Annotated in this window: 53 protein-coding genes (1 of these 53 running past the window's edge); 25 read left to right on the plus strand and 28 right to left on the minus strand. The window is 34.8% G+C overall.

Annotation, left to right across the window (positions count from 1 at the left end; translation table 11 throughout):
• Window positions 1-160: 160 nt before the first annotated feature.
• The 8 genes from dnaA to scpA all read left to right on the plus strand — a co-directional run bounded on the left by dnaA (window position 161) and on the right by scpA (window position 8782).
• Window positions 161-1588 (plus strand): chromosomal replication initiator protein DnaA, encoded by a 1428-nt coding sequence (gene dnaA, locus ACRASX_RS00005; RefSeq protein WP_066307226.1) that lies wholly within the window; start codon window positions 161-163, stop codon window positions 1586-1588.
• Window positions 1589-1595: 7 nt separating this feature from the next.
• Complete coding sequence (locus tag ACRASX_RS00010) at window positions 1596-2063, plus strand: low molecular weight protein-tyrosine-phosphatase (protein WP_432221990.1); 468 nt, start codon at window positions 1596-1598, stop codon at window positions 2061-2063.
• A gap of 133 nt (window positions 2064-2196) precedes the next feature.
• Window positions 2197-2922: an SAM-dependent methyltransferase gene (locus ACRASX_RS00015; RefSeq protein ID WP_432221991.1), complete on the plus strand. Its 726-nt coding sequence runs from the start codon at window positions 2197-2199 to the stop codon at window positions 2920-2922.
• 186 nt (window positions 2923-3108) lie between these two features.
• Window positions 3109-3990, plus strand: coding sequence for an SDR family oxidoreductase (locus ACRASX_RS00020; protein ID WP_066307232.1), 882 nt, complete (start codon window positions 3109-3111; stop codon window positions 3988-3990).
• 183 nt (window positions 3991-4173) lie between these two features.
• On the plus strand, window positions 4174-4782 hold the full coding sequence (udk, locus tag ACRASX_RS00025; protein ID WP_066307233.1) for a uridine kinase: 609 nt from the start codon (window positions 4174-4176) through the stop codon (window positions 4780-4782).
• A 118-nt stretch (window positions 4783-4900) separates the two neighbouring features.
• Window positions 4901-5227: an FtsB family cell division protein gene (locus ACRASX_RS00030; RefSeq protein WP_066307234.1), complete on the plus strand. Its 327-nt coding sequence runs from the start codon at window positions 4901-4903 to the stop codon at window positions 5225-5227.
• 18 nt (window positions 5228-5245) lie between these two features.
• On the plus strand, window positions 5246-6613 hold the full coding sequence (locus ACRASX_RS00035) for a methylmalonyl-CoA mutase subunit beta (protein WP_432221992.1): 1368 nt from the start codon (window positions 5246-5248) through the stop codon (window positions 6611-6613).
• A 39-nt stretch (window positions 6614-6652) separates the two neighbouring features.
• The gene (gene scpA, locus ACRASX_RS00040) at window positions 6653-8782 is read left to right on the plus strand and encodes a methylmalonyl-CoA mutase (RefSeq protein WP_432221993.1); all 2130 of its coding nucleotides are present in this window, start codon (window positions 6653-6655) and stop codon (window positions 8780-8782) included.
• Between the two features lie 140 nt (window positions 8783-8922).
• Here the strand turns inward: scpA and ACRASX_RS00045 are convergent, their stop codons facing one another.
• The 5 genes from ACRASX_RS00045 to dapF all read right to left on the minus strand — a co-directional run bounded on the left by ACRASX_RS00045 (window position 8923) and on the right by dapF (window position 12988).
• A complete protein-coding gene (locus tag ACRASX_RS00045; RefSeq protein WP_066307342.1) occupies window positions 8923-9564 on the minus strand; it encodes a peptidoglycan-binding protein LysM in 642 nt (213 codons plus the stop codon).
• A 96-nt stretch (window positions 9565-9660) separates the two neighbouring features.
• The gene (locus ACRASX_RS00050) at window positions 9661-10575 is read right to left on the minus strand and encodes a DUF2279 domain-containing protein (RefSeq protein WP_066307240.1); all 915 of its coding nucleotides are present in this window, start codon (window positions 10573-10575) and stop codon (window positions 9661-9663) included.
• Window positions 10576-10577: 2 nt separating this feature from the next.
• Window positions 10578-11618 carry an endolytic transglycosylase MltG gene (gene mltG, locus ACRASX_RS00055; RefSeq protein WP_432221994.1) on the minus strand — a complete coding sequence of 347 codons (1041 nt, stop codon included), beginning with the start codon at window positions 11616-11618 and terminating at the stop codon, window positions 10578-10580.
• A gap of 12 nt (window positions 11619-11630) precedes the next feature.
• A complete protein-coding gene (locus ACRASX_RS00060; RefSeq protein WP_432221995.1) occupies window positions 11631-12161 on the minus strand; it encodes a GNAT family N-acetyltransferase in 531 nt (176 codons plus the stop codon).
• A gap of 44 nt (window positions 12162-12205) precedes the next feature.
• On the minus strand, window positions 12206-12988 hold the full coding sequence (gene dapF / locus ACRASX_RS00065) for a diaminopimelate epimerase (protein ID WP_432221996.1): 783 nt from the start codon (window positions 12986-12988) through the stop codon (window positions 12206-12208).
• 137 nt (window positions 12989-13125) lie between these two features.
• On the opposite strand from dapF, the gene ACRASX_RS00070 reads away from it, so the two are divergent.
• Both ACRASX_RS00070 and ACRASX_RS00075 read left to right on the plus strand, forming a co-directional pair.
• Window positions 13126-14526, plus strand: a complete 1401-nt coding sequence (locus ACRASX_RS00070; RefSeq protein WP_432221997.1) for a Do family serine endopeptidase — start codon at window positions 13126-13128, stop codon at window positions 14524-14526.
• 161 nt (window positions 14527-14687) lie between these two features.
• The gene (locus ACRASX_RS00075; protein ID WP_432221998.1) at window positions 14688-16136 is read left to right on the plus strand and encodes a glyceraldehyde-3-phosphate dehydrogenase; all 1449 of its coding nucleotides are present in this window, start codon (window positions 14688-14690) and stop codon (window positions 16134-16136) included.
• A 175-nt stretch (window positions 16137-16311) separates the two neighbouring features.
• On the opposite strand, the gene ACRASX_RS00080 is transcribed toward ACRASX_RS00075, so the two are convergent.
• The 7 genes from ACRASX_RS00080 to ACRASX_RS00110 form a co-directional block, all read right to left on the minus strand.
• Entirely contained in the window at window positions 16312-16680 is a 369-nt protein-coding gene (locus ACRASX_RS00080; RefSeq protein ID WP_066307252.1) for an STAS/SEC14 domain-containing protein, read from the minus strand.
• 360 nt (window positions 16681-17040) lie between these two features.
• Window positions 17041-18792, minus strand: a complete 1752-nt coding sequence (locus tag ACRASX_RS00085) for an aromatic amino acid hydroxylase (RefSeq protein ID WP_432221999.1) — start codon at window positions 18790-18792, stop codon at window positions 17041-17043.
• Window positions 18793-18903: 111 nt separating this feature from the next.
• Window positions 18904-19287: a group III truncated hemoglobin gene (locus ACRASX_RS00090; RefSeq protein ID WP_432223101.1), complete on the minus strand. Its 384-nt coding sequence runs from the start codon at window positions 19285-19287 to the stop codon at window positions 18904-18906.
• A 15-nt stretch (window positions 19288-19302) separates the two neighbouring features.
• Entirely contained in the window at window positions 19303-20547 is a 1245-nt protein-coding gene (gene ilvA, locus ACRASX_RS00095) for a threonine ammonia-lyase IlvA (RefSeq protein WP_432222000.1), read from the minus strand.
• 199 nt (window positions 20548-20746) lie between these two features.
• On the minus strand, window positions 20747-21295 hold the full coding sequence (locus ACRASX_RS00100) for a DUF4136 domain-containing protein (RefSeq protein WP_432222001.1): 549 nt from the start codon (window positions 21293-21295) through the stop codon (window positions 20747-20749).
• 30 nt (window positions 21296-21325) lie between these two features.
• A complete protein-coding gene (locus tag ACRASX_RS00105) occupies window positions 21326-23302 on the minus strand; it encodes a urocanate hydratase (RefSeq protein ID WP_432222002.1) in 1977 nt (658 codons plus the stop codon).
• 91 nt (window positions 23303-23393) lie between these two features.
• Complete coding sequence (locus ACRASX_RS00110; RefSeq protein WP_432222003.1) at window positions 23394-23576, minus strand: DUF5522 domain-containing protein; 183 nt, start codon at window positions 23574-23576, stop codon at window positions 23394-23396.
• 104 nt (window positions 23577-23680) lie between these two features.
• Here ACRASX_RS00110 and ACRASX_RS00115 point away from each other — a divergent pair, with 104 nt between their 5' ends.
• The 5 genes from ACRASX_RS00115 (at window position 23681) to ACRASX_RS00135 (ending at window position 29759) form a co-directional block, all read left to right on the plus strand.
• On the plus strand, window positions 23681-24016 hold the full coding sequence (locus tag ACRASX_RS00115) for a hypothetical protein (RefSeq protein WP_066307268.1): 336 nt from the start codon (window positions 23681-23683) through the stop codon (window positions 24014-24016).
• A 3-nt stretch (window positions 24017-24019) separates the two neighbouring features.
• Window positions 24020-24916 (plus strand): 1-aminocyclopropane-1-carboxylate deaminase/D-cysteine desulfhydrase, encoded by an 897-nt coding sequence (locus ACRASX_RS00120; RefSeq protein WP_432222004.1) that lies wholly within the window; start codon window positions 24020-24022, stop codon window positions 24914-24916.
• Window positions 24909-25802, plus strand: coding sequence for a glucosaminidase domain-containing protein (locus ACRASX_RS00125; protein WP_432222005.1), 894 nt, complete (start codon window positions 24909-24911; stop codon window positions 25800-25802). Before ACRASX_RS00120 ends, ACRASX_RS00125 begins: the two co-directional genes overlap by 8 nt.
• A 51-nt stretch (window positions 25803-25853) precedes the next feature.
• Window positions 25854-27140: a glutamate-1-semialdehyde 2,1-aminomutase gene (gene hemL, locus ACRASX_RS00130; protein ID WP_432222006.1), complete on the plus strand. Its 1287-nt coding sequence runs from the start codon at window positions 25854-25856 to the stop codon at window positions 27138-27140.
• A gap of 147 nt (window positions 27141-27287) precedes the next feature.
• On the plus strand, window positions 27288-29759 hold the full coding sequence (locus ACRASX_RS00135) for a zinc-dependent metalloprotease (protein WP_432222007.1): 2472 nt from the start codon (window positions 27288-27290) through the stop codon (window positions 29757-29759).
• Window positions 29760-29836: 77 nt separating this feature from the next.
• Here ACRASX_RS00135 and ACRASX_RS00140 read toward each other — a convergent pair whose 3' ends face one another.
• Complete coding sequence (locus tag ACRASX_RS00140) at window positions 29837-30295, minus strand: Lrp/AsnC family transcriptional regulator (RefSeq protein WP_066307274.1); 459 nt, start codon at window positions 30293-30295, stop codon at window positions 29837-29839.
• Window positions 30296-30506: 211 nt separating this feature from the next.
• On the opposite strand from ACRASX_RS00140, the gene ald reads away from it, so the two are divergent.
• A complete protein-coding gene (ald, locus tag ACRASX_RS00145) occupies window positions 30507-31628 on the plus strand; it encodes an alanine dehydrogenase (protein WP_066307276.1) in 1122 nt (373 codons plus the stop codon).
• A 178-nt stretch (window positions 31629-31806) separates the two neighbouring features.
• Here ald and ACRASX_RS00150 read toward each other — a convergent pair whose 3' ends face one another.
• The 3 genes from ACRASX_RS00150 to ACRASX_RS00160 all read right to left on the minus strand — a co-directional run bounded on the left by ACRASX_RS00150 (window position 31807) and on the right by ACRASX_RS00160 (window position 35156).
• Window positions 31807-32760 (minus strand): CorA family divalent cation transporter, encoded by a 954-nt coding sequence (locus tag ACRASX_RS00150; protein ID WP_066307277.1) that lies wholly within the window; start codon window positions 32758-32760, stop codon window positions 31807-31809.
• Between the two features lie 62 nt (window positions 32761-32822).
• Entirely contained in the window at window positions 32823-33269 is a 447-nt protein-coding gene (locus ACRASX_RS00155; protein WP_432222008.1) for a YhcH/YjgK/YiaL family protein, read from the minus strand.
• 108 nt (window positions 33270-33377) lie between these two features.
• Window positions 33378-35156: an ABC transporter ATP-binding protein gene (locus ACRASX_RS00160; RefSeq protein ID WP_432222009.1), complete on the minus strand. Its 1779-nt coding sequence runs from the start codon at window positions 35154-35156 to the stop codon at window positions 33378-33380.
• An 86-nt stretch (window positions 35157-35242) separates the two neighbouring features.
• On the opposite strand from ACRASX_RS00160, the gene ACRASX_RS00165 reads away from it, so the two are divergent.
• The 4 genes from ACRASX_RS00165 (at window position 35243) to ACRASX_RS00180 (ending at window position 40411) form a co-directional block, all read left to right on the plus strand.
• The gene (locus ACRASX_RS00165; RefSeq protein ID WP_432222010.1) at window positions 35243-35821 is read left to right on the plus strand and encodes a non-canonical purine NTP diphosphatase; all 579 of its coding nucleotides are present in this window, start codon (window positions 35243-35245) and stop codon (window positions 35819-35821) included.
• A gap of 194 nt (window positions 35822-36015) precedes the next feature.
• Window positions 36016-37947 (plus strand): DEAD/DEAH box helicase, encoded by a 1932-nt coding sequence (locus ACRASX_RS00170; protein WP_066307282.1) that lies wholly within the window; start codon window positions 36016-36018, stop codon window positions 37945-37947.
• Window positions 37948-38141: 194 nt separating this feature from the next.
• Entirely contained in the window at window positions 38142-38909 is a 768-nt protein-coding gene (locus tag ACRASX_RS00175) for a carboxypeptidase-like regulatory domain-containing protein (RefSeq protein ID WP_432222011.1), read from the plus strand.
• A gap of 152 nt (window positions 38910-39061) precedes the next feature.
• The gene (locus ACRASX_RS00180) at window positions 39062-40411 is read left to right on the plus strand and encodes a TIGR00341 family protein (protein WP_432222012.1); all 1350 of its coding nucleotides are present in this window, start codon (window positions 39062-39064) and stop codon (window positions 40409-40411) included.
• A gap of 52 nt (window positions 40412-40463) precedes the next feature.
• Here ACRASX_RS00180 and ACRASX_RS00185 read toward each other — a convergent pair whose 3' ends face one another.
• The gene (locus ACRASX_RS00185) at window positions 40464-41924 is read right to left on the minus strand and encodes an aminoacyl-histidine dipeptidase (RefSeq protein ID WP_432222013.1); all 1461 of its coding nucleotides are present in this window, start codon (window positions 41922-41924) and stop codon (window positions 40464-40466) included.
• Window positions 41925-42163: 239 nt separating this feature from the next.
• Here ACRASX_RS00185 and ACRASX_RS00190 point away from each other — a divergent pair, with 239 nt between their 5' ends.
• From ACRASX_RS00190 to ACRASX_RS00200, 3 genes are all read left to right on the plus strand, one after another.
• Entirely contained in the window at window positions 42164-43096 is a 933-nt protein-coding gene (locus tag ACRASX_RS00190) for a DUF3810 domain-containing protein (protein ID WP_432222014.1), read from the plus strand.
• Window positions 43097-43276: 180 nt separating this feature from the next.
• Window positions 43277-43771 carry an RNA polymerase sigma factor gene (locus ACRASX_RS00195; protein WP_432222015.1) on the plus strand — a complete coding sequence of 165 codons (495 nt, stop codon included), beginning with the start codon at window positions 43277-43279 and terminating at the stop codon, window positions 43769-43771.
• A 5-nt stretch (window positions 43772-43776) separates the two neighbouring features.
• Window positions 43777-44409: a hypothetical protein gene (locus tag ACRASX_RS00200; protein ID WP_432222016.1), complete on the plus strand. Its 633-nt coding sequence runs from the start codon at window positions 43777-43779 to the stop codon at window positions 44407-44409.
• Between the two features lie 36 nt (window positions 44410-44445).
• On the opposite strand, the gene ACRASX_RS00205 is transcribed toward ACRASX_RS00200, so the two are convergent.
• Both ACRASX_RS00205 and ACRASX_RS00210 read right to left on the minus strand, forming a co-directional pair.
• Window positions 44446-45255 carry a lysophospholipid acyltransferase family protein gene (locus ACRASX_RS00205; protein WP_066307294.1) on the minus strand — a complete coding sequence of 270 codons (810 nt, stop codon included), beginning with the start codon at window positions 45253-45255 and terminating at the stop codon, window positions 44446-44448.
• 138 nt (window positions 45256-45393) lie between these two features.
• The gene (locus ACRASX_RS00210; protein ID WP_066307295.1) at window positions 45394-46032 is read right to left on the minus strand and encodes an NUDIX hydrolase; all 639 of its coding nucleotides are present in this window, start codon (window positions 46030-46032) and stop codon (window positions 45394-45396) included.
• Between the two features lie 93 nt (window positions 46033-46125).
• Here ACRASX_RS00210 and ACRASX_RS00215 point away from each other — a divergent pair, with 93 nt between their 5' ends.
• Window positions 46126-46560: a DUF4268 domain-containing protein gene (locus ACRASX_RS00215; protein WP_066307296.1), complete on the plus strand. Its 435-nt coding sequence runs from the start codon at window positions 46126-46128 to the stop codon at window positions 46558-46560.
• 63 nt (window positions 46561-46623) lie between these two features.
• Here the strand turns inward: ACRASX_RS00215 and ACRASX_RS00220 are convergent, their stop codons facing one another.
• The 5 genes from ACRASX_RS00220 to ACRASX_RS00240 form a co-directional block, all read right to left on the minus strand.
• Window positions 46624-47034 (minus strand): hypothetical protein, encoded by a 411-nt coding sequence (locus ACRASX_RS00220; protein ID WP_432222017.1) that lies wholly within the window; start codon window positions 47032-47034, stop codon window positions 46624-46626.
• A 4-nt stretch (window positions 47035-47038) separates the two neighbouring features.
• Window positions 47039-47983 (minus strand): NAD(P)H-dependent flavin oxidoreductase, encoded by a 945-nt coding sequence (locus tag ACRASX_RS00225; RefSeq protein WP_066307300.1) that lies wholly within the window; start codon window positions 47981-47983, stop codon window positions 47039-47041.
• A 13-nt stretch (window positions 47984-47996) separates the two neighbouring features.
• On the minus strand, window positions 47997-49610 hold the full coding sequence (locus ACRASX_RS00230) for a S8 family serine peptidase (RefSeq protein WP_432222018.1): 1614 nt from the start codon (window positions 49608-49610) through the stop codon (window positions 47997-47999).
• An 82-nt stretch (window positions 49611-49692) separates the two neighbouring features.
• Window positions 49693-50880 carry a tRNA 2-thiouridine(34) synthase MnmA gene (gene mnmA / locus ACRASX_RS00235; protein ID WP_432222019.1) on the minus strand — a complete coding sequence of 396 codons (1188 nt, stop codon included), beginning with the start codon at window positions 50878-50880 and terminating at the stop codon, window positions 49693-49695.
• A 68-nt stretch (window positions 50881-50948) separates the two neighbouring features.
• Window positions 50949-51680, minus strand: a complete 732-nt coding sequence (locus ACRASX_RS00240) for a toxin-antitoxin system YwqK family antitoxin (protein ID WP_432222020.1) — start codon at window positions 51678-51680, stop codon at window positions 50949-50951.
• A gap of 312 nt (window positions 51681-51992) precedes the next feature.
• On the opposite strand from ACRASX_RS00240, the gene ACRASX_RS00245 reads away from it, so the two are divergent.
• Window positions 51993-52973, plus strand: a complete 981-nt coding sequence (locus tag ACRASX_RS00245; protein WP_432222021.1) for a fasciclin domain-containing protein — start codon at window positions 51993-51995, stop codon at window positions 52971-52973.
• A 125-nt stretch (window positions 52974-53098) separates the two neighbouring features.
• Here the strand turns inward: ACRASX_RS00245 and yidC are convergent, their stop codons facing one another.
• The 4 genes from yidC to nagB all read right to left on the minus strand — a co-directional run.
• Window positions 53099-55000: a membrane protein insertase YidC gene (yidC, locus tag ACRASX_RS00250; protein WP_432222022.1), complete on the minus strand. Its 1902-nt coding sequence runs from the start codon at window positions 54998-55000 to the stop codon at window positions 53099-53101.
• Between the two features lie 58 nt (window positions 55001-55058).
• Complete coding sequence (locus ACRASX_RS00255; protein ID WP_432222023.1) at window positions 55059-56672, minus strand: CTP synthase; 1614 nt, start codon at window positions 56670-56672, stop codon at window positions 55059-55061.
• A gap of 206 nt (window positions 56673-56878) precedes the next feature.
• The gene (locus ACRASX_RS00260; RefSeq protein WP_066307310.1) at window positions 56879-57112 is read right to left on the minus strand and encodes a DUF3820 family protein; all 234 of its coding nucleotides are present in this window, start codon (window positions 57110-57112) and stop codon (window positions 56879-56881) included.
• Window positions 57113-57216: 104 nt separating this feature from the next.
• On the minus strand, window positions 57217-57671 hold the final stretch of the coding sequence (gene nagB / locus ACRASX_RS00265) for a glucosamine-6-phosphate deaminase (protein WP_066307311.1). 1474 nt of this gene lie beyond the right edge of the window; only the last 455 of its 1929 coding nucleotides appear in the window; its start codon lies off the right edge, out of view; its stop codon occupies window positions 57217-57219.

Genomic DNA, 57671 nt, shown 5'->3' on the forward strand with positions numbered 1-57671 from the left:
CACAGGATTAAGTCCTTACAACAATATTTCGTAAAAATCCAACCCTAAATATTTTTTTTTAACGATTTTTGTTCACATATTTGTTCTTCTGAATAACAACAAAAATTCAGTCTCTTTTAGCAAGAGAACTATTATAAAAACATAAATTTATTTGAATCTTATGAACAAAACTGCTCAATCGGTGTGGGAAAATTGTTTGTCTTTCATAAAAGACAACATTCAAGATCAGGCATACAAAACTTGGTTTGAACCAATCAAATCAGTTGAACTAACCGACAACGCATTATACATTCAAGTTCCAAGTAAATTTTTCTACGAATGGCTAGAAGAGCATTATGTTAAATTATTAAAAGTTGCCCTTACTAAAGAACTTGGGAAAAATGCAAAGTTACTCTATAAAATTAAAATGGAGAACACTTATGGCAATAAACAACCTTTTACGGAGCAATTGCCAAGTTCAAATAGAGCTCCAGTAAGACCGCAAGAAGTAGATGCACCTTTTAAAAATTTAAACCCAGAATTAAAGAATCCTTTTGTAATACCTGGAATTCGCAATTTAAAAATCGAATCGCAATTAAATTCTAATTATAGTTTTGATAATTTCTTAGAAGGAGACTCGAACCGTTTGGCACGTTCTGCTGGTATGGCAGTTGCGAACAAACCTGGAGGAACTTCATTTAATCCGCTATTAATTTTTGGTGGAGTTGGATTAGGAAAAACGCATTTAGCGCATGCTATTGGTGTTGAAGTAAAAGAGAAGTTTCCAGAAAAGACGGTTTTATACATTTCTGCAGAAATTTTTACTCAACAATATATTGATTCGGTAAAGAAAAACAATCGAAATGATTTTATTCACTTTTATCAATTAATCGATGTTTTAATCATTGATGATGTACAGTTTTTATCTGGAAAATCAGGAACACAAGATGTTTTCTTTCATATATTTAATTACTTACACCAAAACGGAAAACAAGTAATTTTAACATCAGACAAAGCGCCTGTTGACATGCAAGATATCGAACAACGTTTGTTATCTCGTTTCAAATGGGGATTGTCTGCTGAATTGCATCAACCGGATTACGAAACTCGTATCTCTATTTTAAAAAATATTTTATATCGTGATGGTGTTGAAATACCAGATGATATTATTGAATATGTGGCGCGCAATATTAAGAGCAATGTTCGTGAACTTGAAGGAGCAATTATTTCTTTGATCGCACAATCTTCTTTCAATAAAAAAGAAGTTACTATTGACCTCGCTAAAAGTGTCGTTGAAAAATTTGTAAAAAATGTTAAACGAGAAATTTCGATCGATTATATTCAAAAAATAGTGTCCGATTATTTCCAGTTAGATATTGAAACTTTGCAATCAAAAACGAGAAAGAGGCACGTGGTACAAGCGAGGCAGCTGGCTATGTTTTTTGCGAAAAAATTCACTAAAGCTTCGTTGGCAAATATTGGTTCTCAAATTGGAGATCGCGATCATGCTACTGTACTACACGCTTGTAAAACAGTAGACAACTTAGTTTCTACAGACAAACAATTCAAAAAATTTGTCGAAGACATTAATAAAAAACTAACGCTATAAACGCAGCATGTCCGTAAAAATTTTAATGGTTTGTTTAGGAAATATTTGCCGATCACCATTGGCAGAAGGGATTCTAGCAGCCAAACTACCCAAGGAAAAATTTACAGTAGATTCAGCAGGAACAGGTGATTGGCACGTTGGTCACGGGCCTGACAAACGTTCTATTGCAATTGCTAAAAAAAATGGTCTAAATATTTCCAATCAAAAAGGAAGACAGTTTACGGCTATCGATTTTGACACTTTCGATTATATTTATGTAATGGACAGTTCCAATTACGACAATGTCATTGCCTTGGCTTCTAATGAAAATCAAAAAAGCAAAGTACAATTAATTTTAGACGAAATTTTTCCTGGAGAAAACGTTGATGTACCCGATCCTTTTTACGGGTTAGCAAATGGTTTCGAAACCGTATACGAAATGCTTGACGACGCTACAGCAAACATTGCCGCAAAACTTATCGAAAAATACAAATAACTAAGTATAAAAAGTATTTATTTAGTACCGTCGTTTTTTGAAACGAATTAAAAAATACCACTTCGCCTTCTTATCTTATGGTTTGCTTTAGGTAGACAATAACAAGCAAGAGGCGCACTAATAAAATTTCAATATGATTCAATCAACTCCACTTTTAGGCAAATTATATTTAATTCCAACTACTATGGGCGACTGTGACCCTATGGATGTTTTGCCACAAACTATAAAGAGAGCCATTGATTGTATTGATTATTATGTTGTAGAAAACGACAAAACAGGACGTCGTTCTATTAAAGCGGTTAGTCCCGAAAAAAAACAGTCGGAGCTCAAACTTTTTGTATTGAACAAACACACCGAAGTTCACGAACATTTAGAATTTATAAAGCCCTTGCTTGAAGGCCAAAACATGGGATTATTAAGCGAAGCTGGATGTCCTGGTGTAGCAGATCCTGGAGCTGTAATCGTAAAATTAGCGCACGAAAAAGGCATCCAAGTGATTCCTTTGGTTGGTCCTTCGTCTATCTTATTAGCCATGATGGCGTCTGGAATGAACGGACAAAGTTTTACATTTAACGGGTATTTACCAATCGATAAAGACGACAAGAAAACGGCTTTAAAGAACTTAGAAAAATTGTCACACGACAAAAATCAGTCACAGCTTTTTATTGAAACACCTTATCGCAACAATAAAATGTTAGAAGACATTTTGCAAGCAATCCAACCTTCCACTCATTTGTGCATTGCAACCGACATTACTTTGCCGTCTGAATTCATCAAAACCTTGCGTGCTTCAGAATGGAAAAAACTAAAAGTCGACTTACACAACCGCCCAACCATTTTTATTATCCATAAAATGTAACTTCATCCTATATCTCCAATATTAAAATACATCCTTTCAAAATTTAAACATCACCTTGCCCTTCTTTGTGATCCATTTCATTTGTGGTAAAACTCTGATTGGAGACTCAATTTGTTAAAAATTAACACAATTTATTATGCATGCATAATAAAATATGTGTATTTTTACTCTTTTAAAACGAATCATATGAGTTATACCGATAAAATGTTAAGAGACGACGCCTTAAAAGGAAAAGTAATTGTAGTTACTGGTGGCGGAAGTGGACTTGGAAAAGCAATGACCAAATATTTCATGGAATTAGGCGCGAAAGTGGCTATAACTTCTAGAGATTTAGACAAATTAAAAAATACAGCTTCAGAACTAGAAACAGCAACAGGTGGAACTTGTTTACCTGTACAATGCGATGTTCGTCATTATGAAGAAGTTGAAAATATGTTACAAGCAGTTTTAAAAGAATTTGGTCAAGTTGACGTTCTTTTAAATAACGCGGCAGGAAATTTTATTTCGCCAACCGAAAGACTTTCAGCTAATGCATTTGATACTGTAATTGATATCGTTTTAAAAGGATCCAAAAACTGTACGTTGGCTTTTGGTAAGCACTGGATTGACAGCAAACAAAAAACATCTACCATTTTAAATATCGTAACGACTTACGCTTGGACAGGTTCTGCTTACGTAGTACCAAGTGCTACTGCAAAAGCGGGAGTTTTAGCCATGACCAGAAGTTTGGCTGTAGAATGGGCGAAATATGGTATTCGCAGTAATGCGATTGCTCCAGGTCCGTTTCCTACTAAAGGCGCATGGGATCGATTGTTACCAGGTGATTTAGCCGAAAAATTTGACATGGCTAAAAAAGTACCATTAAAACGTGTGGGTGATCACCAAGAGTTAGCCAATTTGGCTGCTTATTTGGTTTCTGATTTCTCTGCATACATAAACGGTGATGTAATTACTATTGATGGTGGAGAGTGGTTAAAAGGTGCTGGACAATTCAACTTATTAGAGGCCATTCCAGAAGAATTATGGGATCAGCTTGAAATGATGATTAAAGCAAAGAAAAACAAATAAAATAAGTGCTTACTAAATTCAGTTATTCAAAATTCTGAATGCACAAAGGTCTTAATTACATTGTAATTGAGACCTTTTTTTTGTTTCTTAAACATCACTTTACGCGAAAAGTTTAGCAAAAAAAATCCAACAAAAACTAGTTTAAATTCTTATTTTTGCAACATCAAATAAACAAACATACTTATGCTTATCATCGGACTTGCAGGTGGAACAGGATGCGGAAAAACGACCGTGGTTAATCAAATACTTAATGAGTTACCCGAGACCGAAGTGGGAATTATATCTCAAGATGCATACTATAAAAGAAATGACACGCTCTCTTACGATGAACGCGCATTAATAAATTTTGATCATCCACGAGCGATTGATTTCGAATTATTAGTAGCTCATCTTAAAGAACTTAAAGAAGGAAAAACGATCGAACAACCGGTATACTCCTTCATAAAACACAACAGAACCGAAGATACGGTAAGTACACATCCACGAAAAGTAATGATCGTTGAAGGTATTTTAATCTTAACCAATCCTGAACTTCGTGACTTATTCGACATCAAAATTTACGTTCATGCCGACTCAGACGAGCGTTTAATTCGTCGTTTAAAAAGAGACATAGCCGAGCGTGGTCGTGACTTAGACGAAGTTTTAACGCGGTACCAAAATACGCTAAAGCCAATGCACGACCAATTTATCGAGCCATCCAAAGCATTTGCCGATATCATTATTCCAAACGACCGTTACAATACTGTAGCAATTGATGTAGTTCGCGCCGTTATTAATCAACGAATCTTATAAATTTATTGTAATTTAGGACCATAATTTAAGGAGCTATTTCCCGTCATCCGCTGTATCTTTTGCTGGCTAAAGAAGCCAACAAAAGGATGCCGCTGCTACCGGGGCTAAAAAAACCACAATGAAAAACCCGTACAGAGAAAAACCTTGGTTTAAATTCCTAAGCAACAAATATGTTTGGGTACTATTGTTTTTTCTGGTTTGGATGGGCTTTTTAGACAATTATTCCTATTTTGATCATCGGTTCCTAGACGACCAAATTGAAGAACTAGAAGACAATAAGGCGTATTATCAGGAAGAAATAAAAAAAGATCAAAAACAGATTAAAGATTTGCAAAATCCGGAGCAAATAGAAAAATACGCTCGTGAAAAATATTTCATGAAAAAAGACAACGAAGATATTTACATTATCGAATTTGAAAGTGATTCCACTAAAACCGATAATTAAACCTTAAAAGAAAACAATATGGCTGCATCTCTTTTTGATACTTTTAATCCGGTTTCGTCCAAACAATGGAAACAAAAAATTCAATTTGAGTTGAACGGTGCCGACTACAACGAAACTGTAATCTGGAATTCACCCGAAGACATTCAGGTAAAACCTTTTTACCACAGCGACGATTTTAAAAATCCATTACCGATTGCTACGAAAGCTTCTGATTTTAAAATTTGTCAAAATATTTTCGTTTATGATATTGAAAAATCAACATTAAGAGCTATTGAATCTTTAAATCGTGGCGCACAAAGTCTTCGTTTTACAATTGAAAACAGCGACTGCGACCTCCAAAAATTACTTAGTCCAATTCCTTTAGAAAATAAAATCGTATACTTTAATTTGAATTTTATCTCAATCGATTTCGTTTCTAAATTAGAAGAAATTGCGAGCGATAAAAAAGCTGTTTTTTATATTCTTAATGACCCGATCGGACAACTCGCAAAAGACGGAAATTGGTTTGCGACCACTGATAAAAATAATTTTGAAACACTCGAAAATCTTTCAAAACAACATAGAAATTCTAATTTACTAGCGGTAAATGGGAACTTGTACCAAAATGCTGGTGCCAACATGGTTCAGCAAATTGCCTACAGTTTAGCACAAGCTAACGAATATTTAAACCGAGTACCCTCGTATCGTAACACTATCGTCTTTGAAATGGCGGTTGGAGGAAATTACTTTTTTGAAATTGCGAAACTTCGAGCTTTACGAATCGTATTTGATCGTATTGCCATAGAATATCATGCCGATTTAAAGTTTCATCTGTTAGTAACGCCATCCAAACGCAATAAAACAATCTACGATTACAACGTTAATATGTTACGCACCACCACCGAGTGCATGTCGGCTATTATTGGTGGTGCAGACGCCATTGCCAACTTACCATACGATGCTTTGTACCATAAAGACAATGAGTTTGGCGATCGTATTGCACGCAACCAACTGCTTATTTTAAAAGAAGAAAGCTATTTTGACAAAGTAGATAATCCTGCAGATGGAAGTTATTATATTGAAAGTTTGACGATGCAATTGGCAGAAAAAGCACTAACTCTTTTTAAAGACATTGAATCCAACGGTGGGTTCTTAAAGCAACTTAACGACGGACTTATCAAAAGAAAAATTCAAGAAAGTACCGATAAAGAGCAAGAATTGTTTGATCGTAAAAGTGACGTTTTGGTAGGAACCAATAAGTATACAAATGAGACTGACCGAATGAAACACGATTTAGAATTGTTTCCATTTGTAAAAATCAAGCCACGAAAGACATTAATTACGCCAATTATCGAAAAAAGATTGGCCGAAAAACTAGAACAAGAACGTTTAGCAACCGAAGTTTAGTTTGTAGATGTACTTAATTCACTACCCAAAAAAGTAGCAATGACAAGAAAAAACCTCCAACATATCTCTTTAGATTCTTCAACAGTTAAAAATACTAGTGCTGAAGCTATTGAAAATAATTTTCTTACTGCTGAAGATATTTTGATCAAACCAAACTATTCGTCAGCAGATATTAAAGACTTGCATCATCTCGATTTTGGTGCTGGTTTTGCCCCTTATTTAAGAGGTCCCTATGCCTCGATGTACGTACGAAAACCGTGGACAGTTCGCCAATATGCAGGGTTTTCTACTGCTGAAGAAAGTAATGCTTTTTACCGTCGCAATTTAGCTGCAGGTCAAAAAGGTTTATCGATCGCATTCGATTTACCAACACATAGAGGCTACGATTCAGATCACGAGCGCGTGGTTGGAGACGTAGGTAAAGCAGGAGTTGCCATTGATTCTGTTGAAGACATAAAAGTGTTGTTTGATCAGATTCCATTAGACGAGATGTCGGTTTCTATGACCATGAACGGAGCTGTTTTACCCATTATGGCTTTTTATATTGTGGCCGCCGAAGAACAAGGAGTAGCGACCGAAAAACTTTCAGGAACCATTCAAAATGATATTCTAAAAGAGTTCATGGTCCGCAACACCTATATTTACCCACCGACACCTTCGATGAAAATCATTGCTGATATCTTTGAATTTACGAGTAAGAAAATGCCTAAATTCAATTCTATCTCTATCTCTGGTTATCACATGCAAGAAGCGGGAGCTACAGCAGATATTGAGCTGGCTTACACGTTGGCTGACGGCTTAGAATACATACGCACCGGTTTATCTACCGGAATGAATATTGATGATTTTGCGCCGCGTCTGTCTTTTTTCTGGGCAATCGGAATGAATCATTTTATGGAAGTTGCCAAAATGAGAGCAGGCAGAATGATTTGGGCCAAGCTCATTCAGCAGTTTAACCCAAAAAGTGACAAATCGTTGGCCTTACGAACACATTGTCAAACTAGCGGTTGGAGCTTAACAGAGCAAGATCCGTTTAACAATGTAGCTCGAACAACAATTGAAGCAGCAGCAGCAGCTTTTGGAGGAACACAATCCCTACACACCAACGCTTTAGATGAAGCCATTGCTCTTCCTACCGATTTTTCAGCTCGAATCGCTAGAAATACACAACTCTATTTACAGCAAGAAACGAAGATCACTAAAACGGTAGATCCTTGGGCAGGCAGTTATTATGTCGAAAGCTTAACTAATGAACTGGCTGAAAATGCTTGGAAATTAATACAAGAAGTTGAAGAACTTGGCGGAATGACCAAAGCGATTGAAGCTGGTATTCCAAAATTGAGAATCGAAGAAGCAGCTGCTAGAAAACAAGCGCGTATTGACAGTGGACAAGATATTATTGTCGGGGTGAATAAGTACCGACTAGACAAAGAAGATCCTTTGCAAATTCTAGACATCGACAATCAATTGGTGCGCAAACAACAAATTGAACGTTTGGAGCAAATTAAGTCGAGTCGTGATGCTCAAAAAGTACAAGAAAACTTAAATCAATTAATAGAATGTGCTAAATCAGGAAAAGGAAATTTATTAGAAATTGCTATAGAAGCGGCTAGAAATAGAGCAACTCTTGGTGAAATTAGTGATGCCTTAGAAACCGTATTTGGGCGATTTAAAGCACAAATAAAATCTTTTAGCGGAGTGTATAGTAAAGCAATTAAAAACGACGAAAGTTTTGAAAAAGCCAAGCAATTAGCTGATATTTTTGCCAAACAAGAGGGACGACGTCCGAGAATTATGATTGCAAAAATGGGACAAGACGGACACGATCGAGGTGCAAAAGTAGTGGCAACTGGCTATGCCGATGTAGGTTTTGATGTAGATATTGGTCCGCTTTTTCAAACTCCAGCAGAAGCAGCTAAACAAGCGGTTGAAAATGACGTACATATTTTAGGCATTTCTTCTTTGGCTGCGGGTCATAAAACACTGGTGCCACAAGTAATTGAAGAATTAAAAAAACACGGACGAGAAGATATTATGGTCATTGTTGGTGGCGTAATTCCTAAACAAGATTATCAGTTTTTATTTGATGCCGGTGCCGTTGCTATTTTCGGACCTGGAACAAAAATTAGTGAAGCTGCTATTACCATTTTAGAAATTTTGATCGATTAGCTTTGCAGAAAATTACATGCAAAACTTTCGAATATACAAGTAACTTTAAAATAGAAAAACTTTGTTTTAAGCTACTTTTCTAATAAAAATTTAATAAAAGTAAAAAAAAAATAGCTACTCAATTGAGCAGCTATTTTTTTTTATATTTTACTTACCGTAGCCTTACTATCTGCTTCGATAAATGAAATGTCATATCCTCCAAATTTTCGCATGTAGCTGCTTATTGAAGTTCCATAAGCATCTCTAAAATTTCTCTTTCCTCCGTTTCTAAAAAAACGCTTTACTGATCCGGGACCGCCTAAATGTGCTGCTGCTAAAATACCAGATTCTGTTACCATAACATCACCAATCATTTTGCCCTCGTACTTTGCTATTTCTTTACGAAGCAACCATTTGTTTTGTGACAGTAGTGCAATAAATGCTTTTTCTTGTAATGCGGGATTTTGTAAAAATTTGGAATCATTTTTAACTCCTACAGTTCTTAAGGTTTCAGAACCGAACTGGTATTTTCCCATATAACCTAACGAATTTACTTTTCGATAGTGTCCTTGAGATTCTTTTAAAGCGAGTGCTTCTTTGAAGCCGTTTAATCTTTTTCCTGTAAAAGGAATGTTTAAACTGACGTAATCTTCTTGTTTTTCTGATGGAAATAAATAAACTTCCTCTGTGTTTTTGTCCGTTAAAAACCATGGACTTATTTCTAATGTAAAGGGTTTAAAACCTACGCTTAAAAACGCGACAATAACTGTCAAACTCGAATAAAAATGCCATTTCTTTATCATAAATTAGTTTTCTTTTGAAACTGTCACTTTCAAAAATTTCTGCCAGCAAAGATACAATTAAAATTATAAAACTGAAAATCAAGCTGTTAAACTTATCTAAAAGTAAAAAAAGTGACCGGTAACTCCCTCGTTAGGAGAATATTCGAGAGTGGGAGCTGGAATTTTTATGGTGTTGAAAACGGAGAAAATTGTTTTCAAAAAATGCGATTTTGTTTCAATTTTTGTCAAGTCAACGTCTACACTAAGGTAAAATTGACGATGTCTTTTCGCATTTCCATGTGATAAATTTGCACTGTTTTTGGAAGAACCAGCAATCATTTCTTCAGCTCCATATCCTAACGCAACATTAATCCATTTTGGAATAGTTGTTGTTTTTGCAAAAGAATATAAATTCGCAGACAACCAATAGGTCTGTCCATTATAGTCCTTCAATAATTGTTTTTGAAAATTAGTTCCTAAAACATTTGGTCTTAGTGCTGCGTAATGAGTCGTGTGAAAAGAAAATTTAGGTGTAATACGTTGTTCTTTCCACAGAAGTTCTTGTGAGACGAATAAAGCCGTTCCAGAAGCATTAGCAATCAAATCTCCTGATGAAGCTCCCCATTCAGATGAAAATCCATCTAAAACTTCAACAGCGGTTAAAAATGCAAAACCGAGCGTCGCTCCATAGATCAATTGTGACCTCTCACTTCCTCCAGTCCATTGTAGCATTTCTGCTCCAACACGTCCTAAGTGATAGGCGGAATATAAATGGCCTACTTTATCCATTTGCAACCAATCACTGTTATCATTTATAAAGTGAAAATTAGTTTTCGGGTAGTCAGCGTACCAAAGTTGATTTAAACCAATTAAAGTGACCGAAGCTAAGGCAGCTTCAGTACTATAGACCGTGTTTTTTCTTTTTAGATTTAAAGTATCTGATGGCGTTAGGAAACGATCAAATTTACTTTGTGCAAAAGATAATTGGCTTAGCAGTATAAAAGTAAAAATAGAAATCTTCCGTAGTAGCAAACCTATCTATTTACTCCTTGCGCATTGATCCATTCTGAATATTTCCTAGCATTTACAGTATGTTCTTCGTAAGTGGAAGCAAATTCATGATAACCAAAGCGATCTATACTCGCACAGAAATAGATAAAATCATTTTTTTCTGGATTTAAAACAGCATCTAAAGCAGTAATATCGGGCATTGCAATGGGACCTGGAGGCAAACCAATATTGACGTATGTATTATAGGGAGACGACATCGTTAAGTCCTTATAAAAAACTCGTTTAATAACTTGATCAAAATCATCTGATTTTTTCTTGATCGCATAGATTACTGTAGGGTCAGCTTGAAGTGGCATTCCCAAACGAATTCGGTTTAAGTAAACTCCAGCAATTCTAGGTCTTTCGTCTTTTTTAACAGACTCTTTGTGTACAATTGAGGCTAAAATAGTAGCTTCAACTGGCGTCATACCTTGTGCCTTTGCTTTAGCTACACGTTCGTCTGTCCAAAAAACACGATACTCTTTGATCATTTTATCTCGAAACTTATCTGCCGAGGTATTCCAATAAATTTCATAAGTGTTCGGAATAAACATGGCAAAGACGTTTTCTTTAGTGAATCCGTTTTCCTTCATAAAAACAGAATCAGTTATCGCTGCCATTAAAGCTGTACTGTCGGCCTCTATTTCAGAACCAATTCTGCCTGCAAAACTTTCCAACCGTTCTTGGTTGTTGAATGCTAATTTTACTGCATTATTAGATCGCATTGCACGAACTAAGTCGATGTTGTTCATTCCTTTTTTAAGTAGAAAACGACCTGCTTTCACATTTTGTGGATAATCACGCTTATTGGCTACCATCTCAAAACGATCCATGTTTTTCACGTAAGGTTTTAAAATGACTTTAATATCATCATAATTAGAACCCGTCGGTACATAAACATAAGTCTCATTTTTTTCGAATTGCGTATTGCTGCTAAAAATTTGCTGTATTAAGATAAAGCCATAAATCAGTAAACCTGAGATAACAACAATAGAAGCGATGGAAATTATTTTCTTTATAGTCAAAATGATCTAATTTTATTTTTTATTGATTAATTGAAAAATAGCTTCGTCGTGATAGGTGCCGTTTACTAAGATCCAATCTTTTTTTATACCTATATTTTCGAATCCAAATTTAGTAAAAAGTGCGATACTTGCTTTATTATGTGTACCAATATTTGCATATAATTGATGCAAATTTAATTGATTAAACCCATAAGCAATTAACAACGCTAAGGCCTCTGTACCAATGTTTTGATTTCTATTTGCTTCTTTATGAATAACTATACCAATTCCTGCTCGATTATTTTTAGGATCAAAATCAAACAAATCTATTAATCCTACTGCTGGATAATCTTGATCTTGGCAAATTGCTAAGCGCAATTGTTTGGCTTCGTAAATATCTTGATGTGCATTCTCCAGATACTGTTTGATTAAAAAACGACTGTAAGGAGTTTGGGTATTGCTCACTTCCCAAATACTCATATCGTTTTCTATAGCATAAATAAACTCCAAATCATTAGGTTCTAATGCGCGAATATAAATAGTATCTCCTTTTAATGTTTTCATCCTTGATTCAAAAATATAAGATTCTGATTTAAATACTAAAAGCTCTAAATTTGTATAGTTCCTTTAAAAACAAACTCCGCCGGACCTTTCAAGAAAATATTAGTATATAAATGATCTCTTTTTTCAAAATTTACTTGCAGCTTCCCTCCTTCTACGTTCAAATTTAAGTTGGTTTCGTTTGTTTGCCCAGTAGCGTTCATAGCTATAGCAACAGCCGTTGCTCCTGTTCCGCAAGCCAAGGTTTCATCTTCTACTCCACGTTCATATGTTCGCAAAGAGAAGGTAGTATCGTCAATCTTCTTTACAAAATTAATGTTACTTCCTTTTTCACCATACAATTCGCTATATCGCAATCGAGCCCCATTTTCTTTTACCTTATAGGTTTCTAAATCATCAACTAGCTCAACATGGTGTGGAGAACCAGTGTTTAAAAATGTATGCGTATCAAAAGCAGTAATCGTTTCTACATCGATCATTTGCAAAGCAACTAGATTATCATCGCCTACAGACGCATGGTGCAAGCCATCGGTTGCAATAAAAATAGTTTTACTGGCAATAATACCCAACTTTTTGGCAAAAGCTACCAAACAACGACCGCCATTACCACACATCGAACTTTCATTTCCATCGGCGTTATAGTACACCATTTTAAAATCGGTATTCGCATCCTTTTCCAGTAAAATTAAGCCGTCTGCGCCAATACCGAAACGTCTGTCACACAAACGTTGAATAACTTTTACATTGTCTTTTGGAAAAAAATCGGCACGGTTATCGATCATTACAAAATCATTTCCGGTTCCTTGGTATTTATAAAAATCTATCTGCATTTTTTTTATCGAGTTGAACTCACAAAAGTACAAACTATTAATGATATGTTAATCATAGTTAAAGTGCGTTAAAGCATAATTATGAAATAAAATTTTGCTTTAATTTTACTATGAAATAACTTAAACATGAACAAACTATGAAACGATTTTCTACCTTATTCTTAGTGTCGCTTTTAAGTGGAACTATGACGCTCGGTGCTTACAAGTTATTATTTGAAAACAGTGATTCTTTCTTTAGCGATAAAAAGTCTGGAGTAACGGTCGCATCCGATTCTTTTACAAAAACAGTTGGTCTGGCAGCCGAAGCGGTTGATTTTACAGAAGCAGCCAACGAAACGATTCATACTGTAGTCCACGTAAAAAATGTTACGAGAAGAACAGTGTCTAACCCTATGTTGGAATATTTTTACGGGTACGGCGGGCAGCAGCAACAGGAACAAGTAGGAACTGGTTCTGGTGTTATAATTTCTGAAGATGGTTATATTGTCACTAACAATCACGTGATTAAAGATGCCTCTGAAATTGAAATTACGTTGAACAATAACAAATCATACAAAGCAAAATTAATTGGTACGGATTCTAAAATGGATATCGCACTTTTAAAAATTGATACAAAAGACAAGTTGCCTTACACCACGTTTGCTAATTCTGATAATGTAAAAGTAGGCGAATGGGTTTTGGCTGTTGGAAATCCGTACAATTTAACTTCGACTGTTACAGCTGGAATTGTTTCGGCAAAGGCCAGAAGTATCGGCGGTAACGGAATTCAATCTTTTATTCAAACTGATGCTGCTGTAAATCCTGGAAATAGTGGCGGTGCTTTGGTAAATACCAGAGGAGAATTAATTGGAATTAACACCATGATCTCGTCTCCAACCGGAAGTTATACTGGCTATTCGTTTGCAGTACCTTCCAATAATGCTCGAAAAATTATTGAGGACATTATGGAATACGGTAATGTGCAACGCGGAATTCTAGGTGTTCAAGGTGGGGAACTGAACTCGAATGCTTCAAAAGAATTGGGAATCAATCAAACGGAAGGGTTTTATATCAATTCGGTATCTGCTAAATCTGGAGCGGAAAGAGCAGGCTTGAAAAAAGGAGATATTATTATCAAACTGGACGAACAGCAAGTGAATACTTTTGCAGATTTGTCGGGTTACATTAATACAAAGCGCCCAGATGATGTGGTTCAAGTAACTTATTTACGTGATGGAAAAACTAAATTGTCGGCGGTAACTTTGAGTAAAAATGAATTTTATTCGGCAGAATTTAAAGGAATTCAACTAGAAAATATTACCGATTCTGATAAAAAGAAGTTTCGTTTAAATTACGGCGTGAAAATTAAGTCAATTACAAACGATAATTTGGCACAATATGCAGAAGAATTGATCGGAAACATCATTCTGAGCGTAGACAACGCTAAAGCCACGGATGTAGAAACGGTTTCTAAACTTTTAAATAATAAGGATGAAAATCAAAGTATTCGTATTGAAATGATAAATAAAAATGGAGAAGTACTGCGAATTATTATCTAAATCTATTTTAACATTAAATTTTTAGCTGCTCTGTATTTCACTGGGCAGCTTTTTTTTGTTAAAAAAAAATGATAAAATAGCTTACGAAATCGATTGAAATCGTATTTTTGCCGCAAATTTAAAAAACACAACTACTTATTTTTTTTTCAATTTTTACAACTATGGGCAAAATACCTTTGTATCAAAAAGAAGTTTCATTGCAAGTCGACAGACGAAAAGCAGGAGTTGAACTTATTAAAATCATTAGCGATTTATGGTACGACAAATCAATCGAAATGGTGCTATTCAAAAATCAGTTACTAGACAAAAATGTAAGTGATATTATAAATTTACATCAATATGCTGGTGAATTTGTAGGCAAGCCAATTACTGTTTTTAATTCGGTCGAAATTGCAAAAGTTATTCTTTCTTTAGACTTACCTCCTTCCAAACTAGACATTGGAAAACTAGCGTATGAATTTAGTTTAGAAGAAGAGAAATATCCAGATGCCCGTTATTTTGTTCTAGATAAATTAAAACACGCAAAATCATCTGAAGAAATTCAGCCCAAAGATGTGGTTTTGTACGGTTTTGGACGAATTGGTAGATTGTTAGCTCGCGAGTTAATGTCAAAAACAGGAAAAGGAAACCAATTGCGTTTAAGAGCCATTGTAACTCGTGATAAAAACGACGTGGTAACTTTAGAAAAAAGAGCCTCGTTATTGCGCTATGATTCCATTCATGGTGACTTTCCAGGATCTGTAGTTGCAGACGCAAAAAATAATGCTTTAATAATTAACGGAACAACCGTTCATATCATAACCGCCCAAAATCCCGAAGAAATTGATTATACGACTTACGGAATCAACGATGCATTAATTATTGATAATACAGGTGCCTTTACTACAGAAGAAGCGCTAAAACGTCATTTAGTATCCAAAGGGGCGTCCAAAGTTTTATTAACTGCACCCGGAAAAGGCGTTCCAAATATTGTTCATGGTGTAAATCATAACGAATACAATCCAGATGAAATTGATATTTTCTCTGCAGCTTCGTGCACTACCAATGCTATTACGCCCATTTTAAAAGCAGTTGAAGATACTTTGGGTGTTGTAAAAGGACACTTAGAAACAATTCATGCTTATACAAATGATCAAAATTTGGTCGACAATATGCATAAGAAATACCGCCGTGGTAGAGCTGCTGCTCTCAACATGGTTATTACAGAAACTGGAGCCGGAAGTGCTGTTGCTAAAGCATTGCCTTCATTGGAAGGAAAACTAACGTCGAATGCGATTCGTGTTCCTGTACCAAACGGTTCATTGGTAGTGTTAAGTCTTGAAGTTAATAAAACTACGTCGGTTGCAGGTCTCAATAAAATAATGAAAAGATACGCTTTGGAAGGCGAATTGGTGGAACAAATTAAATATTCGCTAAACAACGAATTGGTTTCTTCGGATATTGTAGGAACTTCTGCCCCAGCGATTTACGACAGTAATGCTACTATTGTTTCCAAAGATGGTAAAAATATTGTGTTGTATATTTGGTATGATAATGAATTTGGCTACAGCCATCAAGTAGTTCGTTTAGCTAAATATATTGCCAAAGTAAGACGCTTTACCTATTACTAAAAATAAATAACCCAAACCAAACCATTACCATTGAAAAACCCCCAAAAGCATTTGTCTTTTGGGGGTATTTTTATATCAAAAATCATCTTGAATAGATTGTGAAAATTTATAAATACAAGTCAATGCTTTCTACAAATTCTTGCAACCTATTCATAATGAAAATTAAGTTTTGATTTTAATTGATGCGCTCGGCTGTCCAATCTACAGCGGTTAAATAATCTGCTTTGATAAAGGTTTTAAATTCACCCGAAATTGTTTTATTAAACTCCGAAGCATAACTCATCATTCGTTCTGAGTCTGTAACTAAAGCTCCACGCGACCAATCTACCGTATTTCTCATACGAAGCAATCCTTCGTGCAACCAAGCTCCTAAAGTAAAATCCGTTGGTGCTTTTTCAAAAACCAATAAATAATTGGCGTTTTTATTTGTGTTTATATAGTGTTTTAATTCTTCAATAATAACGTCGAAGTCTGCTTTTAATAAGTCTCCAACAGCTTTAAAGCCAATCATATTTGTAGGTAATTCGTTTATTCTTATAATCATAATAGTAAATTTAGAGGGTCTAACTTCGAGTACAAAAGTAATAGCGAGGTACATGTCTAATTTTATGAATATTTACGAAGCGGTTGTATAATTTCAATGTTTTGGAATAAAAACAAATAGTGGTGATTTCACTTAAGATAAAAATTAAAACTGAAAAAAGAGGAAATAGAAACAGGAGATGTTACAATATGTTTCTATAAACATAGAGACGAAAATTAATTTTAGAAAATCGAGTCAATACAATCAAACTGTACTAAAAATCTAGAAAGCTGCAATAGATTAAAGAATAAAAATAGCCACAAATTAAATTGATAAGAAAAATTTAATTCGTGGCTAAAAAATCAGAAACTAATATATATTCTACAAATTATTAAAAATTAATTCTAAACCTCCAACAATTAAATGTGCTACAGCTGGTCGTCTTAATTTAATCGTTTCCAGGTATTCTTCAATTTCTATGGCAAAAGAAATGTCATTTCTTAAATACGCTAATTCGGCTATCTCTAATGGTAAAAGCCAATCGCTAGCATGGTTTTCTTTTACTTTATTAAAAATACTTTTCAATGAAGATTGCGTATCATTATTTTCGCGTATCGTGCGAACGCTTCCGTATAAGATTTCTAAATCATTGCGAGTGTCCGATTCTTTAGCTTTTATCGTTTTACTGGAAGGAACGTGAGAAATCATGTCGAAACTTTCAGTGTCCGCAGGTCCAGAAAAAGCCGAAATAACTTTTTTACCGACTGCCATATCGTAGGTTCCCCAAGTGGGTTCAAATAAAATTGTTTCTCCTTGTGTAACCGAACAGTTTTTAAAACTAATCAAAATTATTTCGCCGTGTAAATTACGAGAACCCGTAATAATTTCACCTTTTACAATAATATTCCCTTCAAATTCTAAGCAAATTGTTTCCCCTTCTACAATTTTGTAAGCTGTCAAATCTTTTGGACTCATATCTTCAATCGCCAAATTAAAGCCTTTAAGTTTACCAATTGGACTACCAAAACCTTCGGCATGTGTTGTTGTCCCGTGACTCACCAGTTCTTTCTCGCGATAAGATAATGCAGTTTTTCCAGTGGTTTGAATATAAACAGGCTTTCCTTCTGCTTCAATAACATTCGTAAAAACGCCAGAAATTTGCAGACCAGTGCTCAATTCAATAGTTCCTAGAGCATTGGAATCAATTAATTTCCTGATTCCAGACAAACCGCCTGTGCGTAAAGCCATTCTATTAGCAAATTCTTCTAAAATGTAGCTTAGATGAGAAAATGTTGGGGTAACATATAATTGCGGTTGCAACTTTGTAATATCAAAATTTTGGCCGGCAGCCGAAATATCGTAGGGAATTTTTTTAACCTTTTCGGTCATGCACTGTGCACTTTCTCCGATAGAAGATAACAATCCAGCTCCATAAATTTTCGGATCTTCTACTGTTCCAATCAAACCATACTCTACGGTCCACCAATGCAGGTTTCGAATTTGAGCCATTTCAGACAATTCGCCCATATTATTCTGAAGTTCTTCAACCGCTTTTTCAGCTTTTTCAATTTCAATTTCGGGTGTTCCTTCTGCTTCTTTTAAGATCGAAAGTAAACGAATCGCTTCGTAAATCTCGTAATCTTTATGAGAAGAAATAGCCTTGCAACCAATTTCGCCAAAGCGACGCAAATATTCAGCATATTCAGGATTAGCAATAATTGGAGCATGACCGGCACCTTCGTGAATAATATCGGGAGCTGGTGTATATTCTATATGTTCTAATTGACGAATATCAGAAGCGATAACTAATACTTGATAAGCTTGAAATTCCATGAATGCATTGGGCGGAATAAAGCCATCAACCGCAACGGCAGCCCAGCCAATTTCAGATAGAATTCTATTCATTCCGTACATACTCGGAATGTTATCAATCTCTATTCCGGTTCTTTCTAAACCATCCAAATACGAATGATGCGCCACTTTAGACAAATAATTAACATTTTTGCGCATTACATACCTCCAGACCGCCTGATTAATTGGTGTATAGTCACCGTAATCTTGTGGTTTAATAAATTGCGTTAAATGCTTCGGCAAACGCTCTAATAATGGATTGGTTTCAATATTTGGATTCATTTCGAAATCGTTGTAGTTTGTGTCGTAAAATTACACATAAACATCTCGATTCTAGCAAAATCACAAATAAAATCTGTAAAATATGAGAATTTAGTTTATTCTAAAGCACTATTAATTGAAGTTATTGGCATCTCGAAAATACTCAATTTTATAATTGAACATATAAGCCATATTTGCTGCTCTCACTTTAGCTTCTTCAGCAATTTTCCCTTCAAACAAACCATCTATCGTTTCTGTAAAAATTACCATCCAACGGTCAAAATGACTTTGATCTACTGGTAAATGTTTGTGCGGTGGAAAAGGACTACCTGAATACGTATGCTCTTCTAATAAAATAGTTTGCCAAAAACGATACATTTTTTCTAAATGTTCGGGCCAACGATTTTGAATACGCTCATTAAATATAGCACCAATCAATTTGTCGTTTTGAACTTTATCGTAAAAAGTATCCACCATTGTTTTAATATCCTCAAGCGTCTTAATATCTTCTAACATCATTTTCTTTTTATTTTATCCAATTAATTGCGTATACAGGTCGGGTTTATCATTTAAATATTTAAATTCAAATCCATTCGCTGTCATTCTATTTTTAATCGAAATAATATCGTTTTTATTTTTTAATTCTAATCCAACAATTGCAGAACCCATTTCTCTGCTGTTTTTTTTTGCAAACTGAAAATACGTAATATCATCTTCTGGTCCCAATATATTATTTACAAATTCTTTTAATGCTCCGGGACGTTGCGGAAATTGTATCATAAAATAATGCATCAAGCCTTCATAAATTAAAGAGCGCTCTTTAATTTCGGCAGTTCTTTCAATATCATTGTTACTACCGCTCACAATGCAAACTACATTTTTGCCTTTTATCTTATCCGCATAAAAATCTAAGGCAGCTATGGTCAATGCTCCCGCTGGTTCTACTACCATCGCTTCTTCATTATATAAGCGCAAAATGGTAGTACAAACTTTACCTTCGGGAACTAAAATAATATCGTGAATATTATTTTTACAGACTGCAAAAGTTTGCTCGCCAACCTGTTTTACTGCGGCACCATCTACAAATTTATCAATATGATCTAATGCAATTGTAGTTCCTTTTTCGATTGCGGTTTTCATCGCGGGTGCTCCCTCCGGTTCTACCCCAATTATTTTAGTGTGTGGACTTAAATGCTTAAAAACCTCCGACAATCCAGAGGCTAAGCCACCCCCTCCAATAGGAACAAAGACATAATCTATAGGCTCTTTTGCATCTTCTAAAATTTCTAAACCAATTGTACCTTGCCCCGCCATTACTTTTATATCATCAAAAGGATGGATAAAACTTTTTTTATTTTCAGTTGCATTTGCAATCGCTGCGGCGTAAGCATCATCAAAAGTGTCTCCGACCAGAACAATTTCTACAAATGATTTTCCGAACAGTTGTACTTGTTTTATTTTTTGTTTTGGAGTGGTTTTCGGCATGTAGATTATAACTTGAATTTTTAATAAATTACACGAATAGGCTACTCCCTGAGCATGATTTCCAGCACTCGCACAAACAATTCCAGTTGATTTTTCTAAATCAGTAAGACTGCTAATTTTATTGTAAGCACCTCTAATTTTGTACGATCGAACCATCTGCAAATCTTCTCTCTTTAACGATATTTGCGCTTTAAACTCTTCCGAAAGTGTATTGTTTTTTAAAAGAGGTGTCGTATTAATAACACCCTTTAATTGTTCTTTAGCCGCTTTTACCTCATCAAATAGATTCATTGTATTGTCTTCTTTAAATAAAAAAACCTCCCATTTTGGGAGGTTTAATAAATTGTATCTTCTTACGTATTTATACAGCACCTCGCCATCATCGAATGTCAATAATGTTTATAATACTGCTAATGTTGTATAAATCTGTCATGTTTTCTTGTTTCAAAGTACAAAAGTATTAATAATTTATGAGAACCTGGACAAAAGATTATTTTTTTGAAAGTTGAGGTGGATATTGGGCTAAAATTTTTGAAACAAACTCGGTAATCTTTGCTTCTTTTTTATCAACGTTGCGTGTTAGATCACCAATTCCTTCTCCTTGCCAAACCAATTCTTTTTTCTTAGCATCTATAAAGTCAACATATAAAGTGCCTTGTGTTGAGGTCGATACCGAATTAGACGGGTAACCATACATCATATACGGATTCCATCCATATCCCCAACCGTATCCCCAGCCAGCGCTAAATTGATTTACGTTTACTTGCTCTCTTGTTTTGGTGAAAATATTTACCAAAATGTCAGGAGTATCACTTTTAGTGAATCCTTTTAATGTCATTTGTTCTTCAATAGCATGCAAAATTCTTCTCTTATCCAAATCAGAAATCTCCACTTTGTCTACGCCTGTTTTATAAAAAGCATAGGTCTTAAAGTGTGAAAAATCAACGGTCTTATCATAGTCAGAATATACGCTTACCGAGCTGCAGGAAACAACAAGCAGCATCAGTAATAAAACGGGAATTAGTTTAATTGTTTTCATATAGCTAAAATTTATAATTATTATAGAAATTTACAACAAATTTTCATCAACTAAATTAGGCAAGGTTACTTTTAATAAAGGCTCGGTTTCCATGGCTCTTTTTATGGTGAAAATAGCACCTTCATTTCTCGCCCAACTTCTTCTAGAAATCCCATTGTTGACATCCCAGAAAAGCATTGATGCTAAGCGCTTTGAAGCTTCTTTAGAGCCATCAAGAACCATACCAAACCCACCATTTATAACCTCTCCCCATCCTACTCCACCACCATTATGAATGGACACCCATGTCGCTCCTCTAAAACTATCTCCAATAACATTTTGAATCGCCATATCGGCGGTAAAACGAGAGCCATCATAAATATTAGATGTTTCGCGGTACGGAGAATCAGTTCCTGAAACATCATGATGATCGCGGCCTAGCACCACAAAGCCTATGTCGCCTTTAGCAATCGCTTGGTTAAAAGCTTCGGCAATTTTTACGCGACCTTCCGCATCGGCATATAATATTCGTGCTTGAGAACCTACTACCAATTTATTTTCTTGTGCTCCTTTAATCCATTTGATATTATCCTGTAATTGCTGCTGAATCTCGATTGGAGCAGTTTGTGCCAACTCTTCTAAAACTAGAGTAGCAATCGCATCGGTTTTGACTAAATCTTCAGGCTTTCCAGATGTACAAACCCATCTAAAAGGACCAAAACCGTAATCAAAACACATGGGCCCCATAATATCTTGTACGTAACTTGGGTATTTAAAATCAATGTTATTGTCGGCCATTACATTTGCTCCTGCGCGAGACGCTTCTAATAAAAAGGCATTTCCATAATCAAAAAAGTAGGTTCCTTTGGCTGCATGTTTGTTAATTGCATCGGCATGACGACGCAGTGATTCTTGTACTTTTTCTCTAAATAAATCAGGATTATTGGCCATCATTTTGTTGGCCTCTTCAAATGAAGTTCCAACTGGATAATAACCGCCCGCCCAAGGATTATGCAGCGAAGTTTGATCGGAACCCAAGTCGATGGTAATATTGGCCTCGTCCAAAGCTTCCCAAACCTCCACTACATTTCCTAAATAAGCAATAGAAACAACTTCTTTTTTGGCTTTCGCCGAATGGATTCTTGCTACCAATTCTTCGACCGAAGTTACTACTTCGTTGATCCAACCTTGTTCGTGTCTAATTTTGGTGATTTTTGCATTTACTTCAGCACAAACCGTAATACAACCCGCAATATTTCCAGCTTTGGGTTGCGCACCACTCATTCCGCCTAAACCTGATGTCACAAATAGATTCCCTTCTGGGCTTTTATTTATTTTTCTAAAACCATTCAAAACCGTAATGGTAGTTCCGTGCACAATTCCTTGTGGCCCAATGTACATGTAACTTCCCGCAGTCATTTGTCCGTATTGAGAAACGCCCAGAGCATTCATTTTCTCCCAATCATCTGGTTTAGAATAATTAGGAATAACCATTCCGTTCGTAACCACGACTCTTGGCGCTTCTTTATGAGAAGGAAACAATCCCATCGGATGTCCCGAATACATGGTTAACGTTTGCTCGTCTGTCATTTCAGACAAATATTGCATGGTCAATAAATATTGCGCCCAATTCTGAAAAACAGCGCCATTTCCACCATAAGTTATTAATTCATGCGGATGTTGTGCCACAGCATAATCCAGATTATTCTGAATCATCAGCATAATAGCTTTTGCTTGAGCCGATTTTCCTGGATATTCGTCTATTGGTCGAGCGTACATTTTGTAATCTGGACGAAAACGATACATATAAATACGTCCGTATTTTTCTAATTCTTCCTTAAATTCGGCTAGCAATTCCGTGTGATGTTTGGCTTCAAAATACCGAAGTGCATTTCTTAAAGCTAGTTTTTTTTCTTCAACAGATAAAATTTCCTTTCGTTTTGGTGCGTGATTTATTGCTAAATCGTACGGTACTCTTGAAGGTAATTGTGCTGGAATTCCTTGTTGTATTTGTTCTTGGAAAGTCATTCATTTTAATTTAAAGGTGGCAGAATTTAAAGAGGATCACATCGGATCCTAATTTCGTACTACTTACCTAAGTGATGTGTTACTTGACAAATTATTTTGCCTTTTTAATTTGGCCTGTTTTTTTATCAAAACCATATGGACAATGTCGACAACCACTTTTGCAGCAATAGCCTCTTTTTAAATGGTGTTTCTCTGTAAAACATTTATAGCCTTCGGGAGTTAAATAAAAATCTTCTCCTTCGATTAATTTATTTTCATTACTTTGCTCTTTCATACGAGTAAAATATACTTTGTTTTTCAAATTGTCAAAAATCACTAATTGTGTTTTTCTCTAATTAGTGTTATTTTTCTTGCTCAAATTTACAAACTTTACGGTCAATGTATCTAATTCATGCTAAATATTTAATTCCGAAAGGATATCGCGGAATGACTATTTTCCCTTTTGTCTTACTTAAGAATCAAGAAGACAAAACGAATATGATTTTTATCACTCACGAAAAAATTCATTTAAAACAACAACTCGAATTACTAATTGTACCTTTTTTTATATGGTATTTTATCGAATTTATATTTCGATGCGTACAATACAAAAACGTTCATTTAGGCTACCGAAATATTAGTTTTGAGCGCGAAGCTTACCACAATGAAACTCATTTATTATATTTAAAAAACAGAAAGGCTTTTGCTTTTTTGAAGTACTTAAAAAACGATTAAATTTTGAATCAGCAAATCAAACTTGATTTACCAAATGGCATTAATCTCTTTATGAAAAGGGAAGATTTATTGCATCCTTTTGTTTCGGGAAATAAATTTAGAAAATTAAAATACAATTTACTTCAGGCCAAAATAGAACAACAAAATACTATACTTACTTTTGGTGGTGCGTTTTCTAATCATATCGCAGCGGTTGCTTATGCAGGAAAAGAGCAGGGTTTTAAAACAATTGGAATCATTCGTGGAGATGAATTGGGAGATCAAATAAATAACAATCCTACTTTAAAGTTTGCTCAAGAATGCGGTATGCAATTTAAATTTATTTCGCGTGAAGCGTACCGTCATAAGCATGAAAATGATTATTTAAATCACTTGAAAAAGGAATTTGGTGCTTTCTATTTGATCCCGGAAGGTGGCACAAATGAATTGGCAGTTAAAGGCTGTGAAGAAATTTTAACAACCGAAGATTCTAAATTTGATTATGTTTGTTGCGCCGTCGGAACAGGTGGAACGATCGCGGGAATTATTAAAAGTGCCTTACCACATCAAAAAATTTTAGGCTTTCCAGCTTTAAAAGGAGACTTTTTACAAGATGAAATTCGTATTTTTGCATCTAATATGGGTTGGAAATTGATAAATGACTATCATTTTGGTGGTTATGGTAAAATTTCTGAAGAATTAATTCAGTTCATGAATAGTTTTTTTAGCAAAACAAAAATTCCGATCGATCCAATTTATACTGGAAAAATGGTTTTTGGCGTTATAGACTTAATTCACAAAGGTTATTTTGCCAAAAATTCGCAAATATTATTGATTCATACTGGCGGTTTGCAAGGAATAGAAGGAATGAATCAGAAATTAAAAAAGAAGAAATTACCAATACTTACTACCAATGTATAAAAAAATCCTATTGCTCTTAATTGCAATCTGTTTAGTAAGCTGTCATGCTAGTAAACCCGCTATTGTAACCAGTAAAAACGCTGCAACTACTAAGCAAAGAACTGTGGTACAAACTACGAAAAAGGCATCGTATAAAAAACCCGATTCAAAGAATTTTGATTCTCACAATAACAAACGAAAAGCGGAAAACGAGGTAATTGAATCCACTTCGAGAACAGTAGTTTCTAACGATATAATTGACCATTACATTTATGCTTATAAAAATGTAGCTATGGGCAATATGAAAACGTACGGAATTCCTGCAAGCATCATTTTGGCACAAGGAATTTTAGAATCTGGAGCTGGAAAAGGAGACTTGGCTGTGCGATCTAACAACCATTTTGGTATAAAGTGTCATAAAGACTGGGCAGGAGATAGTGTTCGCCACGACGATGATTCGGCTCAAGAATGCTTTAGAAAATACAACGATCCTTCAGAATCTTACCGCGATCATGCCTTGTTTCTTACTGGTAAAAAAAGATACGCAACGTTATTCGATTATAAAAAAGATGATTACAAAGCGTGGGCCAAAGGATTACGTGCGGCGGGATATGCAACAGATCCTAAGTATCCAGACAAATTAATGAGCTATATTGAGCGCTATAAATTAGACCAATACGATGCTTTGGTGTTGGGTAATAAATATGATTTTAGCCAAAGTCAAAGTGTTATTGCGGCTTACACCTCAGTGCCAGAAAATCCAAACTTCTCGTATTACGAAGTGCAAAAAGGCGATACATTATATTCAATTTCAAAAAAATTCAATATACTCATTGACGAGATAAAGAGAAGCAATAACCTTAATGATAATACGATTTCCATCGGACAAAGGTTAGTCGTAAAATAAAATTAAATGTCATGCCTACTGGCATCTTCAATAAAAAAAGATTTCCAAAAAATGAAATATCAAAGAAGTAGTCAGCTTTTTGCTGAAGCAGAACAAGTAATCCCTGGTGGAGTAAATTCGCCTGTAAGAGCTTTTAAAGCCGTTGGAGGAACACCTATTTTTGTAAAAAGTGCCAAAGGTGCTTATATGTATGATGAAGATGGAAATCGCTTGATTGATTACATCAACTCTTGGGGACCGATGATTTTAGGTCACGCTTACGAGCCCGTTGTTACCGCTGTCATTGAAAAAGCCAAACTAGGAACTTCATTTGGAATGCCAACAGAACTAGAAACTCAAATTGCTGCATTAGCGGTTGCTATGGTTCCAAATATCGATAAAATTCGCTTTGTAAACTCTGGAACCGAAGCGTGTATGAGTGCAATTCGATTGGCTAGAGGTTTTACAAAAAGAGATAAATTTATAAAGTTTGCAGGCTGTTACCACGGACATTCTGATTCGTTTTTGATTCAAGCCGGAAGTGGCGCCGTTACTTTTGGCAGTCCAAACAGTCCTGGCGTAACCGAAGGAACTGCAAAAGATACTTTGCTTGCTACGTATAATGATCTAGAAAATGTAAAAGCATTAATTGCCGCTAACCCAGATGAAATTGCAGCGATTATCATTGAACCTGTTGCAGGAAATATGGGTTGCATTCCTCCTAGCAAAGGATTTTTAGAAGGACTCCGTGAATTGTGTACCGCCAACAACATTTTATTAATTTTTGACGAAGTGATGACTGGTTTTAGATTGGCTAAAGGCGGTGCGCAAGAGTTACTACATATTGATGCTGATATTGTTTGTTTCGGAAAAGTAATTGGTGGTGGTTTGCCGGTTGGTGCTTTTGCCGCTCGTTCAGAAATAATGAATTATTTGGCTCCTTTAGGTCCAGTTTACCAAGCAGGAACATTATCTGGAAATCCGCTGGCCATGGCTGCAGGTTTGACGATGTTGCAAGAATTAAATAAAGATGCAGCTATCTTTACCCGTTTAGCAGATAAAACAAGTTATTTGGCTAAAGGAATTGACGCTGTTTTAAAAGCAAATGATATTGCATTTACAATAAATACGATTGGTTCTATGATTTCGGTTCACTTTGATGAACAGCCAGTGACTGATTTTAAATCTGCTGCAAAAGGTGACAACGAGACCTTCAAAAAGTTCTTTCACGGTTTGTTAGATGAAGGAATTTATATTGCGCCTTCTGCTTATGAAACTTGGTTTATATCGGATGCGTTGAGCTACGAGGATCTAGATTTTACGATAGAAGCCATTGACAAAGTTTCGAAAACTTTTTAAGATAACAGCATTTTAGTATTAAAAAAGGATTACTTCTTAAGAAGTAATCCTTTTTTTTTGTTAATTAATCGTTAATTAAATGAATAAAAAACAATTCTATCAACGCTAAATATATTTTTGTCAACTAGATAACCAAATCCGTAATTTATGAACAAATTTATACTATACGTGTTTTTAGGAGCTATTTTACTAGCACCAACAACCAACTTTGCGCAATCAAAAAACAAAAAATCGAAAAAACAGGAAGAAGTAATTCCGCCTCCAGAAAAAAAACCTGAAGTAACAATTAAGGAATACAATAAAGTAATTACCAAGGCGGCAGTTTCTGATGAAGGTTTATTCACCATACATAAAGTAGATAAAAAATTTTACTTCGAAATTCCGAATAAATACTTAAATAAAGACATGCTTTTGGTAAGTCGCATCTCAAAATTACCTTCTAATTTGGGTGGTGGATACGTAAATGCAGGATCTGAAACCAACGAGCAATTAGTAACTTGGGAACGTTACCAAGACAAGATTTTAATTAAATCAAAATCGTACCAAGCAGTTGCACATGATAGTTTGCCAATTAGTATTTCTGTAAAAGCCAATAATTACGAACCGACACTTTTTGCTTTTGATATTGTAGCTTTCAGCAAAGATTCATCCAACACTGTTATTGATGTTACTAAATTTTATAGTTCTGATGTAAAAGCAATCAGCGGCATTTCTGCAGAGATGCGTGAAACATACAAAGTAAAAGGCTTAGACGATTCTCGTAGCTTCATCAACAGTATGAAAAGTTTTCCGATGAATATTGAAATTATTCAAGACATGACTTACAACGCGTCAAAACCACCCGTTTTGCAAGACACAGAATCGATTAGTATACAAATGAATCAGTCGATGATCTTACTGCCAGAAAATCCGATGAAACCAAGACTAGCTGATAAAAGAGTCGGTTATTTTACGGTGAGTCAATACGATTATGGAAGTAACGAACTAAAATCTGACCTTAAAACATACATTCGTCGTTGGAGATTAGAACCTAAAGATCCTGTGGCCTATGCTAAAGGTGAATTGGTAGAGCCAATCAAGCCGATTGTTTATTATTTAGACCCTGCGACACCAGAAAAACTTCGAAAATACATCAAGCAAGGAATTGAAGAATGGCAAAAACCTTTTGAAACAGCGGGATTTAAAAACGCAATTATTGCTAAAGATGCGCCAAGTAAAGAAGAAGATGCCGATTTTAGTCCGGAAGACATTCGTTATTCTGTAATTCGCTACGTAGCAAGCACTACTAGAAATGCTGTTGGACCAAGTGTTTCTGACCCAAGAACAGGCGAAATTATCGAAAGTGATGTTATTTGGTACCACAATCACTTGCGTTCCTATCGTAATAGATATTTATTAGAAACGGGAGCTGCCAATCCTTCGGCAAGAACCCTAGAAACTAGTGATGAAGAAATGGGCGAAATGATGCGAATGGTTATCGCGCACGAAGTTGGTCATGCTTTGGGTTTCCCTCACAATATGGGTGCTAGTTCTGCGTATGACGTTGAAAGTTATAGAAATGGCGACTTTACACAGAAAAACGGAATAGCAGCCAGTATTATGGATTACGCGCGCTACAATTACATTGCGCAGCCAGAGGATAAAAACATTCGTTTCATTAGACAAATGGGACCTTACGATCACTATGCTCTCAACTGGGGCTATCGCGTAATTCCGAATACTCAATCTATCAATGACGAAAAAGAGACTTTGGATAAATGGATTTTAGAAAAAGCCGGAGATCCAATTTATAAATATGGAAAACAAAGCAGCTCGTTCGATCCTACTTCTCAAACAGAAGATATCGGAAATAACTCGATGAAAGCAAGCATGTACGGTTTAAAAAATTTAGAATACGTTGCGAAACATTTACCTGAATGGACGAGCAAAGCAACCAATAGCTACGATGATTTAGGCGAATTACACGATGAATTATTAAGTGTTTGGAGTCGTTATGTTGGCCATGTGGTTACGAATGTCGGCGGAGTGTATGAGAATACTAAAAATCCGAATCAAGCTGGAAATGTGTACGAGGTAGTTCCCAAAGCAAAACAGCAAGAAGCAATGGCGTGGTTACAAAGCAATGCTTTCGCGTCTCCTACTTGGATAGTAGATGTAAATACTTTAAAAAATACAGAATATGCTGGCAACTCCGACTTGTTTAGAGGTTTACAAGCTCGTCATTTAAATAATTTATTAAGTTTTGAAAGAATTGGGCGCTTAATTGACGCCGAGATTGTTGGCTCGAACAATTACTCGGCCTTAAACTTATTGCGAGATATGAGAACAGGAATTTGGAAAGAAGCAAACGCAGGAACAACACCAACTTTATATCGAAGAAATTTACAACGTGCGTATATCGAAAGAATGCAGTACTTAATGACTGAAGAAATTAAATCTGACAAATCTCGAGACTACTACAAAGTATCTCAATCTGAAGTAAGACCTTTGGTTCGCGGAGAATTAACTGCTCTAAAAAACACCTTGACTGCTGCTAAAACTAAAACAACGAATCCCGAGACCAAGTATCACTATCAAGATTGCATCAAAAGAATTGATTTGATACTGAATCCGAGATAAAACTATTGTTCAATAAAAAAAGGATTTCTATCTACTTTAATGTAAATAGGAATCCTTTTTTTTATTAATAGTACAGTTTAAATAGCTATAACGGTAGTACTTTTTATTTCAGAAATTACAAAAACTGTGTTTATTGTTGAAACTGCGGGAAGAACTGATAATTTCTTCTGATGAAAATTGTGATAACTTTCCATGTCTGGAAGAATAATCTTCAGCATATAATCAAAATTTCCTGACACAAAATTACATTCTACCACTTCAGGTAAATTTAAGACAGCCTGATTAAACGCTTCCGAAACATCATACGTTTGTTTATTTAAAGTCACTTGGCAGTAAACCGTTAAGTTTTTACCAAGTTTTTTTTTATTTAAAATAGACACATACTTTTCTATAATTCCCTCTTTTTCCAAACGCTTCACTCGGTCGTGAACCGGCGTCAAAGAGAGATTAATTTGGTTCGCAATATCTTTTAAGGTCACGTGCGCATCTTCTTGCAAGAGACGTAGGATTTTTTTGTCAGTTTCGTCTAAAATCATAATAAAAAGAAAGTTTTAGGATACACATCGAACGTTAAATTTCAGTCATTTTTTCTTTTCTGAGTTACAAATAAAGCAAAAAAAAGAAGTTTTTTGTGCAAAAACCTCAAAAATAAATAATATTTTCTTTATTACAATGCAAAAATCATTTTTTTAACGTGTATCCATACATTTGTATTCTAGTTAAACAAATAACCAAAATTCAGAAATTATGATAGTAGGTGTTCCAAAAGAAATCAAGAACAACGAAAACCGTGTAGCTCTAACTCCAGCAGGTGTGGCGGAATTGAAAAAGAACGGTCACGAAGTTTACGTTCAGACAACAGCAGGAGAAGGTAGCGGATTTAGCGATCAAGAATATATTGCTTGCGGAGCTCAAATTTTAGGTACAATCGAGCAAGTATATGCTATTGCCGAAATGATTGTTAAGGTGAAAGAGCCTATTGCATCTGAATATGATTTGGTAAAAAAAGACCAACTATTGTTTACTTATTTTCACTTCGCCTCTTCGGAAGCATTAACACATGCGATGATCAAAAGTCAATCGGTATGTTTGGCTTACGAAACTGTTGAAAAACCAGACAGAAGCTTACCATTATTAATACCAATGTCTGAAGTAGCTGGACGTATGTCTATACAAGAAGGTGCAAAATACTTAGAGAAACCATTAAAAGGAAGAGGTGTTCTTTTAGGAGGCGTTCCTGGAGTAGAACCAGGTAGAGTATTGATTTTAGGTGGTGGAATTGTGGGAACACAAGCTGCAAAAATGGCTGCTGGACTTGGAGCACAGGTTACAATTATGGATGTTAGTTTGCCCCGTTTGCGTCAACTTTCAGAAATCATGCCTGCCAATGTAATCACGGTTATGTCTAATAGCTACAACATACAAAAAGCAATTAAAGAATCTGATTTAATTATTGGAGCGGTATTAATTCCTGGAGCAAAAGCGCCTACTTTAATTTCACGTGCCATGTTAAAAGACATGCGCCCTGGAACTGTTTTAGTAGATGTGGCTGTCGATCAAGGTGGCTGTATAGAAACTTGCAAACCAACTACACACGAAGACCCAACGTTTATTATTGATGATATAGTACACTATTGCGTGGCGAATATGCCAGGTGCTGTACCCTATACTTCTACCCTTGCCTTAACCAATGCTACTTTACCTTACATTTTGCAATTAGCAAAAAAAGGATGGAGAAAAGCATGTGCAGAAAATTTAGAATTAAAAAAAGGATTGAATGTTGCTAATGGTAAAATTGTTTACAGACAAGTTGCTGAAGCTTTTGACTTACCATTCGACGAAGAATTAGTTTTAGAGCCTGAGCTATAAATCTATATAAGTGCTTACTACACCTAAAAAAGCCCATCTCTTAATTGATGGGCTTTTTTTATGCTATGACGTGCTTTCTAAATTCTTCACTTTCGTTTAGAAAAACAGCTCCGAAATCTTACGTAGACGACTCTCTACCTCTACCTCTACCTCTACCTCTACCTCTTTCTCACTTCAACTACAGCCATCTTTTTCTCTTAAAATAGATAAACGGAAGAATTGCTGCAAACAACATGGCCAACAATACGACTGGATAGCCATAATAATTTTTAAGCTCTGGCATTTCTTCAAAGTTCATTCCGTAGATCCCTGCAATTAGCGTCGGTAACGAAATACAGACAGTTGCAACCGTCAGCATTTTAAAAATATGATTCTGCTCTAAGTTAATCTTACTCGAAATATTTTCTTTTAGATCATCTAATCGATCAAAATTAAATTGAATATAATCGGAAACTACCGCCAAATCATTCAAGTCGTTTCTGATACTTTCTTTTAGATCCATTTTTTGTTCCCAATTACTCTTTAAATACATCCTAAATACTCGAGTGGTTTCAATGAGTAATTCTTTAACCAACAAATTACTAAAGTTGTATTCGGTAATACTATCCATTTCATTGTTTGCAAACTTCTTTTCGATCAAAACAGTACTAGCTAATGCTTTAATTTTACGACTTAAACTTTCCGTAATATCGGCAAAATAATCAGATATAAATCCAAATTGAAATTCAAAAATAGCGGCTGTTTGTCCTAATTCCCTCAATGATCGAAATTTATTCGCATAGGTTTTATTCAAAAAATTGTCCAATTTAGAACTCGAAAATAAAAATAATCCTTCGTGCGAAATAATAATAAAGATTGGCTGCTCAATTATTTTCTTTTCATCATTATAAAAAGGAAGCGAAAAGTGAAACGCTGCTTGCTTGTCATTTTCTAAAAAGTGCGAACTAATTTCGATATCTTCATAATGCTTCATTATCGTAAAATCGAGACCAAAATTTTTCTCCAACCATTGGGTTTCTGTATTTCCATAGTCCAAAAACTGCATGACATGAAAGTCCAAACTAGAAAGTGGAATCTCGTCAACAGTTTGTGCCTTTATAAATTTTTTATTTTTTAATAAAATTTCGATCATTGTATTTTTATTAATTTAGAATTCGTTCAGCACCGCTTTTATTTTAGTATTTCAGCCATCATCTAAACTAAAACCTTTACCACTATTTTATCTAAATTACTGTTGCTAATCATAGGAGCATGCACATCTTCTGGAAAAAAGATAACGAATTGGTTTGCTTGCAATTCAAAATAAGTATCGGGCAAGTCATTAAAAAAACGAACATCTTTATCGTCATTATAGCCTCCGTTTGGCTGCGTACAGTTTGCTCTGGGCTTCCATAAAAAACCTTCGCTTCCGCTAATGCAAAACTGAATGTCGATATTTTTATCATGGCATTCAAATGTTTCTAAACTCGCTGCTCTCGTTTTTCCTTCTCCTTTATAAGCAAACATTTTCACACCTGCTTTATCATCTTCTAATCCATCTAAAGCTGCTTTGTCACTTTGCTTTAAATAATCAAAAGCAATTTTAAAAGAAGGATGCAACGCTTCGTATCGAGCGGAATTTTCTATGTAATCTATAATCATAATGTGAATGCTGTTTAATGTAACTTCTATCGTTTACTGCTGCAAAAATAATGTTTAATTTTTAGTAGCGGTTTCTAAATATAGGATTGGTTAAATATTTCGTTTATGCTAATCAAAAGTCTGTGTAATTTTATCAATATTTAAACTATTGGCCATCGCAGTAAAAATTTCGAAATAAACCGATTTATTATCATACAATTGCTCGTGCGTTCCTTGTTCGACACAACTTCCTTTTTCTAAAACAATTATATTTGAGGCATCAATAATTTGCGAAATACTGTGAGAAATAATAATAACCGTACGGTCTTTTTTAATTGCATCAAGCGATTTTTTAATTTGTTCGGTAGCTATTGCATCTAGACTTGCGGTAGGTTCGTCTAAGAAAATTATTGGCGGATTTTTTAAAAATAATCTTGCAATGGCGATGCGCTGCTGTTGTCCTCCAGAAAGTGAATTAGCGTCCGAATCATATCCTTTTGGCAAATTAACAATTTGCTCATGAATGTAAGCCTGCTTGGCCGCGGCTATCACTTCTAATTGTGATGCGTTTGGATTTCCATATAAAATATTTTCTGCAATGGTACCTTTAAAAATATGGTTTTTCTGCAAAACCAGGCCAATGTTTTTTCGAAGGAAATCAGTATTGTAGGCATTCAAATCCACGCCGTCCAAATAGATATTTCCTGAAGATGGCAAATAAAACTTATCCAACAAATTAATAATAGTACTTTTTCCAGCCCCACTCAATCCAACCAAAGCGCTAGTCTCGTTTGGTTTAATGGTGAAATTAATAGCTGACAATGCTTTGGTACCATTTGGATACGTAAAATTGACGTTTTTAACTTCAATAAGTCCGACAATTTTTTCTGGTATAAAATCACCACTCGTTTCTTTTTCATGATCCGATTCTAAAATATCAAAAAAGCCTTCCGAATAAATTAGTGCATCATTTACTTCATCATAAATACGGTGCAGTTGCCTGATGGGCGAAGAAACGTTGTTAAACAGCATGATATGAAACATAATTGCCCCAATGGTCATTGTATTATTAAGTACGAAATAGGAAGATAAGATAATAATAATGACCAAGCCTATTTGTTCTATAAACCCTTTAACGCTTTCAAAAATGAAACTTGTCTTGCGCGTTGCCAATTGGTTTTCGGTCATTTCGAATTGAATTTTTTGATGGCGACCGGCTTCCGTTGGTTCTCGAACAAAAGATTTTATTACGGTTATTGAGTCAATTAAACTGATTATTCCGTTATTTTTAGTTTCCCGATAATTGCGCATTCTGCGTCTGAAACCACTTAATTTTTTGGCTTGCATCTGACTCACGTAAAAATAGATAGGAATGATACACAAGCTAACCAAACCGACATAAAAATTGGCGTAGAACATCAGCAGCAAAGCCACAAAGGCATTGGCGAACAATGGAAAAATATCAATAAAAAAGTTTTGTACCAATCGCGTTAAACTGCTAATTCCTAAATCGATTCTCGTCTGCAGTTTCCCACTTTCGTTTTCATTAGAACTATAGAACTCCATTCTATAACTTAAAATTTTTTCGACTATAGTTTGCGAAATATCCCGTGTGATAAAAATTCGGAGTTTTTCGCCATAAAATTTTTGACCAAACTGCACCACCGAATAAATCAATTCTTTGCAAAGTAAAACAATACTTATGATGCCTAGCAAATGAAAACCTTTGGATAATGGTTCGCGAGCCACCATCAAATCACTGATGGTATCTACAGTATATTTTAATATTACGGCATTTACTTGAGCGGCAAATGAACCTAAAAAAGTCAAAAGCAGTGTGGCAACAACCATACTTTTGTATGGTCTTACAAATGGTTTGATTTTTTTATATAAAAGGGAAAGCTGCATTTAATTTTAAATTATTATTCAATCATATCAAATATAAGATTCTAAATTTGTTTTTTCTAATTAGAAATTCACCTAAACTCATATTTATGAAACTTGTATTCGCCTCAAACAACAGCAATAAAATTATTGAAATTCAGAAAATGCTTCCAGATAATATTTCGATTTTAAGTTTAGAAGCAATAGGATGCACCGAAGAAATACCAGAAATGGCAGATACAATAGAAGGAAATGCTATATTGAAAGCCAATTATGTAACCGAAAAGTATGGATACGATTGTTTTGCAGATGATACTGGCTTAGAAGTAGAAGCTTTAAATGGCGAACCTGGCGTTTATTCTGCAAGATACGCTGGGGAGCAAAAAAACGCTGACGACAATATGGACAAATTATTATCTTCTTTAGAAAAAAGCGAGAATAGAAATGCACAGTTTAAGACCGTAATTGCGCTGAACATCAATGGAAAGCAACAACTTTTTACTGGAATTGCCAATGGAACAATTATAAAGGAGAAAAAAGGAACGCAAGGCTTTGGGTATGATCCTATTTTTCAGCCGACTGCTTATAGCGAAACCTTTGCCGAATTATCTATAGCAGTAAAAAACAAAATAAGTCATCGTGCAAAAGCTACCCAACAATTGATCGCATTTTTGAATGAAACGGAATAATTGTTTAAAATACAACAATTAAGGTGGTAAAGTTTATAATTCAAGACGTTTATTTATTTAAAATGGGACTCTTATTTCAGCAATAAAAAGATAACCATTTGAGAATCAAATCACAATAAACAGATATTTCTTAAATATGTATTAGTTTATTTGAATTAATTTAGGTAATTTTGCACCCTATTTTAAAAATACATATGAATAAATTTGAACAATTAGGATTGAGTGAATCGTTACTGAAGGCGGTTGCAGATCTAGGATTTGAAAATCCGTCAGAAGTACAGGAGAAAGCGATTCCCCTATTATTGGAAAAAGACATCGATATGGTTGCGTTGGCTCAGACAGGGACAGGGAAAACGGCAGCTTTTGGTTTTCCAGTTATTCAGAAAATTGATGCCAACAACAGAAACACACAAGCATTAATTTTATCTCCAACACGCGAACTTTGTTTGCAGATTACCAACGAAATTAAAAACTACGCTAAATACGAAAAAGGTATTAATGTTGTAGCAGTTTACGGTGGAGCTAGCATAACAGACCAAGCGAGAGACATTAAGAGAGGTGCACAAATTATTGTAGCTACTCCAGGAAGAATGCAAGACATGATTAATAGAGGTTTAGTAAACATATCTCAAATCAACTATTGTATTCTAGATGAGGCTGACGAAATGTTGAACATGGGTTTCTACGAAGATATCGTAAACATCCTATCGACGACGCCAGACGATAAAAACACATGGTTATTCTCTGCAACAATGCCTGCTGAAGTAGCACGTATTGGAAAACAATTTATGAAAGATCCGATCGAAATTACGGTTGGAACTAAAAATTCAGGATCTTCAACAGTTTCTCACGAATTCTATTTAGTAAATGCTCGTGATCGTTACGAAGCATTGAAACGTATTGCTGACGCTAATCCAGACATTTTTTCGGTAATCTTTTGTAGAACAAAACGTGATACACAAGCTGTCGCTGAAAAATTAGTTGAAGATGGCTATAGCGCTGCTGCTTTGCACGGAGATTTATCTCAAATGCAACGTGATGGTGTAATGAAATCGTTCCGTGGAAAACAAATTCAAATGCTTGTAGCTACTGATGTTGCTGCACGTGGAATTGACGTTGACAGTATTACTCACGTTATAAACTATCAGCTACCGGACGAAATAGAAACCTATAACCACCGTTCAGGCCGTACAGGTCGTGCAGGAAAATTAGGAACTTCTATTGTAATTGTAACTAAAAGTGAATTGCGTAAGATTTCTTCTATCGAAAGAACAATTAAACAAAAATTCGAAGAGAAAGTTATTCCTTCTGGAATAGAAATCTGTGAAATTCAATTATTGCACTTAGCAACTAAAATTAAGGATACAGAAGTTGATACTGAAATCAACAACTATTTACCTGCAATCAACAGCGTTCTTGAAGATTTATCTAAAGAAGAATTGATTAAGAAAATGGTTTCTGTAGAATTTAATCGTTTTATTGCTTATTACAAGAAAAACAGAGACATTTCTACTCAATCAGGTGGAGAAAGACGTGAACGTGATGATAGAGATGGTGGTGCTCCAAGAGAAAACAACAATAACGGTGCAACAAGATATTTCGTGAACATTGGTTCAAGAGATAATTTTGACTGGATGTCATTGAAAGATTACTTGAAAGAAACATTAGACTTAGGTCGTGATGATGTCTTTAAAGTAGACGTAAAAGAAGGTTTCTCTTTCTTTAACACTGATCCTGAGCATACGGATAAAGTTATGGAAGTATTAAACAACGTACAATTAGAAGGACGTCGTATTAATGTTGAAATTTCTAAAAATGACGGTGGCGGCGGAAGACGTGATCACAACGGAAGAAGTTCTGGTGGTGGCGGCGGATTTGGTGGTGGAAGAAGTTCTGCCCCAAGAAGAGAAGGTAGTTTTGCTCCAAGAAGAGAAGGTTCTGGTGGTGGCGGCTTTAGAAGCGACAGAAACTCATCAGCTCCAAGAGAAGGTGGTTTTAGAAGCGACAGAAATGCTTCTAGCAGCAGTAGCGCTCCAAGACGTGAAGGCGGTTCTTCTGAAAGACCAGCAAGACGTTCTGAAAGCTTTGGTGACGCACCAAGACCAAGAAGACCAAGAAGAGATTAATTATAATTTCTAGATTTATATAAAATCCCAAATTTCATTTAGTTATGGAATTTGGGATTTTTATTTTTAGCGAAACTTTAAAAAAATCAGTAAACTTGTAGGAAATTTTAGTTTGTTAATATTCTTATAATTATAGTTGGAGTCTGCCCTATATCTAATTGCTATTTAGTACTTTTAAAACCTTAAATCTGTCTATGAAATATTTTGTAGTTTTCCTTTTATTGACCTTTACCACAATTAGTTTTGCTCAAGAAACAGACCACGACCAACGAGTTTCGGGATTTGTAATAAGTGACGAAACAAAAATGCCTATCCCAAACGTTAATATTATCAACATCAATAAAGTGCGTGGTGCACAAACCGACATCAAAGGATATTTTGAAATTGATGTAAAAGCAAGCGATACCTTACACCTTTCTTTATTAGGCTACCAATCGTTACGCGTTCGTGTCACTAATGACTGGATAAAAAACAAAGTAACTCGAATTCAACTGACCGAAAAAGCAATCGCTTTAGAAGAAGTAGTTATTAGTCCGTTTCGTTTGACAGGTTATTTAGAAGTAGATTCTAAATTAATTCCGACTAAAGAAAATTATCGCTATAGTATTTCTGGTCTTACGCAAGGCTACGAAGCTGGAGAATATTCGCCAGGCGCGTTCGGCAAAGTATTGGGTTCTATTTTTAACCCTGCTGATATGTTGTATAATTTTTTCGGAAAAAAACCAACCGAGTTGAAACGATTGAGACAAATGCGCAAAGATGATACCGTCCGTAATTTGCTAGAAACAAAATTTGATCGCGAAACGATAGCCGTACTACTGGGAATTGACAAAAGCGAAATTCCTGAAATATTGCAACGATGCAATTATTCTGAATCATTTATTCAAAACGCTAATGATCTTCAAATTATGGATGCGATAAGCGGTTGTTATGAAGAATATAAAATTCTTAAAAAGAATTAAACACTAAAATAGAATTGAAAAGCCTTTAATCCAGCCGGTTAAAGGCTTTTTTTATGATTTAAAAATATCTGCTTTTCATTGTTATTTCAATGAATAAATACTTAATTTAGTTGACAATTCTTCTTCTTTTTAGAGGAAAAACATTGCTCTGTATGAAAGATGAAATTAATAAGGTGCTGAATTTTGTGGATCTCCATAAAGGAGAAGAGGACAAAAAAAAGGTAGTTGAAAATATAACAAGTGCTGTCTCTTTTAGAGGATCAAATCTTTGGATTTTAGCTTGTGCTATCCTAATTGCTTCGGTCGGCTTAAATGTCAACTCCACGGCGGTTGTTATTGGCGCCATGCTAATCTCACCCTTAATGGGACCAATTGTTGGTGCTGGTTTTGGTTTAGGAATGTACGATACCGACTTATTAAAAAAAGGATTAAAAAATTTACTCATTGCAACCATTGTAAGTTTAACGATATCCACACTTTATTTCTATATCAGCCCTTTTAAAGAAGCCGAATCAGAATTACTATCTCGTACTTCGCCTAACATTTACGACATCTTAATCGCCTTCTTTGGTGGACTAGTAGGTGTAATTGCATTTACCAGAGTCGAGAAAGGAAATCCTATTCCGGGTGTTGCCATTGCAACAGCTTTAATGCCACCTTTGTGTACGGCCGGTTACGGCTTAGCTCTTGGTAATATCTCCTACTTTTTAGGAGCTATGTATCTTTATACGATTAATTGTGTGTTCATTTGTATTGCGACATTCATCATTGTAAAATACCTAAAATATCCACAAAAAGAACAACTAAACGAAACCCGTAAAAAGCAAGTTAAATATGGTATTTCTATTCTGATCTTATTAATGATTGTACCAAGTATCTATTTTGCTTACCAATTATTTATTCAGAAATCATACAACAGTCGTACTGAAAATTTTATAAAACAAGAATTCACCGATAATGATTATCCTATCATATATAAAAACATAAAATACAACCAAAGTCCAAAACGAATTGAACTAGCCTTTCTTTCTAAAAAATTCAATCAGACAGAAATTAAGGATTTAAATAAGAGATTGATCGATTATAATTTATTAAATACTCAATTGATTATTAAGCAAGACACCTTTAATATTGGAAACGACATCCTAAATAAAATCAATTCTAGTCGTGATATGGTCGATAAAAAAGACATTATCATTAATAAACTAAGGTCTCAATTATCAAGCTACCAATTTAATAATGATTTAATTATAAAAGAATCTGAAGTTCTTTTTCCTAGCGTTTCTAATTTATCGATAGGGAATTACACCATTAAAGACAAAGACAAAAAAGATGTTATTATTCCGATTGTGTTGTATCAAAGTACAGAAACGATGGATAATGAAAAAGCGAAAAGACTAAAAGATTGGTTGAAAATAAGATTGGCAAAAGACTCGGTCGAAATTTACAGACAACCGATGTCGCCAATTTCAAAAATTACAAAAGCCAAGCAAAAGAAATAAAAAAAGCCCTTGTAAATTATAATTCACAAGGGCTTTATACATTGAAAAAATACTATTTTACCGGAATATTTTCTAATACTTCCAATACAAATTTCCAATACTTTTGAGCCGATTTGATACTTGCTCTTTCATCTGGTGAATGTGCACCATGAATGGTTGGTCCAAAAGAAATCATATCCATATCAGGATAATTAGTTCCTAAAATTCCACATTCTAAACCAGCGTGACATGCAACCACTTTGGGCTGATCACCATTTTGCTTTTCGTAAATTTCTTTTAGAACTTCTAAAATTTCTGAATTTACATTTGGTGTCCATCCTGGATAAGAACCCGCTAATTCTACCTCACAACCTACCAATTCAAAAGCCGAACGCAAAGAGTTAGCCAAGTCAAATTTAGAAGTTTCTACCGACGAACGCGTCAAACAATTGATTTCGATTTCTCCATTTTTAATAGAAACACGAGCTAAGTTATTTGAAGTTTCTACCAAGGCTTCCATATCAGCACTCATGCGGTAAACACCATTTTGCGCTGCATAAATGGCTCTAATAATTCCTTCTTGAACGCCTAGATCCATTACTTTATTTGGTAATTCACATTTTTCAATTTCGATTACCAGATTGGGTTCGGTCGTTTTAAACTCTTCTTTGATGTCGTTGATAATTTCTTGCATATCAAAAATATATGCTTCATCAAACATTTCAGAAATAATTACTTTAGCTTCACTTTCTCTAGGAATCGCATTGCGCAATCCACCGCCATTTACTTCAGCAATTTGCAATCCGAAATTTTCAAAAGCATCAAACAACAAACGGTTCATGATTTTATTAGCATTACCTAAACCTTTATGAATGTCCATTCCTGAATGCCCACCGTTTAATCCTTTTACACGAATAACATGTCCTACAGAATTCTCTGGAACCTCTTCTTCATTGTAACTTCTACGTGCATTCAAATCGATTCCACCTGCACAACCAATATCAATTTCGTCGTCTTCTTCAGTGTCCAAATTCAATAAAATTTGACCTTGAAGAATTCCACCTTTCAAATTTAAAGCACCCGTCATTCCAGTTTCTTCGTCAATAGTAAACAAAGCTTCAATAGCTGGATGCGCAATTGTTTTACTTTCTAAAACAGCCATAATTGTGGCTACTCCTAGCCCATTATCAGCTCCCAAAGTAGTTCCTCTTGCACGAACCCAGTCTCCATCCACATACATATCGATACCTTGTGTATCAAAATCAAAAACAGTATCCGCATTTTTTTGATGCACCATATCCAAGTGACCTTGCATCACAATTGGCTTGCGATTCTCCATTCCTTTAGTGGCTGGCTTGCGAATGATCACATTTCGAATTTCATCTTCAAAAGTTTCTAAACCTAAGCTCTCACCAAAATTTTTCATAAACTCAATTACACGTTCCTCTTTTTTTGAAGGACGCGGAACTTCATTTAAATCGGCAAACTTATTCCAAAGGGCTTTAGGCTCTAAATTTCTTATTTCTTGACTCATTATAATTAGTTTGAAGTTTAACAAAATATAGCTTCAAAGTTACAAAGTTTAAATTCCTTATCGGTAGTAATTGATATTCTATTTATATTTACAGTTATAAAAATTTTATCGTGAACCAAAAATACATTCTTCCTTTTTTTTTACTTTTCCAAATTATCATTTTGCAATTTCTTCCCGCTTTTTCAGCACAAGTTGAGACTTATTATAGCAACGGTTTATATCCTAAAATTGCTTCTTTTTTGAGAATTATATTTGGCTTTGTACCTTTTTCGGTTGGTGATGTCACGTATTTCATCGTAATTATTTTAGCCATTCGTTGGTTTTGGAAAAACAGAAAAACATGGAAAGAAAATTGGAAGAATAATTTTTTACGAATATTAAGTGCCCTTTCTTTATTTTATTTTTTCTTTCACTTTTTATGGGCTTTCAATTACTACAGAGAATCTTTGTCTGATAAAATGCAGATAAAAAAAGAATATTCTGATGCTGATTTACTTCAGTTTACAAATAAATTAATTCTGAAAACCAACCAGATTCATTCTCAAATAAACGAAAACGACAGTTTAAAAGTGGTTTACCCGTATTCTAAAAAAGCTACTTTTTCGATGAATTTAAACGGCTATCAAAACCTTTCAGAACAATATGCTTTCTTCAATTACGAAAAATTAAGTATTAAAAATTCTTTGTTTTCACTGCCACTAACTTATATGGGATTTGGCGGTTATTTGAATCCATTTACCAATGAAGCGCAAGTAAATGGCTTGATGCCGATATATAATTTGCCTTTTACGAGTTGCCACGAAATGGCGCACCAAATGGGATTTGCAAGCGAAAGCGAATGTAATTTTATCGGATTTTTAGCTACCACAAAAAATGATGATTTGTACTATAAATATTCCGGTTACAGTTACGCATTGCGCTATTGTCTTGGACTTTTAAGTTCTCAAAATGAGGAACTATTTAAAGCAACTTTAGCCAAAGTAAATCCAGGAGTTTTAGAAAATTATAGAGAAAGTGATGACTTCTGGAAAGAATATGAAACACCAATAGAAACAGGATTTAAGATTTTTTATGATAATTTTTTAAAAATAAATCAACAAAGAGACGGCTTAGAAAGCTACAGTAAATTTGTAGATTTGATGGTTAATTATTACAAAACAGAAGAACTATAGTTGTTCTAATACGATTAATAATTTAGAAATAGCCATAGTTTGAAAAAATTTTCACCGATTGAATCCTTCTAACATTTTTAGTCTGTGGTAAAAATAAAGATATAGACTAGTGCACAGTAAATGTCAGTATATAAATATTTCTTTTTGTAACAAAACATCATTTAAAACTACTTATACAATATGACTGAAAATCTAGAGCAATCTTTTGTATCGCAACTGCAAGCCAATCAGAATATAATCCACAAAATTTGTAGATTGTATACTGACAATGAAGATGCGCACAAGGATTTGTTTCAAGAGATTACCATTCAGTTATGGAAAGCGTTTCCGAAATTTAGAGGAGACAGCAAATTTTCGACTTGGGCCTATCGCGTCGCCTTAAACACAGCCATTACACTTTATCGAAAAACCAAACGTACTGTTTCTACCGTAAGTTATGAAAGTCAGCAGCATTTTGTAAAAGATGTCGATTACAATTATGAAGAGGAGGAACAATTAAAATTGATGTACAAAGCCGTTTATCAATTAAACGACATTGAAAAAGCCTTGGTTTTTATGTATTTGGAAGATAAAGATTACCACGAAATATCAGAAACGTTAGGTATTAGTGAAGTCAATGCGCGTGTAAAAATGAACCGCATAAAGGGAAAACTTAAAAAAATATTAAATCCGTAAGAAATATGAAAGAGCTGGATTTATTAAAAAAAGATTGGAAAAAGAACGAAAGTTCGTTTAATCAATTGTCTGAAACAGAGATTTACAAAATGATACACCAAAAATCATCTTCGATAGTGAGGTGGATTTTTATAATCAGTATCATCGAGGTTTTACTGTGGATCGGAATAGGGGTAATTTCTAATACAGGTGATTACATAAAAGAAATGAAATATCCGGAAAACAACTGGTATTTGCAATTCTTGGATGTATTTCATTATGTGGTGATTATAGTTTTTATTTATCTGTTTTATAAAAATTATACCACGATCTCGACTACCGCCTCTACTAAGTTATTGATGCGTTCTATACTAAAAACTAGAAAAATTGTACAGTGCTATGTTTGGTATAATTTGGCTATGTTGGTTGTAACAGCTATTTCTGCCATCTGTATAGCTGTTCTGTATACACCCGAAATAAGTAATTTAACTGATCAGTTTGCAACGAGTCCGCAATTGGCGATTATTACTTTTGGAATTTTATTTTTGATGGTTTTGGGTTTACTTGCAATATTATGGACAATCTACAGACTGATATACGGAAGATTGTTGCGTCGTTTGTACGCTAATTACAATGAATTAAAAAAGATTGATTTATAATTTGAAGTCTTACAGTAAATAAGCGGTTAAACGCAATTAATAATCCCATTTACGCATTTGATTCAGTTCTTCTTGTTCTTTGATCAATGCTGCAGGAATAACTTTTAAAAACGAAGGATGTTGTTCAATCGCAAATTCTACTTTTTCTACAATTTCTTCGATTGTGTCATTGTCATAATCAATAACCAATGGAGATTTTATGATAAAGGATTGAAGAATGCCCTTCTTCTTTAATCGAAGTCCTTTCTTATCAAATGAACGGCGAAAACCATCAATAACAATAGGAACGACAATGGGTCTGTGTTGTTTGATGATGTGTGCAGTTCCTTTGCGCACCGGCTTAAAGGACTTAGTCGTTCCTTGCGGAAACGTAATAACCCAACCGTCTTCCAACGCTATTTTAATATTTTCGGTATCATTTGGATTTACCTCTTTTTTTTCTGTAACATCTTTACCTTTTTCACGCCAAGTACGCTCTACAGTTATTGCACCAGCGTAGGCCATAATTCTTGGCAATAAGCCAGTTCTCATGGTTTCTTTGGCTGCTACATAATAAATATTCATTTTAGGCTGCCACAGATATCCAATGTTTTTAATATTGTCTTGGCGTCCGCTTAAACTGGCATTAAAAACATGAAACATAGCAACAACATCAGCAAAATAAGTCTGGTGATTGGAAATAAATAACACATTCGTCTCTGGTAAATTTTTTATAATCTCAGAACCTTCAATATGCAAATCATTAAAACCTCTATAGCGCTTGTGCGTGATTGCACCAAAAATTCGGATTAACCATTTTTTGATGAAATAAATATGACCAAAAGGATTTCTTTTAAACAATCCCATACTACTTATTTTAAATTGATATTAGGGCGGCAAACATACAAAAATATTCTTTTTTGCTTAGTATATAACTACATGACAGCTATAAAATCACAAATCACCTATAAACAAATAGTTACTTAATAAGAAAGACAAATACTTTCAGAGAGAAGCTTTAAGAACATCTTTTAACTCGCTTAATATCATTGCAGTAGCTCCCCAAACTATTTTACTATCAATTTCAAAAGCAGGAACTTTTATTTTATCGGCATAAGAAGTAGACAAAATTGCTTCAATTAAAATGCGATCATCTAAAAAAGTTGAAAGAGGCAATTCAATAATTGCAGCGACTTCACTTGGATCGGGCACAAAACAAATTTCCTTATGACACACTCCCAAAAAAGGATGCACTTCAAAATTACTGGGAGGAATATACATGGGGGTGAAAGGACGGATAATTGCAATACTTTCGGGATCGACACCAACTTCTTCTTGTGTTTCTCTCAAAGCTGTAAAAGCATAATCACGATCTGATATTTCGTATTTTCCACCCGGAAAAGCAATCTGCGCAGAGTGAATACCGACGTACGTATTTCGAACAATCAAAACTAAATGTGTTTCTCCCTCTTTAGGATATAACAACATCATAACGGCAGCAATTCTGGGGTTTTTTGATGAATAATCAACGTTTATTAACGCATCTATTCGTTCTACCGGTGCCATTTTGATATGCGATTGCACCGCAGGCAGTGGTACTTGCGTGATATTAGGAACATATTTCAAAAATTCTTGAAAATCCATCTGCAAACCTTATTTTTGTATGCTAAGTAAGATATAAATATACTTCAGAAAATAGCTTCACACAAGTTTTTTTTTGAAATCAAAGCCAGTAGAATGTATAGTAAACAAGAATCACAAAAAATAAAAAGAGAATTTTGGGTTGCTTTCGCAGAAAAATATCCCCGCAAATGGGTGTTGTACGATACGAAAATCAAAGACTTTTCTTTTAAGTTTTATGTAGACAATAAAAAAGCACAAGTTCTTATTGACATTGAGCATCGCAATGACGAAAAACGTTTGGCTTATTTCGACAAGTTAGTCGCCCTCAAAAACATTTTAGAAGAAGAATTTGTAAAAGATCTGGTTTTTGAAAGTGAATACACTTTAGAAAGTGGCAAAAATATCAGTCGAATTTGGATCGAAAAAACAGGAATTGGCTTTAGCAATCGCAACAATTGGGAAGTAATTTTTGATTTCTTTTTTGAAAAAATGAATGCTTTGGAATTATTTTATCTGGAGTATGACGATTTTATTAAAGATATTGAGTAAGTTATTTTTAGAAAAGCTGCTTTCATAACTAGCTACTATTTTACAGCAAGTATCAATATCCTTTTAACTGTTAAAAATATTATACAAAATAATTCTCTTATTGTAATTAATGTACAATTGCTTTCGGTTGTCCTGTAATTTTCTTGTTATAATTGATAATTTACAACTCGTGCCTTCATTGTCAACACAAATAAAAGAATGCACAATATCGGTATCATTTTCTTCTGTCGCAATATAATCTGAAATCTCAAACCATTGTACAAATTGTGTGTAAACAACAATTCGGTGTTTATCGGTATCTAAAACCACAGGAATATTTAATAACTCTAGCTCAGACCATTTGCCCCATTTATTATTATCTTTCTTTTCTAAAACACTAAATCCAGAAGTTCTGAATTTATAAGTCTGGCTAGTTGCTGTTTGGTAACTGAATGCGCAAACTAGCATTACAAACATAATTTTTATATAGTTCATACAATTAAAATTCTAAGGTAAGTGTTTCTTTTTGTGCGGTTGTAAAGTCATAAATTATCTCTTCGATAATTGCTTGAACTGGTTTTATGTCGTGTATTAATCCAGCAATTTGACCAATTTCTAATTCTCCTTCATCTAAATCTCCTTCGAACATTCCTTTCTTGGCTCGGGCTCGGCCTAGTAATAACAGTAAATCTTCTTTGGTGGCACACTTTGCGTACAATTCCTGCACATCATTATAAAACTTATTCTTAACCAAACGTACGGGTGCCAATTCTTTTAACGTCAATTGGGTATCGCCTTCTTGTACTTCAATAATTTTATTTTTAAAATTCTCATGTGCCGAAGATTCAACTGAAGCAGCAAAACGACTTCCCATTTGAACACCGTCTGCGCCTAAGACCATTGCGGCCAACATTCCTTTTCCTGTCGCAATTCCACCAGCGGCTATTAACGGAACTGTTATTTTCTCGCGCACCATCGGAATTAACGTGAAAGTTGTTGTTTCATCTCTTCCGTTGTGTCCGCCTGCCTCAAAACCTTCTGCTACAATAGCATCCACTCCAGCTGCTTGCGCTTTTAATGCAAAAACAGAACTGCTTACAACATGTACCACTGTAATTCCTTTCTCTTGTAAAAATGAAGTCCATGTTTTTGGATTTCCAGCCGACGTAAAAACAATTTTTACACCTTCTTCAACCACAATTTTCATTACTTCATCGATGTTCGGATACAACATCGGAATATTTACACCAAAAGGTTTGGAAGTTGCTTTTTGACATTTTTGAATGTGTGCTCTCAAAATTTCCGGATACATTGAACCTGCACCAATGAGACCCAATCCGCCAGAATTGCTTACTGCTGCTGCCAATTTGTAGCCGCTGTTCCAAATCATTCCGCCTTGAATAATTGGATATTTTATTTTGAAGAGCGCTGTAATTGCATTCATATTCTCGAACTTCTTATTGTTTTATAATCTTACCCGATTTTTTATATTTTTCTGCTTCGAAGGTATAAAAATAAATTCCTTCAGGTAATGTCTGCAATGAAATTGTATTTTTTTCTGAAGTAATTTTCTTTTCAAACAGCTTCTGACCTAGAGCAGAATATACAATAACTTTTGCTTCATCATCTTTCATCAAAGATAAAAATGTGATTTCATTGTGGGTCGGATTTGGATATAGCACAAAGTTGCTATTTTCATTTTCAGAAAAAGTTAAAACCAAATTAGCCGCGATACTAAAATCAGGAATTCCGTAGCCATATTGATTGTTGGGTGTAGCAAAATTATCTGAAGAAGAGACAATTAAATCCCGAATCTGTTGATTCGTTTTATCAGGTAGTGCTTGCCACAAACAGGCCGCCATACCTGCTAAAACAGGGGCTGAGAAGGAGGTTCCATTAGCGGTAACGATATTTCCAAAAGCATCCGATAAAACGGTTTGTTGTCCTTGCGCCATAACGTCTGGCTTGATTCTTTTGTCGAAAGTGGGACCAATAGAACTAAAATTCGCTTTATTTTTGGATGAATTTACTGCTCCAACCGAAAGTACTGAAACGGCATCGGCAGGAGCTCCAATATGAGGTTCGCTAGTACTTCCTTCGTTTCCAGCCGAAACAACCACCAACATTCCTTTATTAAACGCAATTTCTGCACCTCTAGAAATAAAGTTTGTAGCGCCATCCATATCTTTATACCTATGAGAATAGGCTTCATTATCATATGCAAAGTAACCGAGCGAGGTCGTTATGATGTCAACTCCTAAACTGTCTGCTTTTTCTGCCGCTTGGACCCAAAAAGATTCCTCAACGGGATTTTCTGATTCCACAACTTCTGTTACAAATAAATAATAAGACGCATCTAACGCTGTTCCTACTAATTTGTTTTCTGTAAATCCGCCCATTGTTGAAAGCACCAGAGTGCCGTGAGAATCACCATAATAAATGTTTTCATTTCTACTGACATAATTATACCCTCCCAAAATTTTATTATTAGCTCTCAATCGCTCAAAAGGTTGTGCAGTATTGACACCCGGAAAACCTGCATCTATAACAGCTATTATTTTCCCAGATCCCGTGTATCCATTTTTGTGAAGCAAATCTCCGTGTAACATTTTAATTTGATTTACAGAACTACCATAAGCAAAATCAAGATTAGTTTGTAATTTGTTTTTAACTTTAACCGTCTTCCGCGTTGCTTTGTTTGTTGAAGTAGAATTGAAAGTTTTGTTAGCAAAATCAATTTTATCAATAAAAGACAACCGTTTCAATTCATTAATATCAGTAACGCTTCCGCGGATGTGAAGCGCATTCAACCATTTGGAATGTGCTAGAAGGGAAATACCTTCACTATTTTTTACCTGATCGATATAGGAACTTTCCAACGGAATGTCATTGAATTCTAAAACTATATTTTGCGTGCTTCGCCGATCCAGAGCACGTTGAGAAAGCATTTCTAGCGGATTATTAAAGTAAAATTGTGAATTGGGTTTGTCCGTAAAATAGACCCAAGCGTCGTCTTGTGCAAAAGCGATAGTAGAAAATAAAGTAAAAATTAAAATGTAATAATGTTTCATAATCCTTCACTTTATTATACAAAAAATGGAATAACAAAAATAGCTTTTATATTATTCCATTCTCTTATTGTAAACAGTATTTTTACGAAATCACTCCCGAACCTAATAATTCATTTCCATCGTACCAAGCAGCAAATTGACCTTCAGTAATTGCTGACTGTGGTTCTTGAAAGCGAATGTACATGCCGCTTTCAAATTGGTAAAGTGTTGCTTTTTGCAACGGCTGACGGTATCGAATACGTGCCATTACTTCCCTCTCCTCTCCTACTGAAAGTGCTAAATCAGTACGAATCCAATGCACTTCGGACTGCTCAATAAATAATGCTTTTTTAAATAGCCCAGGATGTTGGCTGCTTAAACCAGTGTAAATAGTATTGGTTTCTACATTAGTTGCAATCACAAATAACGGATCTGTTGTTCCGCCAACGTTTAACCCTTTACGTTGCCCAATGGTAAAATAATGGGCGCCTTGATGACTTCCTACCACTTTACCCATATTCGGAGGATACGGAAATTTCTCGGCTTCTAAAGCCAGCTCTTCCTCAAATGAGATTCCGCTTGGCTCGAAAGTATTATAGATTGGGTCGTTTTTATCAATTTGAATAATAGTCCCGTCTTTAGGTTGTAATTTTTGTTGAAGAAACTCTGGCAGACGTACTTTACCAATAAAACATAATCCTTGAGAATCTTTTTTATCGGCAGTAACTAATTCCATTTCAGTCGCAATTTCACGAACCTCAGGTTTTGTTAAAGCGCCAATAGGAAATAAGGCTTTTGCTAATTGTTCTTGTGACAATTGACACAAAAAGTACGATTGATCTTTATTCACGTCCGCACCAGCAATCAACTGATACATCGGTTTTCCATCTACCTCGATTTCGTTTTTTTGACAATAGTGACCTGTTGCAACGTAATCTGCGCCTAGACTAAGAGCAATTTTCATAAAAACATCAAATTTTATTTCTCGATTGCACAATACATCTGGATTAGGAGTTCGTCCCTTTTCATATTCGTTGAACATATAATCAACGATCTTTTCTTTGTATTGTTCACTTAAATCGACGGTTTGAAAGGGAATACCAAGTTTTTCGGCAACCAATAAAGCATCATTACTATCTTCTAACCAAGGACATTCATTAGAAATAGTAACTGAATCATCGTGCCAATTTTTCATAAAAAGACCAATCACTTCATACCCTTGCTGCTGCAATAAATAAGCAGCAACACTTGAATCTACACCTCCAGAAAGTCCTACTACTACTCGTTTCATCTTCAATTTGTTCTTTTTTTATACGAGTGCAAAGGTACAAAACATTTATTAAAGCACCTCTTTAAGCACTAAAGCTTTGGTTTAACTCTCTTTTCTGGGCTAACTTTACTTTTAATCATTGACTGATTAATGGCCTTGGGATCGCTCATATTAACCTCTTTAACTAATTTTCCTTTTTCATAAAATTCCCAAACTCCTGCTTTTTTTCCGTTTATAAAATTTCCTGTAGAAATAATTAGACCTGCCCCATTTTTAAATACAGCTTGACCATTGTATAAATCATTGTTGTAATTAGATTCTTCGAGAGTCAGTCCGTTTTCTGTATATTTTTTGTATGGTCCTTCTTTTAAACCATTTTTAAAAAATTGTTCTTCTGCGATTTTTCCACTTGAATAAAAGACCGAACGCAAACCCTCTAATTTACCTTTTACATAATTTTCTTTGGTCATAATGTCTTTCGACTTTTGATGGTAATAAATCCATTCTCCTTCAAGAACTTTATTTACGACTTTACCTTCACTTACTTTATTTTTGTTCTGATCATAAAAAACTACGTAAGCAGAACCATCATTTGCACTAAAATCGCGAGTAGCAACAATGTCCCCTTTTTTAGTATCATCGTAATAATTAAAAATACCTGTTTCTTTTCCGTGTAAAAAAGTGCCTTCGTAACGCGGTCTCTTCGACTCTTGATACACACCTTTCCAAACTCCGTTTTTTAATCCCTTTGAATCCAATTTATTAAAGTCTTGTGCAAACAAACTACAACTTACTAGCAGTAAAAAAAGTAATTTTCTCATATGGTTTATTTTATAAAATTCTAGGTACGTAAATATAAAACACAAAAGTAAGCTGAAATTTTGTACTACCCTATATCTGTAAATATTCAGATTAACTATTGTTTACTTTTTATCATAAGCTAGAATAAAATCGTGATGAAAGAATTCGTAACAATGGTAACGTATAAATTGTAATAAACAACTCAAAACACATTCAATCAACACATTAAAAGATTAAACAAAAGTGTTAAAGTTTTAATTGTTTAATCATATTAGTAAAAGAGTAAACAAAATAAATGTAGCTTTACGTATTAATAATCAAAAAAAACAATCATGAAAACTTTAAAATTTAGCGTATTAAGCCTACTTTTTGTAGCATCTTCAGTCTTTGTTTCGTGTAACGACGACAATGATGAGCCAATGGTTCAAAAACCACAAACGATTACGGAAATTGCAAAAGCAACACCCGACCTAAGTGTATTAGTGTCAGCTTTAGTCAAAGCTGATTTAGCTGTAACTTTAGACAAGCCAGGAGAATACACTGTATTTGCTCCAACCAATGCAGCGTTTACTGCCTTTTTAAAAGCAAAAGGGTTTGCTGATTTAAATGCCGTTCCAGTACCAGTTTTAAAAGAAGTTCTTTTAAACCACGTTTTGATGGCAAAAGTAAATGCTGCAGACGTTGCAACTGGATACGTTAAGACGATGGCAAAAGGATCCGCTTCTGCTACCAATACATTGAGTATGTACATCAACAAAGGTGATAAAGTAGTGATAAATGGTGGAACTGCAAACATGGGAGCTACTGTAACTGCTGTCGATATTAAAGCGACTAACGGAGTGATACACGTTGTAGACGGAGTTATTGGATTACCTACCATTGTCAATGCTGCTATCGCAAATCCTAATTTTGCTACATTAGTAGCTGCATTAACTTTTAACCCAGCTTCTGGATTTGCTACGGTATTGTCAGGAACTGCTAGTTCTCCTTTTACTGTTTTTGCACCTACAAACGCAGCTTTTACAAGCTTTTTGGCAGAAACAAAATTCGCAGGTTTAAAAGAAATTCCTGCTGATGTTTTAGAAACTACATTAAAATACCACGTCGTTACTGGAGCAAATGTTGAATCAAAAGCATTAACAAACGGAATGGTTGTAAAAACTTTTGCAGACCAAAATATAACTATCAATTTAACTGGTGGTGCTAAAATTACAGATGCAAATGATCGTGTGAGCAACATTGTAGCAGTAGATGTACAATGTTCTAACGGAATTGTTCATGCAATTGATAAAGTATTGTTACCAAAATTTTAATTGTGATTGTTAAGCTGAAGGACGATTTTTTAAAGTAAATAGCGTTCTTCTCAAATGAAAAGGGTGAAAATCACGTTGATTTTCACCCTTTTTTTATACTCCTTAAATAGTACTAATTGCTAGTATTATTTTTTATCTTTTGCTTTTGCAGCTTCTTGTTGCTCCATTACTTCTTGCAAACGTCTCTGAAATTTACCTTGTTTTTTAGGCTCTTTCTTTTTATTCTCTTGAATTTGTGCATGAATCTTATCGCTATCTACAATCTTGTACTTAATTACATACATAATTCCGATTGTAATTACGTTCGAAATAAAGTAATATAAACTCAATCCAGAACCGTAATTATTAAAGAACAATAACATCATGATCGGAGAAATATAAATCATGATTTTCATCATTTTTGCCATATCTGGCATTCCTTCTTGTTGAGGAGCAGCCATTTGTTGGTCACCTGTCGTCATTTTCATGTAAAAGAAAATCGCAACCGCAGCCAAAATTGGAAACAAACTGATGTGATCTCCATATACTGGAATGGTGAATGGTAACTGTACTACAGCATCAAAAGAGGATAAATCGTCTGCCCATAAAAAACCTTTTTGACGCAATTGCATTGCAGACGGGAAAAAGTTAAAGGCCGCGTACAAAAATGGCATTTGAATCAATGCGGGTACACAACCTGCCATCGGGTTAACTCCGGCCTTGTTGTACAACTTCATTGTTTCTTGCTGCTTTTTCATAGCATCTTTTTTGTACTTTTCGTTAAGCTCAGCAATTTCTGGTCGTAGAACCTTCATTTTCGCTTGCGATAAATATGACTTGTACGTAATTGGCGCCATTGCCAATTTAACCAAAATGGTAAATACAATAATTGCAATTCCTAATGGGAAGTAAGTACTAATTAATCCGAAAATAGGAATAAATAGAAATTTGTTAATCCATCCAAAAATTCCCCAACCTAATGAAACAATTTTCTCTAGATTTTTATCGTAATGTTTTAAAGTCTTATAATCTGTCGGTCCAAAATACCAATGCATTTTGTAATCTACTTCACCATTTGAAAATGCCAATGGAAGATTAGCCTGAAATTGTTTGGTATAAACGGTATCAATTTTTTCATCATGAACCAAGCTCGTAGATTCTAAATTTGATGTTTCAAAGGGCTTATCAGTAATTAAAATAGAACTAAAAAAGTGTTGTTTAAAAGCTACAAAACTAACTTTCTCAGGAGTTTCTTCTCCGTGATTTCCAACACCTGCATAATCTATTTTTCCGTCCTCATATTCGAAATAAATCTCAGCATAACGATTTTCATAAGAAATACTTTTCTCATTACGAAATGACTTCAAATCCCACTTTAAGTCCAGTGGTTTTGTAGTATTCAACACTTTGTTCAATCGTTGAGAACGCACGTCAAAACCGATCATGTAATCGTTAGGACTCAATACATAACGGTATTCTAAAAACTCATTAGCTCCAGCTTTTAAACGCATGGTTAAGACTTGGTCTTCACCTGATTTGGTTAACGTTGGTTCAAAGAATAAATCTTTAGTATTTAAAGTTCTATTATCTGTTGTATTTAATTGAATGTTTAAATTCGAATTATTGTCTTTTATCAATTCAACCAACTCACCAGAATCTTTTCTGAATCTTTCGTATTTCTTAAGAAGTACTTCGACAATGTATCCACCTTTGTTTGCAATTTTTAATTTTACAAGATCATTTTCAATTGTTGTAAATTCATTTTTTGCTGAAGGTAAAGTAGCCGAATAAGCAAAGCCGCCTAAACTTTTTTGCATTTTAGCCAACTGTACAGAATCACCTGCGGGTGCAGTCTCCTCTGTTACAACAGCTGCTTTTTCAGCATCAACATTTGCTTGTGCTTCCTGTTTGTCAACTAATTCTTTCTTGGCTTTCTCAGCTGCAACTTCTGCCTCCGAAGGTTTGTTTTGATACATAATCCATATCAAAATACCAAAAATCAAGATAAAGCCTATAACCGAATTGAGGTCAAATTTCTTTTTTTCCATTCTATTTTAAAAAAGTTCTATTTATAAAGTAGCACAGTATTTCTGCACCTCACTTTTATTATTTTTTATGATGCGCAACTGCCGCTGCAACAAAACTTACAAAAAGCGGGTGCGGACTGTCCACCGTGCTTTTGTATTCTGGGTGGTATTGTACTCCAATAAAAAATGGGTGGTTTTGCAGTTCTACAATTTCTACCAATTTAGTATCAGGATTTACACCCGATGCGATTAATCCAGCTTTTTCTAATTCAGCTACATACTTATTATTGTATTCGTAACGGTGACGGTGACGTTCTGAAATAGTATTTTCTCCGTAAATTGTGTGTGCTAATGATCCTTCTTTAATAGTGCACTTCCATGCTCCTAAACGCATTGTCCCACCTTTATCGGTGATTGTCTTTTGCGCTTCCATTAAATCAACAACTGGATTTGTTGTATTTTCGTTCATCTCTGTTGAATTAGCATCAGCGTATCCTAACACTGTACGAGCATATTCAATAATCGCCATTTGCATTCCCAAACAGATTCCGACAAACGGAATATTATTTTCGCGTACATAACGTACTGCAGCAATTTTACCTTCAATTCCTCTTTCACCAAAACCAGGAGCGACTAAAACACCGTCTAGACTACCTAATTTTTCTTCTACATTTTCATTCGTAATGTGCTCAGAGTGAATTGAAACTATATTTACTTTAGTTTCGTTTGTTGCACCTGCGTGAATAAAAGCTTCCAAAATTGATTTGTAGCAATCTTGCATTTCAACATATTTACCTACCAAACCGATAGTTACCGTATGTTTTGGATTTTTTAAACGCTTTAAGAAAGTGTTCCAAATTTTTAAATCTGGAGCCGCTTTTTTAGGTAAGTTTAATTTATTTAAAGCAACCACGTCTAATCCTTCTTCAAGCATTAAATTGGGAACTTCATATATAGTAGAAGCGTCAATTGATTGAATAACAGCTTCTTTTTTTACATTACAAAATAAAGCTAATTTTTGACGTAGATCTTGAGAAATTTCGTGCTCTGTTCTACATACCAAAATATCTGCTTTAATACCACTTTGCATCAACATTTTAACCGAGTGCTGTGTTGGCTTAGTCTTTAATTCCCCAGCAGCAGCTAAATAAGGAACTAAAGTTAAATGAATTACTAGTCCGTTTCCTTCACCCAGTTCCCAAACTAATTGACGAACAGATTCAATGTAAGGCAACGATTCAATATCTCCGACCGTACCACCTATTTCTGTGATAACAATGTCAAAATCACCCGATTTACCAAGCAATTGCATTCTATCTTTAATTTCGTTGGTAATATGAGGAACGACCTGAACGGTTTTTCCTAAAAATTCACCTCTACGTTCTTTTTCAATAACAGAAAGGTAGACACGACCAGTAGTTACGTTGTTGGCTTGAGATGTCGGAACATTCAAAAAACGCTCGTAATGTCCTAAGTCCAAATCAGTTTCTGCACCATCATCAGTCACGTAACATTCTCCATGCTCATATGGATTTAATGTTCCTGGGTCTACATTAATATACGGATCAAATTTCTGAATAGTAGTGCGATAGCCTCTTCCTTGTAACAATTTTGCCAAAGATGCTGCAATAATACCTTTTCCTAATGAAGAAGTCACACCGCCTGTAACAAAAATATATTTCGTTTGATTCATTCTGTTGTTGTTTGTATGTAGTTGTGTAAAAAAACGTGGCAAAAGTACAAATTTAATTAGACAAATAGATGATGTCTCAATTAGAAAATTTGCCAATTGAAAAATTAAATACTCTGAAAATTTAGAAAGAAGAAATTCAGATAATCATTAACTAGGATTTTTTTTATGAACTCCTGATCTAAGGATCACCTAATTTAATTTTTAAATCATTTCGGATTTGGATACTTTTTTTTAATATTTCGAATCAGATCTTCCAAACCGTTTAATTTCAGTTCGTAAATTAACGCCAATTGCTGACCGAGCTCTCCCTTTGGAAAACCTTTATTGTGGTACCACACAATATAATATTCGGGTATCTCAATCAAAAAATAGCCTTCGTATTTACCAAAAGGCATTTTGGTATGAGCTAATTTTATAAGTTGTTTTTTGTCTTGTTCCATTTTAAAGATAAAGAAGCGAGAAAAAAGTGAATCATTTCCTTTTTTCTCGCTTCTAGAATATACAAAATTATTCTTTTCAACTGAATAATTTTATTGATTTTAAATTAAAAATGCCAACGCACAAATGCTTCCATTGCTGCATAAGTTGCCATTCCTAATTTATGATATTGCATTGCAGTTTCACTGTTTCTGTCTTCCGCACGTTGCCAAAATTCTCTAGCATCTGATCCTTGAAAAACAACACCGTCCTTTTGTGACTGGTGCTTGAAGATTCCGTGTCTTTTTTCTAAAACTTGACTTGGACTCATTGGAACTGCCATTTCGATTTCGTCAATTCCCCATTCTTGCCAAGCGCCTCTGTACAACCAAACCCAACAATCATCCATAAATGGTTTTGATTTTAAGTTTTTAACTGATTCGAAAATAGCATCCAAACAAACTTTGTGCGTTCCGTGTGGATCTGCTAAATCTCCTGCTGCATAAATTTGGTGTGGTTTGATTTTTTCGATTAAATCCATTGTAATTTGAACGTCTTCTAAACCAATTGGTTTTTTCTCAA

It is taken from the genome of Flavobacterium sp. TMP13 (genome assembly GCF_050847115.1).
Classification (GTDB): Bacteria; Bacteroidota; Bacteroidia; order Flavobacteriales; family Flavobacteriaceae; genus Flavobacterium.

Coding starts and splice junctions, on each gene's coding strand:
- dnaA (WP_066307226.1), top strand. CDS start 161: ATGAACAAAACTGCTCAATCGGTGTGGGAAAATTGTTTGTCTTTCATA.
- ACRASX_RS00010 (WP_432221990.1), top strand. CDS start 1,596: ATGTCCGTAAAAATTTTAATGGTTTGTTTAGGAAATATTTGCCGATCA.
- ACRASX_RS00015 (WP_432221991.1), top strand. CDS start 2,197: ATGATTCAATCAACTCCACTTTTAGGCAAATTATATTTAATTCCAACT.
- ACRASX_RS00020 (WP_066307232.1), top strand. CDS start 3,109: ATGAGTTATACCGATAAAATGTTAAGAGACGACGCCTTAAAAGGAAAA.
- udk (WP_066307233.1), top strand. CDS start 4,174: ATGCTTATCATCGGACTTGCAGGTGGAACAGGATGCGGAAAAACGACC.
- ACRASX_RS00030 (WP_066307234.1), top strand. CDS start 4,901: ATGAAAAACCCGTACAGAGAAAAACCTTGGTTTAAATTCCTAAGCAAC.
- ACRASX_RS00035 (WP_432221992.1), top strand. CDS start 5,246: ATGGCTGCATCTCTTTTTGATACTTTTAATCCGGTTTCGTCCAAACAA.
- scpA (WP_432221993.1), top strand. CDS start 6,653: ATGACAAGAAAAAACCTCCAACATATCTCTTTAGATTCTTCAACAGTT.
- ACRASX_RS00045 (WP_066307342.1), bottom strand. CDS start 9,564: ATGATAAAGAAATGGCATTTTTATTCGAGTTTGACAGTTATTGTCGCG.
- ACRASX_RS00060 (WP_432221995.1), bottom strand. CDS start 12,161: ATGAAAACATTAAAAGGAGATACTATTTATATTCGCGCATTAGAACCT.
- dapF (WP_432221996.1), bottom strand. CDS start 12,988: ATGCAGATAGATTTTTATAAATACCAAGGAACCGGAAATGATTTTGTA.
- ACRASX_RS00070 (WP_432221997.1), top strand. CDS start 13,126: ATGAAACGATTTTCTACCTTATTCTTAGTGTCGCTTTTAAGTGGAACT.
- ACRASX_RS00075 (WP_432221998.1), top strand. CDS start 14,688: ATGGGCAAAATACCTTTGTATCAAAAAGAAGTTTCATTGCAAGTCGAC.
- ACRASX_RS00080 (WP_066307252.1), bottom strand. CDS start 16,680: ATGATTATAAGAATAAACGAATTACCTACAAATATGATTGGCTTTAAA.
- ACRASX_RS00085 (WP_432221999.1), bottom strand. CDS start 18,792: ATGAATCCAAATATTGAAACCAATCCATTATTAGAGCGTTTGCCGAAG.
- ACRASX_RS00090 (WP_432223101.1), bottom strand. CDS start 19,287: ATGTTAGAAGATATTAAGACGCTTGAGGATATTAAAACAATGGTGGAT.
- ilvA (WP_432222000.1), bottom strand. CDS start 20,547: ATGAATCTATTTGATGAGGTAAAAGCGGCTAAAGAACAATTAAAGGGT.
- ACRASX_RS00100 (WP_432222001.1), bottom strand. CDS start 21,295: ATGAAAACAATTAAACTAATTCCCGTTTTATTACTGATGCTGCTTGTT.
- ACRASX_RS00105 (WP_432222002.1), bottom strand. CDS start 23,302: ATGACTTTCCAAGAACAAATACAACAAGGAATTCCAGCACAATTACCT.
- ACRASX_RS00110 (WP_432222003.1), bottom strand. CDS start 23,576: ATGAAAGAGCAAAGTAATGAAAATAAATTAATCGAAGGAGAAGATTTT.
- ACRASX_RS00115 (WP_066307268.1), top strand. CDS start 23,681: ATGTATCTAATTCATGCTAAATATTTAATTCCGAAAGGATATCGCGGA.
- ACRASX_RS00125 (WP_432222005.1), top strand. CDS start 24,909: ATGTATAAAAAAATCCTATTGCTCTTAATTGCAATCTGTTTAGTAAGC.
- hemL (WP_432222006.1), top strand. CDS start 25,854: ATGAAATATCAAAGAAGTAGTCAGCTTTTTGCTGAAGCAGAACAAGTA.
- ACRASX_RS00135 (WP_432222007.1), top strand. CDS start 27,288: ATGAACAAATTTATACTATACGTGTTTTTAGGAGCTATTTTACTAGCA.
- ACRASX_RS00140 (WP_066307274.1), bottom strand. CDS start 30,295: ATGATTTTAGACGAAACTGACAAAAAAATCCTACGTCTCTTGCAAGAA.
- ald (WP_066307276.1), top strand. CDS start 30,507: ATGATAGTAGGTGTTCCAAAAGAAATCAAGAACAACGAAAACCGTGTA.
- ACRASX_RS00150 (WP_066307277.1), bottom strand. CDS start 32,760: ATGATCGAAATTTTATTAAAAAATAAAAAATTTATAAAGGCACAAACT.
- ACRASX_RS00155 (WP_432222008.1), bottom strand. CDS start 33,269: ATGATTATAGATTACATAGAAAATTCCGCTCGATACGAAGCGTTGCAT.
- ACRASX_RS00160 (WP_432222009.1), bottom strand. CDS start 35,156: ATGCAGCTTTCCCTTTTATATAAAAAAATCAAACCATTTGTAAGACCA.
- ACRASX_RS00165 (WP_432222010.1), top strand. CDS start 35,243: ATGAAACTTGTATTCGCCTCAAACAACAGCAATAAAATTATTGAAATT.
- ACRASX_RS00170 (WP_066307282.1), top strand. CDS start 36,016: ATGAATAAATTTGAACAATTAGGATTGAGTGAATCGTTACTGAAGGCG.
- ACRASX_RS00175 (WP_432222011.1), top strand. CDS start 38,142: ATGAAATATTTTGTAGTTTTCCTTTTATTGACCTTTACCACAATTAGT.
- ACRASX_RS00180 (WP_432222012.1), top strand. CDS start 39,062: ATGAAAGATGAAATTAATAAGGTGCTGAATTTTGTGGATCTCCATAAA.
- ACRASX_RS00185 (WP_432222013.1), bottom strand. CDS start 41,924: ATGAGTCAAGAAATAAGAAATTTAGAGCCTAAAGCCCTTTGGAATAAG.
- ACRASX_RS00195 (WP_432222015.1), top strand. CDS start 43,277: ATGACTGAAAATCTAGAGCAATCTTTTGTATCGCAACTGCAAGCCAAT.
- ACRASX_RS00200 (WP_432222016.1), top strand. CDS start 43,777: ATGAAAGAGCTGGATTTATTAAAAAAAGATTGGAAAAAGAACGAAAGT.
- ACRASX_RS00205 (WP_066307294.1), bottom strand. CDS start 45,255: ATGGGATTGTTTAAAAGAAATCCTTTTGGTCATATTTATTTCATCAAA.
- ACRASX_RS00210 (WP_066307295.1), bottom strand. CDS start 46,032: ATGGATTTTCAAGAATTTTTGAAATATGTTCCTAATATCACGCAAGTA.
- ACRASX_RS00215 (WP_066307296.1), top strand. CDS start 46,126: ATGTATAGTAAACAAGAATCACAAAAAATAAAAAGAGAATTTTGGGTT.
- ACRASX_RS00220 (WP_432222017.1), bottom strand. CDS start 47,034: ATGAACTATATAAAAATTATGTTTGTAATGCTAGTTTGCGCATTCAGT.
- ACRASX_RS00225 (WP_066307300.1), bottom strand. CDS start 47,983: ATGAATGCAATTACAGCGCTCTTCAAAATAAAATATCCAATTATTCAA.
- ACRASX_RS00230 (WP_432222018.1), bottom strand. CDS start 49,610: ATGAAACATTATTACATTTTAATTTTTACTTTATTTTCTACTATCGCT.
- mnmA (WP_432222019.1), bottom strand. CDS start 50,880: ATGAAACGAGTAGTAGTAGGACTTTCTGGAGGTGTAGATTCAAGTGTT.
- ACRASX_RS00240 (WP_432222020.1), bottom strand. CDS start 51,680: ATGAGAAAATTACTTTTTTTACTGCTAGTAAGTTGTAGTTTGTTTGCA.
- ACRASX_RS00245 (WP_432222021.1), top strand. CDS start 51,993: ATGAAAACTTTAAAATTTAGCGTATTAAGCCTACTTTTTGTAGCATCT.
- yidC (WP_432222022.1), bottom strand. CDS start 55,000: ATGGAAAAAAAGAAATTTGACCTCAATTCGGTTATAGGCTTTATCTTG.
- ACRASX_RS00255 (WP_432222023.1), bottom strand. CDS start 56,672: ATGAATCAAACGAAATATATTTTTGTTACAGGCGGTGTGACTTCTTCA.
- ACRASX_RS00260 (WP_066307310.1), bottom strand. CDS start 57,112: ATGGAACAAGACAAAAAACAACTTATAAAATTAGCTCATACCAAAATG.